Source organism: Dactylosporangium sp. NPDC005555 (assembly GCF_040605635.1).
Taxonomy (GTDB): domain Bacteria; phylum Actinomycetota; class Actinomycetes; order Mycobacteriales; family Micromonosporaceae; genus Dactylosporangium.
Window position 1 is genome coordinate 1 of record NZ_JBEXDG010000057.1, and the last position, 56,064, is coordinate 56,064.

A 56,064-nucleotide genomic window follows, 5' to 3' on the forward strand; every position below is an offset into this window, starting at 1 on the left:
ACCCGGCCGCAAACAACGAAACTGGACAGCAACCTTCACAGTCACCATCCAGCCCCATCCATCACCCTGAACGCTTAACTCACCGGCATTGTGCTCTGGCGACACAAAGTCTTCCGGATCATGGGAAAGACCGCTGGTCACGGCCTGGGTGGCCTGCGCATGGCGGTCGCGTAGCGGTCCGTGATCTTCGACTGGACGAGGCGCATCACCGGGGCGCCGAGCCGGGCCCACCAGGTGGCCGGGCGGCTGAACGCCCTGACCTCGAACCACACCTCGCCGCCGGGCTCCACCTTCAGCAGGAACGACTCCTCGCCGGTGGCGACGTGGCCGGGCAGCGTACCGAAGCCGAAACCGTAACGCTCCGGCTCGTCCACGACCCACACGATCAGGCACGGCGCCCACAGCCGGAGCGGTCCGGCGCCGATCCCGGTCGAGAACCGGCCACCGAGCGTGACGCGCTCCTCGTCGCTGCGCAGCTTCAGCCCGGCGCCGCGCTGGGGCTGCCAGCGGGCCAGGGCGGCCGCTGCGGCGGCGAAGGCCTCATGCCCCTGCCCGACCCTCACCCGGCGGGTCACATGGACGTAGCCGGGCGGCAGGGGCCCTTCGCGGGTGGCCCCGACCTCGGGGTAGGTGACGCTCACGCCGTCGAAGGTAGCAACGGCATGAGCGCGTGCACGATCGGCGCGTCGGCCGGCAGCCAGGGGACGGTGTCGAGCTCGTCGACCGCGAGCCATCGAAGGTCGCTGTGCTCCAGCGGCACGGGTTGCGCCCCGTTCAGCAGGCGGGCGAGGTACACCTTGAGGATCGCGGCACCGCCGAGCATCATGATGTCTGCGCCGACCCGCGCGCCCACCTCGACGTCGACCCCGAGCTCCTCCTGGCACTCCCGCACCAGCGCCTGCTCCTCGGTCTCCCCGGGGTCGACCTTGCCCCCGGGAAACTCCCACTTTCCGGCCATTTCGGGCGGTAACGCGCGCTCACAGGCCAGGACCCGACCATTCGAGATGATCGCGGCACCGACGATGATCCTTGGCATCAACCGTTCGGTCTGCACGGGCAACCAGGGTGCCAGATCCAAATGAAGTTCTGGTTGCTGGCTCTGCCCTGTTGTTCACCAGACGGGGGAAATGTGGCCGTGGACAGATCCACCGGTTGCCCAGGAGACTTGCAGACACCGTTGATGACGGGCAGGCTTCGAAACGGCCACAAGCCGGCAACGATGCCGCGGGAGGGTAGGTCGTTATGCGGGCCAGGCGGAGCGAGCAGCACCGTGACTATCTCAGCGATGCGCTGGGCTTATTGCAAGGCTGGACCCACGACGGCGAGGAGATCCGCCGGACGCTGCATCTGGACGATTCCCAGCATGCGGCACTCACCGAGCGTATGAAGATCGTCGCCGACGCGCTCCAGGTGCGCCCCGACGTGCGCCGCCTCGACGGCCGGACCCAGATCCGCCTCCGCGTGCCCGGCATGTCGGACCTGTCCCCAGGTGAGGTCACCCTGGCGGCGAGGATCGAGGACCTCTACCGCACCATCATCGCCGGCGCCGCCTGAGTGGTCTCATATCATTGTGACGGCGTGGACACGGTGCCGGACTGGATGATCCCACCCCGCATCGAGGGGTGGTACGCCGATGACCTCGATCACCTGCCTGATGTGCCGCAGCACGTCGAGCTGATCGACGGCATACTCGTCCTGAGCGGGTGGCCGCGGCAGCAATGGCACTCCCGGCTCGTCAGCACGCTGGCGCGAGCACTCGGCAAGCAGGCGCCCGCGGACATCCACATCGAGGCGCAGATGACGATCCGGCTCGACGAGCGCAGCCGCCTTGAGCCGGACCTCCTCGCCACGACGGCGGCCTACAACCCGGACCGCACGTTCTTCACCCCCGACGAGGCGCTGCTGGTCGTCGAGGTCGAATCGCCGGAGTCCGCGCACTGCGACCGGACGGTGAAGCTGCACAAATATGCTGAGGCCAGCATCGCACACTACTGGCGCATCGAGGAAGAGGACTCGTCGCCAGTCGTCTACGCCTACGAGCTCGACGAATCCACCCGGGCATACGTGGCAATCGGAATCCATCGCGGCACGCTGCGACTTGCTGTGCCGTTCGAGATGACGATCGACCTGGACAAGCTGCTACCTGCTAGACGTTGAAGCGGAACTCCACCACGTCGCCGTCCTGCATGATGTAGTCCTTGCCTTCGATGCGGACCTTGCCGGCGGCCTTGGCGGCGTTCTGGGAGCCGGCGGTCATCAGGTCGTCGAAGCTGACCACCTCGGCCTTGATGAAGCCGCGCTGGAAGTCCGAGTGGATGACGCCCGCGGCCTCGGGGGCGGTGGCGCCGGTCGGGATCGTCCAGGCCCTGGTCTCCTTCGGGCCCGCAGTGAGATACGTCTGCAGGCCGAGGGTGCGGAAGCCGACGCGGATCAGCTGGTGCAGGCCGGGCTCCGGCTGGCCGATCGACGCCAGGAGCTCCAGCGCCTCCTCCTCGTCCAGGTCGGTGAGCTCAGACTCGATCTTGGCGTCGAGGAAGATGGCCTCGGCGGGGGCGACCAGGGCGCGCAGCTCGTCCAGGAAGGCGGGGTCGGCGAGGCCGGCCTCGTCGACGTTGAAGACGTACAGGAACGGCTTGGCGGTGAGCAGGTGCAGCTCCTGCAGCTCCGCCACGTCGATGCCGGCCTTGGCGGCGCCCGCGTAGAGGGTGGTGCCGCCGTTGAGCAGCTCGGCGGCGGCCTTCGCGGCGGCGGCGGTCCCGGCCCGCTGCTTCTGGACCTTCGCCTCCTTCTCCAGGCGGGGCAGGGCCTTCTCGATCGTCTGGAGGTCGGCGAGGATCAGCTCGGTGTTGATGGTCTCGATGTCGTCGGACGGGGAGACCTTGCCGTCGACGTGGACCACGTTGGGGTCGGCGAAGGCGCGCACCACCTGGCAGATCGCGGAGGCGTCGCGGATGTTGGCGAGGAACGCGTTGCCGCGGCCCTGGCCCTTCGACGCGCCGCGCACGAGGCCTGCGATGTCGACGAACGAGACCGGCGCCGGGATGATCTTCACCGAGTCGTGCAGCTCGGCGAGCCTGCCCAGCCGCTGGTCGGGCAGGCCGACGACGCCGACGTTGGGCTCGATGGTCGCGAACGGATAGTTCGCGGCGAGCGCGTCGCCCTTCGTGAGCGCGTTGAACAGGGTGCTCTTGCCGACGTTGGGCAGGCCGACGATCCCGATGCTGAGTGCCACGCGTAAAAGCTACAGGTCAACCTCGACCCAGACCGCACCGTGGTCGGACGCGGCGTGCCGGGCGCTGGTGATCTCGGGGTACGCGTCCCACAGCCGCGGCCGCTTGACGTTGGAGGGGGTGCCCCACAGGCCGCGCCGGAAGACCCCGCCGCCGGTGACGCGGGCGGCGAGCTCGGGTGACAGCAGGATGTAGTCGAGGCGGTTGCCGATCGTGCACGACTGGAAGCTGCCCGGACGCTCGCGGTCGCGGTCGAGCGGGTCGTACAGCTGCGAGAACGCCGGCAGCGAGTAGGCGTCGACGAGCGGGGAGTCCGGGCCGAGCAGCGGCCGCAGCGAGGCGTGGTCGGGCCGCTTGTTGAAGTCGCCGACGACGGCCACGTAGGAAGCCCCATCGGCACGGAGGCGGTCGTAGATCGCGCGGACCCCGGTCGCCTGCCGGGTGCGCAGCGGGTCCGGGTCACCGTTGGTGAAGGACTGGCTCTTCAGGTGGTTGAGCACCATGTACAGCTCGGCACCGGAGGGCAGGAGCAGCCGGTACACGGGACAGTCGCGGCTGAAGAGACGCTGCCCCTCGGAAACGACGTCCACATGGCTGCGGACCCAGTCGATCTCGACACCGGCGACGCAGAAGAGGCCGACGTCGATGCCGCGGGGGTCGTTGCCGTCGACCAGCATGGCGTGCTCGTACCGGCGGCCGAGCAGCTCGTCGTTGAACTTCACCAGCGACGGGCGGCTCTCGGCCTCCACGACGCACAGCACGTCGGCGGCGACGTCGGCGACGACCCGGGCGGTCATCCGGGTGGCGAGCTCGTCGACGGGGTCGACGATGAGGTCGACCCAGCCGTTCCAGGACCCGCGCCCGGTGGCGACGATGCGCGGCTCGGCGTCGGCGGGCGCGGCCAGGAAGTCGCCCCTGTTCTCCCGCAGCACCGCGAACGCGTCGCCGAAGAGGTCGGGGTTGCCCCGCCGGCCGTCGCGGGTGCGGACGAACACCCGCAGCGTCTCCAGGGCGTCGAGCATCGCGGCCTTGTCCTCGTCGGAGTAGACGGGCTGGGCCGCGATGCGGTTGAACTCCTCGTACGCGGACAGCGCCGGCTGCCCCTTCGCGGGGTCCGCCGGGTCGAGGGCGCGGGCCCGGGCGAACAGGTTCTCCACGTTGTACGTCGCCAAGCGCATGACCCCGGACCGTAGCAACGATCTTGCGGAACTACAGTCGGTAACTTGTCCTATCGCAGCGTGATGCCCGCGCCGGCGGTGAGCGCCGCGAACGCCCGCGCCGCCCGGCCGAAGCCCGCGGGGCCGGTCTTCGCCGGATTCTCGGGGTCGGCCAGGTGCGGCTCCAGGGACGCGAACCCGGTCCAGCCGTCGTCGCGCAGCGCCGTCACCGTCTCCAGCAGCTCGCCGTCGCCCTCGCCGGCGGGCACGACCGCGCCGTCGGCGAACCGGGCGTCCTTGACCTGGAGGTACTCCAGATGCGGCCGCAACATCGCGTAGCCGTCACTGAACGGGCGGACCCCGACCTGCACGAAGTTGGCGTTGTCCCAGGCCACCCGCAGCGCCGGCGAGCCGACCGACTCGACGATGTCCAGCACGCGGGCGGGCACGTCGCCGTAGACGTCCTTCTCGTTCTCGTGCAGCAGGACGACCTGCTCGCGTTCGGCCAGGTCGGCGAAGGCCCGCAGGCGCCGCAGGACGATGTCGCGCACCGCTTCGGCCCCGACGCCCGCAGGGCGGTAGAAGGAGAAGATCCGCACGTACCGGCTGCGCAACCGCTGCGAGAGTGCGATCACCGACCGGAGGCGGGCCAGCTCGAGGCCGGCGTCGCCGTGGACGTCGGTCTTGCCGATCGGCGACGCGACCGCCGACACCGCGGTCCCGGAGTCGGTGAGCGCGACCGCGAGCCTGGTCGTCAGCTCGTCGTCGAAGTCCACCACGTTGACGCCCCAGGCGCTGCGGACCTCGACGTGCGAGGCGCCGAGCGCGCGCAGCACCGCCAGCTGCACGCGTGGATCGTCGTCGATCTCGTCACCGAACCCGGACAGCACCCACTCGACCATGGCGATCAGTATCCACCCGCTAAAATGGCTCGACGTGGAACACGACGCCGTCGCCAGGGCGGCCGTGCCGGGCACCGTCCGCGGCATGGTCGCGCAGCTGGCCACCCTGGGCCTCCCGGTGGGCGCGACCGTCATCGTCCACACGTCGCTGTCGCGGCTCGGCTGGGTCGCCGGCGGGGCGCAGGCGGTCGTGGCGGCGCTGCTGGAGGCGATCGGGCCGGACGGGACGCTGGTCATGCCGACGCATTCGCGGCAGCTGACGGAGCCGTCCGACTGGGGCAACCCGCCGGTGCCGCAGTCCTGGTGGTCGGCGATCCGGGCGGAGACACCGGCCTTCGACCCCCGGCTGACCCCGACGTCCTTCATGGGTGCCGTCGTCGAGTGTTTCCGGCATTTTCCGGGTGTACTGCGCAGCGACCACCCGACGGTCTCGTTCGCGGCGCACGGTCCGGACGCGGAGCGGATCACCGCGGGGCACACGCTCGACGACGGCCTCGGCGAGGGCTCGCCGCTCGCCCGGCTCTACGAGGCCGACGCCTGGGTGCTGCTGCTGGGTGTCGGGCACGACAACAACACGTCGCTGCACCTGTCGGAGTACCGCGCCGCCCCACCGGGCAGGCACCTGCGGCAGGGCTCGCCGATCCTGGTGGACGGCGAGCGGCGGTGGGTCGAATACACGGAGCTCGCCGACGACACGTCGCTGTTCGAGCCGCTCGGCAAGGACTTCGCCGCGATCACCGGGCAGGAGCGGGTGGGGCCGGTCGGGTCGGGCACGGCGCGGCTGATGCGCCAGCGGGCCCTGGTCGACTTCGGCGCGATGTGGCTGTCGCGGCGTTCCGGCGCCTGAGTTCTCCGGTGTCCGAGCTTTGCGGTGTTTGAGCTTTCCGGCGTTTGAGCTTTGCGGCGTTTGAGCTTTGCGGCGTTTGAGCTTTGCGGCGTTTGAGCTTTGCGGCGTTTGAGCTTTGCGGTGTCGAACCCGGCCCGTCGTCCGGGCCGGGTTCTTCGCGGTTTCGTCAGGCCTGCGCGAGGGGGTTGGTGGTGGGGTCGTCGTAGCGGACGGTCTCGAACGTGCCGTCGCCGTCGGTGTCGGTGACCGTCACGTCGCTGTCGCCGTCTCCGTCGGTGTCCTGCGAGACGGAGTCCGCGACGCCGTCGAAGTCCTCGTCCTTGACGTCGGTGTCGATGATGCCGTCGCCGTCGGTGTCGGCGACCACGCGGTCGATGATGCCGTCGCCGTTGGAGTCCAGCGCCGCGACGTCGATCTTGCCGTCCCCGTCGGTGTCGGTGAGCACCGCGTCGAACGTGCCGTCGCCGTCGAGGTCGACCATCCGGGTCTCGAGCGAGCCGTCGCCGTCGGTGTCGAGCGCGATCTCCTCGAGCTGACCGTCGTTGTCCCGGTCCAGGCCGGCGGCCTCGGCATCACCGTCGTGGTCGACGTCGACGGCGTAGATCGTCGAGCCGTCCCGGCCCTCGAGCGTGATGATCTCGGGCTCGCCGTAGCCGGCGCCGGTGGTGTCGGTGCCGGCCTCGCCGAGGCCGCCGGTCGGGTCGGTGTCGTAGTCGCTCATGGTGCTATCTCCATCTCGGCTGGGGGGCCGTTTGTTTTTCGCTGGTGGGATCAACTTAGACAACCCCCTGATCGGCTGAATCCCGCAAACGTGCCAGTGGCGACCCTTCGAAGGTGCTCCACGACCACGTCTGATTTCCGCCAGCCGACGGGTGGACCTGCGGGGCAGGATGGATGGCATGGAACTGGACTTCGAAACCTGTCGCAGGGCGGCCACCAGCCGCGACGCGCGGTTCGACGGGGTCTTCGTGACCGCGGTGAGGTCGACGAAGATCTACTGCCGGCCGTCCTGCCCGGCGATCACGCCGAAGGCCGAGAACGTGCGCTTCCTGCCGACGGCCGCGGCCGCGCAGCGGGAAGGCTTCCGGGCCTGCCTGCGCTGCCGGCCGGACGCCGCGCCCGGCTCGCCGGAGTGGGACGTGCGCGGCGACGTGGTCGGCCGGGCGATGCGCCTGATCGCCGACGGGGTCGTCGACCGGGGCGGCGTCCCGGGGCTGGCGGGGCGGCTCGGGTACACCGAACGCCACCTGCACCGGATGCTCACCGCGGAGGTCGGGGCCGGCCCCCTGGCGCTGGCCAGGGCGCAGCGCGCGCAGACGGCCCGGGTGCTGATCGAGACGACCCGGCTCGGGCTCGCCGAGATCGCGTTCGCGGCCGGGTTCGGCAGCGTGCGGCAGTTCAACGACACCGTCCGGGAGATCTACGGCCGGACGCCGTCGGACCTGCGGGTGCGGCGGTCGCAGCCCTCACACGATCCCGGGGTGGTGTCGGTGCGGCTGCCGTTCCGCGCGCCGCTGCACGCCGAGGCGCTGCTGTCGTTCCTGGGCGACCGTGCGATCGACGGCATCGACGGGCGGGACGGTGACTCGTACACGCGGAACCTCCGGCTGCCGCACGGCGCCGGCACCGCGGTCCTGACCCCCGGGGACGGCCACGTCGCGGCGACGCTGCGCCTCGCGGACCTGCGTGACCTGGCGCCCGCGGTGGCCCGCTGCCGCCGGCTGTTCGACCTGGACGCCGACCCCGCGGCCGTGGACGCGGCGCTGAGCGACGATCCGCTGCTGGCGCCCCTGGTGTTGAAGGAGGCGGGGGTACGGGTGCCGCGGGCCGTCGACGGCTTCGAGATCGCGGTCCGGGCGGTGGTCGGGCAGCAGATCTCCGTGGCCGCGGCGCGGACCGTGTTGCGGCGGCTGGCGCTCTCCACTCCGCTCGAGCTGCTCTCCCTGCCGGACTCGGCGTTCTCGATGCCGGCCGCGCGGCGCCGGACGTTGCGCGCGTTGGCGACCGCCACTCTGGACGGGCTGCACCTGGACGGCAGCGGCGACCGGGCGGAGACCGTGGCCCGGCTCAAGGAGCTGCCCGGCATCGGGGACTGGACGGCGTCCTACGTGGCGATGCGCGCGCTCGGCGACCCTGATGCTTTCCTGCCCACCGATCTGGGGGTGCTGCGCGGTGCGCGGGCCCTCGGTCTGCCCGACGATCCCCGCTCCCTGGCCGCGCACGCTGAGCGCTGGCGGCCGTGGCGCTCGTACGCCGTCATCCGACTTTGGAGGATTTAATGCATTTCTCGACTTTTTCTTCTCCCGCTGGACCGCTGACCATCGTCGTCGACGGCGAGGGAGCGGTGCTGGCCAGCGGCTTCACCGACGACCTGTCGACATTGGCGCTCTTCGTCGATCCGGCCGCTCTGCGACCTGTCGGTGACGTCGGCGACGCGCAGAAGGCGGCACTGTCCTACCTGGACGGTGACGTGCACGCGATCGACGACGTCGTCGTGCGGCAGCGTCCGGGCGGCGCGTTCCTCACCCATGCCTGGGACGTCCTGCGTACGGTGCCCGCCGGCGCTCCCGTGACCTACAGCGAGTTCGCCGTCCTTGCGGGCCGGCCGCCGGCGATCCGGGCCGCGGCGCAGGCGTGCGCGCGCAACGCGGCCGCACTGTTCGTGCCGTGCCACCGGGTGCTGCGCACCGACGGGACGCTCGGCGGGTTCCGCTGGGGGCTGGCCGTCAAGCGCTGGCTCCTCGATCACGAGGCTTCTGTCGCGTAATTGACAGTTTTGTATTCCCAACTGCGTGAATGGCGGGGTTCACGCACGCGATCTACCGTGGACTGGTTCATTCGTGGGAGGATTCTGGTCACGCTGCGGATCTTTCTCATTGCTGCGGGCGTATGTCGCATAGAAGAGGGCCGATGACTGGCGGACGATGGAGTAGCCAGACCCGATTCACCGTCGTGTTCGTCGGGCTGGCCTTGGTCGCGCTGGGTGTGCTCACCACGATGCAGTTCCGCAGCACCGCCGGCGCGGCCGCCCTCGTGGCGGCCGGCGTCCTGGTCGGGCTCGCGGGGCTGTCCGGTGGCACGATCGTGGTCCGCTCCGCAGACCGCGAGGAGCGGCTCGCCTCCGCCGGCAAGGCTCAGCTCGAAGGCGACGCCGAGGGCGCCTACGACCGCTTCGTGCAGCTCATCCGCGGGCACGCCCCGCAGGCGATCGCGTATCACGAGGGGGCCAACGCCGCGCTGTACGAAGCGGCCGGGCGGGAAGGCCAGAAGCTCCAGCCGGTGTTCGGGTACTTCCTCGGACCGATCGCCATGTCGGAGTCGCACATCATCGTCGACATCCGCGCCGGCACGGGTTTCTCCATCGCGCGCATGCAGAGCACGTATCAGGCGCTGCTCGTCGGCCAGACGGCCGCGTTCCAGGCGGCGCTGGTCATCGTCAACGCCTCACCCGACGACTCGATCCTCAGCTCGGTCCGGCAGCTGAGCATCGCCCTGGACCGGCCGGTGATCGCCGTCGCGTGGCGGCTCGGCGACCAGAGCGACGGCATCTCCGACGCGATCGTCGCCCTGCAGCGGGAGCTGCGCCGCCGCGGGCTGGAGTCGCCGATCGACGTGCCCGAGGTCGTGCTGCAGCCGGGCGCGAACGCGCCGGCGGACCGGTTCGTGCCCGAGCGCTTCTCGCCGGACTCGTTCGAGCCGGAGCCCGATCCGTACCTGGACGACGAGATCTTCGAGCCGCAGCAGGCGGTGCGCATCCCGACCCACCCCGCGCCTCCCCGGCCTCCCGTCATGCGGCCGCCCGCCCCTGCTTACGGTGCCGCCGCCACCTCCTCGATCCCGGCGCAGCGGGACCTGCCACCGCCCACCGCCGACCCGGTCGAGTGGCCCGAGCCGGAGCCGCGCCGCCGTCCCTCCCCCGCCCCGCGCGTCTACGACGACTCGGCGACCTGGCAACGGGCGACCGACCTGCACTGGCGGGGCCAGCTGCAGGAGGCGAAGGAGGCGTACGGCGAGATCGTCGACGCCCGCGCGCACGCCCTCGGCTGGGACCACCCGGACACGCTCACCGCCCGCGACCAGCACGCGACCGTCCTGCGCGACCTCGACCGGCTGGCCGAGGCCCTGGTGGAGTGCGACGAGGTGCTCACCGCCCGGATGCGCATCCTCGGCGAGGACCACCCCGACACCCTGACCAGCCGCAGTCACCTCGCCACGATCTACCACCAGCTCGGCGACCTGACCCGCTCCGAGGGCGAGCACCAGCGGGTCCTGGAGGCCCGCACCCGCGTCCTGGGCGGCAACCACCAGGAGACGCTGATCAGCCGGAGCAACCTCGCCAAGGTGTACCAGGACATGGGCGAGCTCGACCGGGCCATCGACGAGCACAGCACCGTCATGCGGGCCCGTGCTCGGCTGCTCGGCCCGGAGCACCGCGACACGCTCATGTCGCGCAGCCTCCTCGCGTCGGCGCTGCACCACGCGGGACGGCTGCCGGAGGCGGAGGCCGAGCACCGCGCGGTCCTGGGCAGCCGGCTGCACCTGCTCGGGCCGGTCCACCTCGACACCGCTGTGTCCCGGCACCGGCTCGCCAGCGTCCTGCACGACCTGGGCCGCCTCGACGAGGCCGTCACCGAGTATCGCGCCGCGCAGTCGGTCTACGCCCAGCTCCTGGGGGCGAGCAGCCCGTTCGCGCGGGCGGCGGCGTCCGACCTGGCGCTCGCCGAGCGGGCCTCGCGGGGTGCGCAGGGCAGCCGGTACTGACTTTTTGTGTCGTACCCCTCGGGCATGCTGATACCCGTGGAACTCCTGCTGATCCTCATCGGGCTCGCGGCCGGCATCGCGCTCGGCTGGTTCGCCGCGCGGTCACGCGCCGCCGTGGATGTGGCCAAGCTGGAGGCGACCCTGCAGGCGACCCGCGACGGCGAGGCCCGGCTCGAGTCCTCCCTGCGCTCCCTCACCTATGAGGCCCGCGCCCAGACCCAGGACGCGGTCGCCGACGCCGTCGCCCCGCTGCACGACGCGCTGCTGCGCTATGAGCGCCGCGTCGCCGACCTGGAGCGCGACCGCGTCGGCGCCTATGAGTCGCTCCGCGAGCAGGTCCGCGCCATGCACGACGTCTCCGGCGAGCTGCGCACCGAGACCCGCCAGCTCGTCTCCGCCCTGCGCGCCCCGCAGATCCGCGGCCGCTGGGGCGAGCACCAGCTGCGCCGCATCGTCGAGGCCGCCGGCATGCTGGAGCACTGCGACTTCGACGAGCAGGTCACCGCCACCACCGACCGCGGCGTCGTGCGCCCCGACCTCGTCGTCCGCCTGCACGGCGGCCGCCAGGTGGTCGTCGACGCGAAGGCCCCCTTCGAGGGCTATCTCAGCGCCATGGAGGCCCGCGACGAGGCCGGCCGCACCGCCCACCTGACCCGGCACGCGAAGCACCTGCGCGGCCACGTCGACGCCCTCGCCGCCAAGTCCTACTGGGACGCCTTCGAGCCCACCCCGGAGTTCGTCGTCCTCTTCATGCCCGCCGACACGTTCCTCGACGCCGCCCTCCAGCACGACCCGGCCCTGCTGGAGCACGCCTTCACCCGCAACGTCGTCCTCGCCACCCCCGCCACGCTCGTCGCCCTGCTGCGCACCGTCGCGTATGCCTGGCGCCAGGAGTCCCTCGCCCACAACGCCCTCGCCGTCCACCGCACGGGGCGCGAGCTCTACGCCCGCCTGACCACCATGGGCGACCACTTCGCCAAGCTGGGCACCGCGCTGGGCACGGCGGTCTCGTCGTACAACAGAGCCGTCGGCTCCCTGGAGGCCCGGGTCCTGGTCAGCGCCCGGCGGCTGGCAGAGCTCGGCATCAGCGCCGACCCGCTGCCGGCGCCCGCCCAGGTCGAGGTCACCCCGCGCCACCTCCAACCCCAGGATCCGGCCGACCCCGCCGGCCCGCCGGCATCGGTGAGTCCTTCAGGATCGGCAGCGTTCGCGGAGCCCACTGCCCCGGTGAGCGCGGCAGGCGCCGCAGGCGCCGCGGACTCCCCTGTCGAGCGGCGCTCTCCCGGCTCGCAGCGCACCGCTGGGCCTGCGGGCTCGCCCGGGCTACAGGCGCCGCTCACCCCGCCGGCGCATCCCGGCCACCAGGCGCATCCCGCAGCTACGGCGCGCACCCAGGAATCCGAATACGAGATCCTCCTCGCCGCCCTGCGCGAAGACCCGCCGCAATAGCCCCCGCCGCACAGTTCTCCCGGCGCCGGACGTCCCGGCCGTGCGCAGGGGTGACACGCGCTCCGCACCGTTTCGGGTTCGGCGCTCGGGTTCGGCTTTGGGCTCGGCCTTGGGGCTCGGCCTTGGGGCTCGGCCTTGGGGCTCGGCCTTGGGGCTCGACCTTGGGGCTCGGCCTTGGGGCTCGGCCTTGGGGCTCGGGTTCGGTGCCGCTGCCGCGCCATCGGTCCCCGCGGTCGGCAGCGTCGTGCGGGGTTGGGCCGCATTCGAGTGCCCAGCCGCCACGAGTGGATCTCGGATTGCCCGGTGGAGCAGGTGTTGCCGGGGAGACCAGCGATCCACCGGGTAGTCCGGCCGCTGGGTCTCCTCGGCGGTCAGGCGGGCCCGGGCGGTGTCCAGCCAGCGCCGGCAGGCGAGGGCGAGCGGACCGCACAGGATGTACTCGCGCCGCATCGTTTCCGGGTTCGGCCGCATTCGGGTGCCCGCCGGGACGCCGCCGCGAGCGGATCTCGAAGTACCCGATGGAACATGCTGCCAGGGGACCGGCGATCCATCGGGTGGTCCTGCGGCCGAGCCCGCCGGGCCGAAGATCACCACCTGAACCGTGGTACTCCCCGGTCCAGCCATCGACACTGTCCGTTTTCTCATGATCCGGAAGGGTTTGTGTCGCCAGAGCAGCACAAACTCTTCCGGATCATCGAGAACGCCGCTGTGGGTGGTCTACTCGGCGGTCAGGCGGGCTCGGGCGGTGTCGAGCCAGCGTTGGCAGATGAGGGCGAGCTGTTCGCCGCGTTCCCACAGGGCCAGGGATTCTTCGAGGGCGGCGCCGCCGGACTCGAGCTTTTCCACGACCGTGGCGAGTTCGGCTCTTGCCTGCTCGTAGGACAGCTCGGTCACTGGGACTCCTTCGTCAGGAAGAGCACCGGGTCGGTGCGGCGGTGGACGCGTTCCCGGGGGGCGCCGCCCGGAGTCAGGACGACGATGGTGGCGCCTGCCGCGTGGGCGGCCCGGGTCAGGAACAGGGTGACGGCGCGGCGTTCGACGGCGACGGGTTCGGCGTCGAGGGTGCGGGCGTGGACCGGCATGCCGCTCGAGCGGGCTCGTTCGACGTGTCCGGGAGTGGGTGGGGGTTCGCCGACGGACCTGTGCCGGGCGGTGATCGGCTCGACGCCGGAAGGGACGCGCTGGTCGATCTCAGCGCCGGGCGGGCACCCCGTCAGCGGCAGGCACCCCGTCAGCGGCAGGCGGCCGGTGACCGTGGCGCCGGCCGCGGCGGGATCGCCCAGGGGTGCCAGGCGCGGCGTCCGCGACCGGGAGAGGAAGGACGGCTCCGGGGCCGCGGTGCCGGCAGGGGTCGGATCGACTCCGGCGAAAAGCATCGCAGCGGTCATGGAGACGAGCGGGTCGTGCCTGGAGTCCTGGATGCGTTGCGACATGTCAGTCCTCAGCGGGCCCGGAAACGGTGGCGGTGAAGGAGGACTCGGCGACCCGGACGCGGAGCTCGTCGCCGGTGGTGACGTCGGTGGCGGCGCGGACCACGCGGCCGTCGGGGCGTTGCACGATGGCGTACCCCCGCGTGAGCGTCGCCAGCGGGGACAGGGTCCTCAGCCGGGCGAGGGTGTGCTCCAGCTCGGTGCCGGCCCGGTCCAGACGGTGGCCCAGCACGCGGGCGGCCCGGTCGCGCAGCTGCGAGACGTCCGCCGCGCGGTTGTCGACCATGGACAGCGGGCGGGCGAAGACGGGGCGGGAGCGGATCGCGTCGAGGCGGTGCTGCTCACGGTCGAGCAGGCCCCGCATGGCCCGGTCCAGGCGCTGCTTGGCCTGGCCGATCAGGCGGAACTCGTCGGCGAGGTCGGGCACGATGCGCTTCGCGGCGTCGGTGGGGGTGGAGGCGCGCACGTCGGCGACGAAGTCGACGAGGGGCACGTCGGTCTCGTGGCCGACGGCGGAGACGACGGGGGTCCGGCACGCGAACACGGCCCGGCACAGCGCCTCGTCGGAGAACGGCAGCAGGTCCTCGGTGGAGCCGCCGCCGCGGGCCAGGACGATGACCTCGACGGTCTCGTCGCGGTCGAGGACGGCGAGGGCGTCGATGATCTGCGGCACCGCCGACGGGCCCTGCACGGCGACGTTGATGACCCGGAAGTCGACCGTGGGCCAGCGGCGGCGGGCGTTGGTCAGCACGTCGCGTTCGGCGGCGCTGGCCCGGCCGGTGATCAGGCCGATCTTCGCGGGGAGGAACGGCAGCCGGCGCTTGCGGGCCCGGTCGAACAGGCCCTCGGCGGCGAGGAGCTTCTTGAGCTGTTCGAGCCGGGCGAGCAGCTCGCCGAGGCCGACCTGGCGGATCTCGTCGGCGCGCAGGCTGAGCGAGCCGCGGGCGGCGTAGAACTCGGGCCGGGCGTGCACGACGATCCTGGCGCCGTCGCTGAGGCCGGGCGCGCCCATGTCGACGACGTCACGGTTGGTGGTGACGGTGAGACTCAGGTCCGCGGACGTGTCGCGCAGCGTCAGGAAGACGGTGCTGGTGCCGGGCCGGCGGGTGATCTGCGCGACCTGGCCGTCGACCCAGATCCAGCCGAGCTTGCCGATCCACGCACCGATCTTCTGCGAGACGACCCGCACCGGCCAGGGCGAGTCGGACGACGAAGGCGCACCATCCATCAAAGAACCTTAACCGCGCAGGTACGCGAGAACGGCCCGCACCCGGCGGTGGTCGTCCTCGTCCGGGGGAAGGTCCAGTTTGGACAGCAGGCTGTTGATGTGCTTGGAGACCGCGGCCTCCGACACGACGAGCGTCCGGGCGATCGCCGCGTTGGACCGCCCCTCGGCCATCAGGGCGAGCACGTCGCGCTCCCGCGGGGTGAGGCGCTGCAGGGGACCGCGGCGGCGGCCCAGCAGCTGCATCACCACCTCCGGGTCGACGACGGTGTGCCCCGCCGCGACCCGGTCCACGGCGTCGACGAACTCCGCCACATCCCCGATCCGATCTTTCAGCAAATACCCGACATATCCGTTGCGCCCGCAGTCGAGCAGCTCAGCGGCGTACGTCTGCTCGACGTACTGACTCAGGACCAGGACGGGCAGCGACACGAACGAGGCCCGCAACGCGATCGCGGCCTGCAACCCCTCGTCGGTGAACCCGGGCGGCATCCGCACGTCTGTGACGACCAGGTCGGGCCGCGCCGAATGGACCGCCGACACGAGCTCGGAGGCCGTGCCGACCGCGGCGACCACGTCATGGCCGAAACGCCGCAACAGACCCGCGATCCCCTCACGGATGAGGATGCCGTCCTCGGCGATCACGACCCGCACGGAAGCTCCACGTGCACCACCGTAGGCCCTCCGTGCGGGCTGGCGAGCGCGACGGTCCCACCCACGGCGGCCACCCTGTCGACGAGTCCCGCGAGGCCGGTGCCCCGGCGCGGGTCGGCGCCGCCCCGGCCGTCGTCGCGGACCTGCACGGTGAGCCGGTCGAACGCGACCGACGCGACGACCCTGGCCCGGCCCGCCCCGCTGTGCTTGGCGACGTTGGCGAGGGCCTCGACGACGACGAAGTACGCGGTCACCTCCACCGCCTGCGGCAGCCGCGCCGGCAACGCGATGTCGCAGTCCACGGTCAGCGGTGCCCGGTCGGCGACCTCGCTGACCGCCGCGGCGAGTCCCCGGTCCGTGAGGATCTTCGGGTGTACCCCACGGATGAGCTCCCGCAGCTCCGCGAGCGCCTCTTTCGCGAGGTCGTGCGCACGGCGTACCGAATCCGCGGCCGGGGAGTCATCGGGCAGCTCCAGGCGGGCCAGGCCGAGCTGCATGCTGAGCGCCACGAGCCGCTGCTGCGCGCCGTCGTGCAGGTCACGCTCGATCCGGCGGCGCTCGACCTCGAACGCGTCGACCAGCCGGGCGCGGGAGCGGGTCAGCTCGACCAGCTGCGGGTCGTCGTCGGCGCGGGGCGCCAGGATCGCCCGGGTGATCGCGGCGCGGGCGCCCGCCCAGGCCGTCATCGGATACAACATGACGATCCCGAGGACGAGCCCGGCGACGCTGCCGAAGAGGGTGAGCGACAGCGGGCTGTCGTCGATGTAGAGCGGACCGCACAGCAACGCGGTCACCGCCCACAGCGCGAACGCGACCACGAGCGCGTCGATCCAGGCCAGGATCGCGCAGGTCACGATCGTGTAGCCCAGCTCGCGCCAGGTCACCTGCTCCCGCAGCCGGGTCGTCACCCAGGCGACCAGGCCGGGCTGCTCCACGGGGCGGTGCGCGTCGGGCAGGTCGACGCGGTCGACGAGCCGGAGCCGCCACCGCTCGACCCGCGCGACGGCGATCCCGGACAGCGCGAACGCCAGGAAGCCGGCGATCCCGACCGCGACGAGGGTGAAGATCGCGCCGAACGCCAGCAGCCCCAGCAGGGCCGCCCCGACGATCATGCCGAACAGGCCGCCGCTGCCGAGGTACACCAGCGAACGCCACGGCCAGGACGACGTCAGGAACTTCGTCGGCGGCAGCGTCAACGACTCCAACGCGGATCGGACCGGCACCCCGGTGACGCTACCGACCGCGCGACCCGGGCACGGTAGAGCTGGCGTTACCTTCGGCTCTCCCCGCAGCGCGACTGTGCCGGCCCCGCGGAAACGGTTGGCTCGACAGCGTGACGACGACATTGCAAACGCGCCAGGCCGTCGAGCTGCACGGGGTCGGCCGCCGGTACGGCACCGGCGAGCAGGCCGTGACCGCGCTCGACCGGGTCTCCGTCGGGTTCGCCCCGGCCAGCTTCACCGCCGTGATGGGGCCGTCCGGCTCCGGCAAGTCGACCCTGCTGCACTGCGCGGCCGGTCTCGACCAGGTCAGCGAGGGCCGGGTCCTCGTCGACGGGGTCGAGCTCGGGCCGCTGCGGGAGAAGGCCAGGACCCGCCTGCGGCGCGACCGGATCGGCTTCGTGTTCCAGGCGTTCAACCTGGTCGCGTCGCTGACCGCGGCGCAGAACGTGGAGCTGCCGCTGCGTCTCGCCGGCCGCCGCGCCGCCGCCGGGCAGGTCGACGCGATGCTCGCCGAGGTCGGGCTCGCCGACCGGACCGGGCACCGGCCGGGCGAGCTGTCCGGCGGGCAGCAGCAGCGGGTCGCGATCGCCCGCGCCCTGGTCACCAGGCCGGTCGTGGTGTTCGCCGACGAGCCGACCGGGGCGCTGGACGCGACCGCGTCCCGGGAGGTGCTGCGGCTGCTGCGGGCCGCCGTCGACCGGCACGCCCAGACCGTCGTCATGGTCACCCACGACCCCCTGGCCGCCGCGTACGCCGACCGGGTCCTGTTCCTCGCCGACGGCGCGATCGTCGAGGACCTGCACGAGCCGCGCGGCGCCGAGCACATCGCGACCCGGATGGCGGCGCTGTCATGACCCTCGCATCGGTGCGGCACCGGTGGGCCGCTCTGCTCGGCACGTTCGCGGCGCTGCTGCTCGGCGTCGCCGTCATCTCCGGCTGCCTCACCCTGTGGGCCGCCGCGCAGCCCCGGGTGCCGGGCGCGCTCGCGGCCACGGACGCGGTGATCGCCCCGCCGTCGTCCGAGCCCGCCGAGGGTGGTTTCCCGGTGTACCGGCCGTGGTCGCCGGACGAGGTCACCTCGATCGTCGACCGGCTCACGGCGACGCCGGGGGTGGCCGCCGCGGTGCCGTTCCGGACGTTCTACGTGCAACGCCTCGTCGACGGACAACCCGTCGGGGACGCCTCCGACTCCCTGCACAGTGGACACGCGTGGTCGTCGGCGGCGCTCGGTGGGTACACCATCCGCGACGGAGAACCGCCGGGCGGTCGCGGTGAGGTCGCGGTGCCGGCCTCGGCGGGAGTGCCGGTCGGCGCGACGCTGCCGGTCCTGACCACCGCCGGGCCCGCGAGCTGGACCGTCACCGGGGTCTTCGACGGCGACGGTTTCTATGTCGACGAGGCCACCGCGTCGTCGCTGGCGGGTGGTGTACGGGTGATCGGCGTCCTCTTCGCGCCGGGCGCGTCCGTGCACCTGGACCCGGGTGGCACGGTCCTCGTCGGTGCCGCGCGGTCCGCGGTGGAGCCCGAGCAGGACGTCCGGACCAGGTGGCTCGGCGCGCAGCTGATCATCGCCACGGTGTTCGTCGGCGGGTTCGTCGCGGTGTTCGTGGTGTCGTCGACCTGCGCGTTCGCCGTCAGCACGCGGCGCCGGGAGCTCGGCCTGCTGCGCGCCGTGGGCGCCACGCCCGGGCAGGTGCGGCGGCTGCTGCTCACCGAGACGCTCGTGGTCGCGCTCGCCGCCGGTGTGCCCGGCGCGCTGCTCGGTGCGCTGACCGCGCCGCTGCTGGCCGGGCGGTTCGTGGCGGTCGGCCTGGAGCCGGAAGGCTTCACCGTCGGCGTGTCCTGGTGGGCGCTGGGCGTGTCGGTGCTGGCCGGGCTGGTCGTGGCCGTCACCGGGGTGTGGCTGTCGGCGCGGCGGGCCGGCCGGGTCCCGCCGCTGGAGGCGTTGCGCTCCTCCGCCGCGGAGCCGCGGCCGATGACCCGGACGCGGTGGGCGGCCGGGGTCCTGTGCGTCCTGGCCGGCGGTGGCATCGCGCTGCTCCTGCCCGGCTCGAGCGCGCAGGACAAGCCGACGCTGGTGCTCGGCTCGGCGATGCTGCTGCTGGTCGCCGCCGCATTGCTGGCTCCTGTCGTAGTGGTCGCGCTGGTACGGCTGCTGCCCGTCGGGCGGGGGGCGACCGCCGCGCTGGTGCGGGGCTCGGCGGCGGTGTCCGCCCGGCGGCTCGCGTCCGTCGCGGCGCCGGTGCTGGCGGCGGTGGGCTTCACGGTGCTGCTGGTGGGGACGTTCCAGACGGCCGCGGAGGCGGTGGACATCGAGGACGCCGCCGCGATGCCGGCCGCTTCGGTGGCTGCCGGGGTCGCCGGGGTTCCCGGGCTTTCCGAGGCCGCGGTGCTTGCGCAGTCCGGCCGGTCCACGCTGCCGTCGGTCGCGTACCTGCCGTCCGGCTCCGTCGTGGACATTTCCGGTGTGCCCGACTTTCCGGGCTTTTCGGTTCCATCGGGGCTGGGGTTGCGCGTCGGCGCGGTGGTGCCGGTGCGGTTCGTCGACGGAGTGGTGGTGGACCTGACCGTGACGGATATATCGGACACGGTGCTCTTGCCGCGGGACCTGGTGCGCCGGCACGACCCGACCGCGTTGACGCAGGTCGTGCACCTGTCGGGTTCGTTCGTGCCGTCGCCGGGCGCCACCTCGATGACGGCACGGGAGTACGTCTCGCGCGAGGCCGCCAGCGAGAACGACCTGGTCGACCTGTTCCTGGCCGTGCTGCTGGGCATCTCCGTCGGTTACACGGCGCTCGCCGTGGCCAACACCGTGCTCATGGCCACCCGTGCCCGGCGCGAGGAGCTGGTGACGCTGCACCGTACCGGCGCGACCGTGGCACAGACGGCGCGCTTCGTGGTGGTCGAGTCACTGCTCGCTGTCGCCATCGGCGTGCTGCTGGGCCTGGCCGTCGCGGTGCCGGCGCTCTACGAGGCACGGGCGGGCCTGCAGGACGAGATCGGGGCGCCTGTGACGCTCGTCATGCCGTGGCTCTGGCTGGCGGGAGTGGCGGGGGTCTGCGCGCTGCTCGCGGCTTTCGCGGCCCTTCTGCCGTTTCTGCGGCGGGGGATGTTGTCGGTGGAGGCACGTACCATGGCGGGGTGACTGGTTCGAAGCGCGTCCTGCTCGCCAAGCCCCGCGGCTACTGCGCCGGCGTCGACCGTGCTGTTCAGACGGTCGAGGAGGCCCTGAAGCTCTACGGCGCGCCGATCTACGTCCGCAAGGAGATCGTGCACAACAAGCACGTCGTCGGCACCCTGCAGTCCAAGGGCGCGATCTTCGTCGAGGAGAACGAGGAGGTGCCCGAGGGCGCCATCGTCGTCTTCTCCGCCCACGGCGTCGCCCCCGAGGTCCACGAGCAGGCCGCCGCCCGCTCCCTGAAGGCCATCGACGCGACCTGCCCGCTGGTCACCAAGGTCCACCAGGAGGCCCGCCGGTTCGCCGCCGACGACTACGACATCCTGCTCATCGGTCACGAGGGGCACGAAGAGGTCATCGGCACGGCCGGCGAGGCCCCCGCCCACATCCAGCTCGTCGACGGCCCCGAGGGCGTCGACAAGGTCACGGTCCGCGACCCCTCCAAGGTCGTCTGGCTCTCCCAGACCACCCTCTCGGTCGACGAGACGCTGGAGACGGTCGCCCGCCTCAAGACCAAGCTCCCCCTGCTGATGTCGCCGCCCAGCGACGACATCTGCTATGCCACGTCCAACCGGCAGGACGCAGTGAAGGCCATGGCCCCCAACTGCGACGTGGTCCTGGTCGTCGGCTCCCAGAACTCCTCCAACTCCCAGCGCCTGCGCGAGGTCGCCGTCGACGCGGGCGCCGACGCCGGCTACCTCATCGACTACGCCCACGAGATCCAGGACGCCTGGCTCACCGGCGCCACCACCGTCGGCGTCACCTCAGGCGCCTCCGTGCCGGAGGAGCTGGTCATGGAGGTCCTCGACTTCCTGGCCGCCCGCGACTTCACCGACGTGGCGGAGATCACCACCGCTCAGGAGAAACTCGTCTTCTCCCTCCCCCAGGAGCTCAAGCGCGACATGAAGGCCGGCGCCGCCGCCCGCGCCGCCGAGGTCGCCAAGACCCTGTCGTAGCCCCCTGCCCGCGTCGCCCGACGCGCAGCACCTCGGCCTGCCCGCGCTGCACGCGGCACCTGGCATCTGGCACGCAGCACCTCGGCCTGCCCGCGCGGCACCTGGCACGCGGCACCTCGGCCGAGCAGTGCCCTTGGCGTTCCTGACAAGGTCGCCTGACGTGCCGGTCGGTGAGGACGCAGGTCTGCGCGCCCCCGAGGCCCGGAACTCGACAACATGGTGGATCGCTGGGGTCACCGGACCAGTGATCCACCGGGTCGTCGCGCGGCCGGAAGTCGGGCGGTGGGCCAGGGAGCGCCGGGCTCAGCGGGCGGTGGCTATAACGCTGACCGGGGGGTCGCCGTGGGTGTACACGGTGTCGACGACGCGCTGGAGGGCGGGGTTGGCCCGGACACGGTCGTAGGCTCTGACCTTGATGCGGTCGCGGTCGAAGTCGATGCGGCCCTTGTCGTCCGGCCGGTAGCGGACCCAGGTCTCCTCGCCGAGCATCGGTGCGGCCGTGCCGCGCAGGTGCACCTTGATGGAGGCCAGGAACGGGGCCGCGTCGTCGGGGAAGACCTGGACGCCGACGGTGTAGCGGGTCTGGTCAGGGCCGAGGTCGACGTGTGCGATCTCCCCGCGAGCGGTGACCGCGTTGGCGCCGGGCTTCCGGCCGAGTCCGAACATGAGCCGGACGGTAATCGGCGGACCGCAGGCGCGCGATCATGTGCCCGACACTAGCGGAGCGACGACGCCAGGCGCTGGAGCTGCGCGTCGGTGGCGCGGCCGAAGATGACGACGGTGCGGCCGGTGGCGGACTGCGTGAGGGCGCGCTCGCCGGGGCGGCCGTCGTCGTGGCGCTGCCAGTCGGTGCCGTTGACGGAGACCGGAGCGCCGGGGGTGCCGCCGGTGCCGATGATCGCCGGGATCAGGGTGGCGGCGGGCTGGGCGCTCTGGACGACCTGCATCGCGCCGTCGGAGGGGGCGGTCACGCCGAGGCGCAGGACGCCGTCGGTGAAGGCGGCCGAGGCGATCCGCCAGCCCGGCGGCAGCTCCGAAGGCTTGAGCGGGGTGAACTGGCCGGCGCGCTGGACCGAGCCGTACACCTCGTCGGCGTCGACGGCCGGTGGGTCCTCGTGGCCGAGGTAGCGGTAGAAGCCCACGAGCAGGAAGACCGGCACCAGCAGGACCAGCATCGACAGTGCCATGTCCCGGGGGCGACGACCGGCGCGCTCCGGGGACGGGGAGGCGGGCGCAGGAGCGGGAGCAGCGGTTTCCACCAGTACATCGTGAACCATCGGATGGAAGATGCCACAACGGCCCGGTCCGCAGCGACGCGGGACACGCCGGCCTGCCACGATGACAGGTGGCCCGCCCGCCCACGCAACGCCGCGCGAGGAGAGCACACATGAGTCGTGAGATGGATCGGAACCTGGCCCTCGACCTGGTACGAGTCACGGAGGCCGCGGCGATGGCCGCCGGGCGCTGGGTCGGACGGGGTGACAAGAACGGCGGCGACGGCGCGGCCGTCGACGCGATGCGCCTGCTGATCAACTCGGTGCCGATGCAGGGTGTCGTGGTGATCGGCGAGGGCGAGAAGGACAACGCGCCGATGCTGTACAACGGCGAGCGGGTCGGGGACGGCACCGGACCCGAGGTGGACGTGGCGGTCGACCCGGTCGACGGCACGACGCTGATGAGCAAGGGGATGCCCAACGCGGTCGCGGTCCTCGCCGTCGCGGAGCGGGGCGCGATGTTCGACCCGAGCGCCGTGTTCTACATGGAGAAGCTGGCCGTCGGGCCGGACTACGCGGACGTGATCAACATCGACGCCGGCGTGGAGGAGAACCTGCGGCGGATCGCCCGGGTGAAGCGCTCCAGCGTCTCCGACGTGACGGTGTGCGTCCTGGACCGGCCCCGGCACAAGCAGCTGGTCCAGCAGGTCAGGCAGACCGGGGCCAGGATCCGGTTCATCTCCGACGGGGACATCGCCGGGGCGATCAGCGCCGCCCGCGAAGGATCCGAGACCGACGTGCTGATGGGCGTCGGCGGCACCCCTGAGGGCATCGTCGCCGCGGTGGCCCTGAAATGCATGGGCGGCGCGATCCAGGCGAAGCTGTGGCCGCAGGACGAGGCCGAGCGGGAGAAGGCGCTCGCCGCCGGCCACGATCTCGGTCGCGTGCTGCACACCGACGACCTGGTCAGCGGCGACAACATGTTCTTCTGCGCGACCGGCGTGACCAGCGGCGACCTGCTCAAGGGCGTCCGCTACCGCCGCGGCGGGGCGGAGACGCAGTCGATCGTGATGCGGTCCCGGTCCGGCACGATCCGGGTGGTCGACTCGTTCCACCGGCTGGAGAAGCTGCGCGCCTACTCGCTGGTCGACTTCGACGGCACCCTGCCGCCGCTGGGGATCGAGTCCGAGGGCACGTTGCCGAGCACCGACTGAACGGCCTCGTCCACCGGCGTGTGCGTCAGGCCGAACGTGGCGGTGACCCGCGAGGAGTCGAGCACGAACGGCTTGACGTGCTGGTGGCGGACCTCGCGGAACTCCTTGGCGAACCTGTCGGTCAGCCCGGCGGCCCACACGGCGGCGGCCGGGTAGGAGCGCAGGCGCGGGGCGGGCAGGCCGTCGAGGCGGGCCACGGTCGCCAGCATCGACCGGGCGGTCATCGGGGGCGGTGAGGGCACGTGCCACGCCCGCCCCCACGCCCGCTCGTCGGTCGCGAGGGAGATCAGCGTGTCGGCGACGTCGCCGATGTACGTGTAGCTGTGCGGCACGTCCAGCGACCCGGGGAGCCACGCGGTCTTGCCGGCCCGCATCGCCGGCAGCGCCATCTCGATGATCGACAAGGTCGGGCTGATGTAGTCCGACGCGCGGGCCTCGAACGTGCGGATCCCGGCGGCCAGGGCGTCCTGCCACATCCTGACCCGGACGCGGCCCTTGTGCCCGGTGGCCGCCAGGGGCGTGTCCTCGGTCATCGGCCGGTCGACGCGGCCGTAGCCGTACAGGTTGCCGGTGATCGCGAGGACGGCGTCGCCGGCGGCGGCGGCGCGGATCAGCGCGTCGTTGATCGGCGGCCAGTCGGCCGGCCAGGCGTGGTACTGCGGGTTGACGCAGTTGTAGATGACGCTCGCGCCGGCGGTGACGGAGCGCAGGGCGACCCCGTCGGCGGCGTCGGCGGCGACGCGCTCGATGAGCGGGTGAACGGGCCCGGCGCCGGAGCGGCTGACGATCCTGACGTGTTCTCCGAACACCGCGAGCCGCTCGGCGACGATCGAGCCGACGGCGCCCGCACCGACGATGACCTGCATGACTGCCTCCCCTAACCGTGTATACGAGATCAGTGCTCTCTCAGTAGAGCATGCGTCGCACGCCAAATCAAGAGCAGTGCTCTCGTCAGCGAGCATGCGACTATGTACTGCATGAAGGCGACCAGCATCAGGGCACGCGTCCGTGCGGAGATGACCGACGAGATCAAGGTGATCGCCCGGCGGCACCTGGCCACCGACGGGGCCAACCTGTCCCTGCGCGCGGTGGCCCGCGACCTCGGCGTCGTGTCGTCGGCGATCTACCGGTACTTCGCCAGTCGCGACGACCTGCTGACGGCGCTGATCCTCGACGCGTACAACTCGCTCGGCCAGACGGTGGAGGACCGGGAGCGCGCCGTGGAGCGCGACGACCTCACCGGCCGGTGGATGGCCGTCTGCGACGCGGTGCGGGGCTGGGCGCTGGAGCGCCCGCACGAGTACGCGCTGATCTACGGCAGCCCGGTCCCCGGCTACCAGGCGCCGCCGGACACGATCGCCGCCGCGACCAGGGCGGTCACCGTCCTGGGCACGATCATCCAGGACGCCGCGGTGACCGGAAGGGTCCAGACGCGCACAGGACCGCCGGCGGCCGAACTGCCGGACGAGGTCGCCGAGGACGTGCGGCGGGCCGGCTCGGTGATCGCGCCGGACGTGCCCGACGCCGTCACCGCCCGGGCGCTGTCGGCCTGGGTGACGCTGTTCGGGCTGGTGAGCTTCGAGCTGTTCGGGCAGCTCAACAACGTCGTCCAGCACCGCGACGAGTTCTTCGGGCACCAGATGCTGGCCCAGGCGAGGTTCGTCGGCATCTGACGCCGCCGCCCTGCTCGCGGGATGAAGGTCAGGGGGTCGGGACGCCGAATCCGACGGTCGTGCCGCTGCCCTCGATCGACTCCAGGGCGATCCAGCCGCCGTGCGCCTCCACGATCGCCTTGCTGATCGCCAGCCCCAGCCCGCTGCCCTTGATCGCCCGCTGCTGCGCGTCGGCGGTGCGGAAGAAGCGGGTGAACAGCATGCCCTGCTCGTGCTCCGGGATGCCGACGCCGGTGTCGCGGATCCAGACGACGACCTCGCCGTCGCGTTCCCGGCCGGTGACGGTGACCGAGCCGCCCGGGTCGGAGAACTTGACGGCGTTGGTCAGCAGGTTGAGCACGACGCGTTCGAGCTGGTCGCCGTCGCCCTGCACGACCGGGATGTGCTCGTCGATGTCCAGGACGACGCTGAGGCCGGCGGTCTCCACCGACGGGCGGATCGCCTCGAAGGCGGCGTCGATGACGTGCTTCACCTTCACCGGGCCGACGCTGAGCGTGAGCGTGCCGGACTCGATCCGGGAGAACGTCAGCAGGTCCTCGATCAGGTCGAGCAGACGGCGGCCGTTGCGGTCGATGATGCCGACGATCTTGCGTTCGGTCGCGCCGAGGGTGCTGGCGTGCGCGTCGGCGAGGATCTCCGTGTACCCGCGGATGCTGGTCAGCGGCGTACGCAGCTCGTGGGAGACCGTGGCGACGAACTCGCTCTTGAGCCGGTCGAGCTCCTGCAGGTCGCTGTTGGTGCGGGCGAGCCGCGCCGCCTGCCGCTGCAGGGCCTCCTCGGCGCGGCGGCGGTCGGTGACGTCGGCGATCTGGTGCACGACGTGGTGCGCCCCCGGATGCCTGCTGACGCCCGCGCTGATCAGTGACGCCGAGTACTGCCCCCACAGCGGCGCGCCGTCGGAGCGGCACAACCGCAGCTCCTTGCTCACCTTCTCCGCCTCACCGGCGACGAGGCGCTGCATCTTGTCCGCGACGATCGCCCGGTCCTCCTCGACGACCATGTCCAGCAGCAGCTGCGACGGCTGCAGGCCGGTCATGCGGGCCAGCTCCTGGTTGACCTCCAGCACGTGGCCGGCGAGGTCGGTGACGGCCATGCCGACCGGGGCGTGGTCGAAGGCGGCACGGAACGTCTCCTGCGCGCGGCGCTGGTCGGCGGCGAGCCGCTGCTGCGACAGGGCGTGCTGCACGGCCGAGGCGAGCCTGCTGAGCCGGTCCTTGAGCAGGTAGTCCACGGCACCGTGGCGCAGCGCGTCGACGCACGACTCCTCGCTCATCGCGCCGCTGACCACGATCGTGGGGATGTCGTAGCCGCCGGTACGCAACATGTGCAGCGCTTCGAGGGCGGTGAACCGCGGCAGCGAGTAGTCGGCGAGGATCACCTCGGGCGGGCCCTCGGGGTGCTCCAGCGCGGCCTGGAACTCCTCGCCGGACTCGACCCGCTGCCACACGGGCGCGAACCCGGCGCGCCGCAGCTCGAACGCGAGCATCTCGGCGTCGTCGGGGTTGTCCTCGAGGAGCAGGATCCTCATGAGTGCGAGTCGGTCAGGTTGAGGCCCAGCCAGTACAGGCCGATGCTGTTGACGGCGGCCATGAACTGCTCCATGTCGACGGGTTTGACGATGTAGCTGTTGGCCCCGAGCTCGTAGCAGGCGTGCAGGTCGCGGTCCTGCGCCGACGAGGTGAGCATGACGACCGGGATGTGCCGGGTCCGCGCGTCGGCCTTGACCCGGCGCAGCACGTCGATGCCGTCGACCAGCGGGAGCTTGATGTCCAGCAGCACGACCTGCGGCGGGTCGGCGGCGCCCGGCCCGAACAGGTGGTCCAGCGCCTCGGCGCCGTCGCGGGCGACGTCGATGTTGCGGGCGAAGCTCCCCCGCTCGAACGCGAGCCGGGCGAGCTCCAGGTCGTCGGGGTTGTCCTCGACGAGCAGGACCCTGTTCGACAGCGGTTTCACCCGCCCACCTCCAACAGCGATCGTGCGTATGCCGGAAGGGTGAAGTAGAACGTGGCGCCCTCGCCGGGGGCCGCGTCGGCCCAGATCTGGCCGCCGTGCCGCAGCACGATGCGGTGGGTCAGGGCGAGCCCGATGCCGGTGCCCTCGTAGTCCTCCGCCCGGTGCAGGCGCTGGAAGACCTTGAAGAGCTTGTCGGCGTACCGCATGTCGAAGCCGGCGCCGTTGTCCTTGACGTAGTACGTGGCGTCGCCGCCGGCGGTGACCCGGTGCCCGATCTCGATCGTCGCCGGGGAGACGTCGCGGGTGTACTTCACGGCGTTGCCGACCAGGTTGGCCACCACGTGCCGGATGAGGCGCGGGTCGCCCTCCGCGTCGGGCAGGTCCCCGACGGTGAGGACGAGGTCGCGGGTGCCGCGCTCCACGCCGAGCTCCTCCCAGACGTCGGCGACGAGCTGGTCCACGTGCACCCGCAGGCTCGCCATCTCCTGCCGCTGCAGCCTGGAGAAGGCAAGGAGCCCGTCGATCAGCTCACCCATGTGCTGGGCGCCGGCGCGGATCCGGGCGAGGTACCGGCGGCCCTGATCGTCGAGCGCGTCGCCGTGGTCGAGGGCGAGCATCTTCGCGAAGCCGTCGACCGCCCGCAACGGTGCCCTGAGGTCGTGGGAGACGCTGTACGAGAAGGACTCCAGCTCGGCGTTGGCCTCGCGCAGGTCGGCGGTGCGCTCGGCGACGCGCACCTCGAGCTCGGCGTTGACCTGCTCGACCGCCAGCTCCGCCGTCCTGCGCTCGGTGATGTCGCGCAGCACGGCGACCGCGCCGTCCGCGCCCTCGGGGCCCTCGGGGCCCTCGGGGCTCTCGGGGCCTTCGGGGCCTTCGGGGCCTTCGTGGCCTTCGGCGCCACCGTGGCGGACCAGCGCCCGGATCCGGATGTCGAGCCGGCGGCCGCGCACGATCGCCTCCACCTGTGACTCCAGGTGCCGCCGCACGAGGTCGCGGAACTCGTACGGGGTGGTGCCGTCGGCCTCGTAGGCGTCGAGCAGCCGGGCCCATTCGGCCGTCGGGTGCCGCTCGATGTCGTCGCCGAGCAGCTCGCGGGCTCTCGGGTTGAGCCACACCGCGGCGCCGCCGGCGTCGAGGACCACGACGCCGTCGCCGATCGTGCTCATCACCGCGGACAGCAGGGTCGCCTGGTGCCGCAGGTCGGCGGTGGCCTGGGTGACCCGCTCCTCGGCCCGGCGGCGCGACGTCGCGAGGGTGTGGACCAGCATGGCGGTGACGGCGGTGAGCGCGAGGCCGCTGACCACCATGCCGGCCTGGTCCTGCACGGCGACGACGAAGCCGACCGAGGTGGCCCCGGGCAGCCACAGCTGGCCGAGCGGGGCGGTGGCGGTGGCGAACGACCGCGCGTCGACCGCCGGCACCGCCTCGAGTCCGCCGGCCGTCAGCTGCACCGCGTCGACGTACCGCTGGGCGGTCGAGGCCACCGACTCCTGCGCCGCGGCGACCCGCCGGTCCAGGGTCTGGCCGGCGTTGACCAGCTCGACGCGGTGCATCAGCAGCCCCGCCCCGCCGGAGACCAGCAGGCCGAGCAGCACCACCCCGAACACCTGGAGACGGACGCCCACCACGCATCTCAGATCGGCGGTGCGCCGAGGTAATTGAGGAGTTGCTCACCCGTTGTCGGAGGAGTGTCCCGGGAAGAGATGGGCGGCCGGGTCGATGATCACGGCGGCGTTGTTGACGGCGGTGGCCGCCTCGCCGAAGCCGACCGCGATGAGCCGGACCTTGCCCGGATACTCGCTGATGTCGCCGGCGGCGAACACCCGCGGCAGGTTGGTCGCGGTGGTCGAGTCGACCTTGATGTGGCGCCTGTCCAGGTCGAGGCCCCAGTCCGCGAGGGGGCCGAGGTCGGCGGTGAAGCCGAGCGCGGCCACGACCGAGTCCGCCGGCAGGGTGCGCGGCCCGGCGCCGCGGACGGTGACGTCGACGCCGGTGCACCGCCCACCGCCCTCGGCACCGGCGCGGATCCGGGTGACCTCGGCGTTGACGATGATCTCGATCGGCAGCGCCTGCGCGCGGGCGACGGTGGAGGCGTGCGCGCGGAACCTCTCCCGGCGGTGCACGAGCGTCACCGACCGCGCCAGGGGCTGCAGGGCGAGGGCCCAGTCGAAGGCGGAGTCGCCGCCGCCGACGATGACCACGTCGTGGCCGGCGAGGTCGGCCAGGTGCGGCACGAAGAAGACCAGGCCGGTCCCGGCGAAGCCCTCCGCGGCGGGCAGCGGGCGGGCGGTGAAGCTGCCCAGCCCGCCGGTGATGAGCACGGCCCCGCAGTGCAGGACGGTGCCGTCGGACAGGGTCAGCACGGGCCGCCCGTCGTCGTAGGCGAGGGTCTCGGCCCGCATGCCGAGCAGGTACTGGGGACGGAACTGGTCGGCCTGCTCGACCAGGTTGGCGACCAGGTCCCTGCCGCGGATGCCGGGGAACCCCGCGACATCGAAAATCATCTTCTCCGGGTACATCGCCGTGACCTGGCCGCCGGGCTCCGGCAGCGCGTCGATCACCGCGGTGCTGAGCCCCCGGAAGCCCGCGTAGTACGCACCGAAGAGGCCGGCCGGTCCCGCGCCGACGATGGCCAGGTCCACTTCCCGCATAAGGGCACGCTATGCGGCATCGGTGCCGATGGCCAGAGGATCGCCTTCGCGCGCGGCGACGGTGCCGGGTCGTCTTCGCGCGCTACGTGGCGTCGGTGCCGATGGCCAGGGGGTCGTCGGACCGGCGCGGGCGGCGGCGGCGGAACAGGATCGCCGCGACCAGGCCCGCGATGAACCCGCAGAGGTGGCCCTGCCAGGAGACCCCTTCCTCGCCCGGCAGCACGCCGAAGAGCTGCCAGCCGTACAGCAGCCCGATGAGGACACCGACGGCGATGTGCCACCAGCTGTGCTCCACCACGCCACGCATCAGGATCACGCCGAGATAGCCGAAGATGACGCCGCTGGCGCCGACGACCACGGTGTCCGGATCGCCGATGAACCACACCCCGACGCCGGCGACGAGCGCGATGAAGGCGGTGGTGAGCAGGAAGCGGGTGGTGCCGGCGGCGAGCACGAACGTGCCGAGCAGGATCAGCGGGATGCTGTTGGCCAGGACGTGGCCGAAGCCCGCGTGCAGGAACGGCGAGAAGAGGATGCCGTCGAGCCCGTCGATGTGGTGCGGCCGGATGCCGCCGTCCTGGTCGAGCCGCTCACCGGTGAGCCGGTCGAGGAACTCGATCGCGAACAGGACCGGGACGAACGCGCACATGGCGACGAAGGCCCGGCCGACCGAGGCGTAGAACGCCTCGGTGCCGAAGCGGTTGGGGTCGGACTGACCAGTCGCGTCGAGGGTCACGCCACTGTGGTAACAGGTTTCCCCCGCTAATACCAGCCGGAGGACTGACTGTGGGACCAGGCGGCGCACGGCGTCTTGTAGCGGCCCTTGATGTAGCCCAGGCCCCACTTGATCTGGGTCTCCGGGTTCCACGACCAGTCGCTGCCGACCGAGCTCATCTTCGACGGCGGGAGCGCCTGGGCGATGCCGTAGGCCCCGGAGCTCTTGTTCTCCGCCTTCGTCGTCCAGTGGCTCTCCTTGTCCCAGAGTTTCTCCAGGCACGGAGACATCTGGTCGAAGCCGAAGCCGGCCTGGAAGACGAGGCCGCAGCCGCGCCACTTGTTGTCGCTCTTGCCCTTGTACACGTCGCACACGGCGGGGATCGGATAGGACGGCGGCCCGAGGGTCCGGGTGACGGACCGGCTCGCCTCCTCCTCCTTCTTCTTGCGCGCGGCGTCCTCGGCGGCCTTGGCCTGCGCGGCGGCGGCCGAGGCGGCGTCCTGCGCCTTGCTCTGCGCCTCCTGCGACGCCGGCGACGAGGACGGGCTTCCCCCTTCCGAGGAGGAGGCTCGCGGGAGCGTGGCGTCGGCGGCGGTACTGACCGGCTCGGCCTTCTTACCGCTGTCCCAGTTGGCGATCACGACACCCGCCGCGAGGGCCGCGACCAGCGCGAGCGTGGCCAGGACACGGATCTTGCCGACCCGCTGCCACAGCAGCGTCAGGACGTCCATGGCCTAGTACCACCCCGTGCTCTGGCTGTGACCCCATGCGCCGCACGGCGTCTTGTAGCGGTCCTTGATGTAGCCGAGCCCCCACTTGATCTGGGTTCCGGCGTTGTCCAGGTAGTCGCCGCCGGCCGAGGCCATCTTCGTGCGGGGCCGGGCCTGCGGGATGCCATAGGCTCCGCTGCCCTTGTTCTCCGCGTGCGGGTTCCAGCCGCTCTCCCTGGTCCAGAGCTTGTCCAGGCACGGCATCTGGTCGAGGCCGAAGCCCGCGGCGACCACGAGGTCGCAGCCGGTCCTGCGGTGGCCGCTGTAGACGCCGCACGAGGCCGGGGCGGGGTAGGACGGCGGGCCGGCGGAGCGGGTGTTGGACCGGCTCGCCTCTTCTTCCTTCTTCTTGCGCGCGGCGTCCTCGGCGGCCTTGGCCTGCGCAGCGGCCGCAGAGGCGGCGTCCTGCGCCTTGCTCTGCGCTTCCTGCTCGGCACTCTGGGTGGCCGACGGGCCGCCCGTCGCCCTCGGCAGGGACGCTGCGTCGGCGGCCTTGACCGGCTGCGCCGTTTCGTGCTGGGTCTGTCGGCCGGCGATCACGAACCCACCGGTGAGCAGTCCCGCTACCAGCACGAGAATGCCCAGGGCTCGGAGCGTGCCGACCCGGTGCCACAGCCGGATCACGAAGGTGTCCATTCGTCGGGGACAGGAACCGGCGCACGGCCCGGACGGCGATCCACTCCCATGAGCAGACCCGCCGTCCGAGCCGATGACGCACCGTGAGCGCCTGATGCCGGGAAGCTCCAGAGCAACCTGGCGTCACGCGCTCGTTCCCCACCATCGCCTAGTGCATTCGAGGGTGAGAACCCGAACAGTACCTTCTGTGATCCTAATCACGTGACAATTGGGACTCTTTCGCTCAAGTTACCGCTCGAACGGGAGGTCCTCCAAAAGGTCCGTCACCACCTCGGCGATCGGCGACCGCTCGGAACGGGTCAAGGTCACGTGCGCGAAGATCGGATGCCCCTTCAGCGCCTCGATCACCGCGGCGATGCCGTCGTGCCTGCCGACCCGCAGGTTGTCACGCTGTGCGACGTCGTGCGTCAGGACGACCCGCGAGTTGGTGCCGATCCTGGAGAGCACGGTGAGCAGGACGCCCCGCTCCAGCGACTGGGCCTCGTCCACGATCACGAACGCGTCGTGCAGGCTCCGCCCCCGGATGTGGGTCAGCGGCAGGACCTCGAGCATCCCCCGGGCCGCCACCTCTTCCATCACGTTGTCGTGCACGAGCGACCCGAGCGTGTCGAAGACGGCCTGCGCCCACGGCGACATCTTCTCCGCGGCGTCGCCGGGCAGGTAACCCAGCTCCTGACCGCCGACGGCGTACAGGGGGCGGAAGACGATGACCTTCTTGTGCTTGCGCCGCTCCATGACCTGCTCCAGGCCCGCGCAGAGGGCCAGCGCGGACTTGCCGGTGCCGGCCCGCCCGCCCATCGACACGATGCCGATCGACTCGTCCAGTAGCAGGTCCAGCGCGATGCGCTGCTCCGCGGAGCGGCCCCGCACGCCGAACACCTCCCGGTCGCCCCGGACGATCCGCACCGACTTGTCGGCGCTGACCCGGCCGAGCGCCGACCCGTTCTGCGAGGTCAGGACCAGGCCCGTGTGCACCGGCAGGTCCCCGGCGCCGTCGAGGTCGATCGCCTCGCCCGCGTAGAGCCGCTTGACCTCGTCCTCGGCGATGCCGAGCTCGACCATGCCCGTGTAGCTCTGGTTGGTCGCCGGTCCCGGTTGGTACTCGTCCGCGGCCAGACCCACCGAGCCGGCCTTGACCCGCAGCGGCATGTCCTTGGTGACCAGCAGGACGTCCTTGCCCTCGGCGGCGAGAGCCAGCGCGACGGCGAGAATCCGGGCGTCGTCCGTGTCGGCCCGGAACCCGGCCGGCAGGACGTTCTGGTTGGCGTGGTTGAGCTCGACCCGCAGGGTGCCGCCGGTGTCGGTCAGCGGCAGCGGCACGTCCAGCCGGCCGTGCTTGGCCCGCAGGTCGTCCAGGAACCGCAGCGAGCGCCGCGCGAAGTAGCCCAGCTCGGGATGGTGCCGCTTGCCCTCCAATTCGGAGATGACGACCAGGGGCAGGACCACGTCGTGCTCCCCGAAGCGCAGGAACGCGCCCGGGTCGGCCAGCAGGACCGAGGTGTCGAGCACGAACGTGCGTTTCTCCGGGGCCTTCTCTTCTGCCTTCTTCCTGGTGCGACGGACCGGCTTGACGTCGTCCTGGCTCGCTTCCGCCGGCTGGGCCTTGACGGCCCTGCCGCGTGGAGCAGGAGTGGAATCAGAGGGACTGCGGCGAACGGTCACGGGATCTCCGGGGACGGGCACCTCGCCGCCCGCACTCGCGTCCTCCGACGCCCGCACGGGGTCGGGTGCTTGGCCCCGTGGCTTCACAGTGGATCGCTCGGTCCGGGCCTCGGATGGCCGGGAAAACCCCTAGCCACAGCACAGACGCTAACCGCTGCAAGCAAAATCCACTAGATCGAGTCGCCGATTGCCCGCCTTGTGAGGTACGCCCGTCCTCTTACACGCTCCGCGAAGAGCCCACCACGCAGCGAATACACCCATCCGGCCGGGAGTTGCCATGATCCGGAAGACTTCATGTCGCCCTGACAGCACAAAGTCTTCCGGATCACGGAAAAGGGAGGCACCGCGGCGGCCGGCCACGGGGATGGTGCGCGGCTGCGCGGGAAGCTGCCGCGCGCCCCTGCGCGCTGGCAGTGCGCCGCGCAGCGGCGCATTGGGGGGCTCCGGGGGTGAGAATCCCCCCGGCGGGACCCGCGCGAAGCGTGGGGCAGCTAGTGACAGTGCGAAGGCGTGTGAACGAGCGCCAGCTCGTTCACACGCCGTAGCGGCGCTGGCGGTTGGCGTAGGAGCGCAGCGCGCGGAGGAAGTCGACGCGGCGGAAGCTGGGCCAGTGCACGTCGCAGAAGTAGAACTCCGAGTGGGCGCTCTGCCAGAGCAGGAAGCCGGAGAGACGCTGCTCGCCGCTGGTCCGGATCACCAGGTCGGGGTCGGGGAGGCCGCGGGTGTACAGGTGGTCGGAGATGTGGTCGACGTCGAGGATCTCGGCGAGCTCCTCGATCGACGTGCCGGCCTTGGCGTGCTCGTGGAGCAGGGAGCGCACGGCGTCGGCGATCTCGCGGCGGCCGCCGTAGCCGACGGCGAGGCTGACCTTGGCGCCGCCGGCGCGGTTGACGGTGCGCTCCTCGGCGGCCTTCAGGGACTGGGCGCTGGCGGTCGGCAGGAGGTCCAGGGCGCCGACCATGCGCAGCTGCCAGGGGTTGCCCTCGTCGGCGAGCTCGGCCGCCAGGTTCTCGATGATCTGCAGCAGCGGGTCGAGCTCGGCGGACGGGCGGGAGAGGTTGTCGGTGGACAGCAGCCACAGCGTGACGTGCGACACCGTGGCGCCGTCGCACCAGCGGAGGAGCTCCTTGATCCGCTCGGCGCCGACGCGGTGGCCGTCGTTGGGATCGACGTAGCCCATCTCGCGCGCCCAGCGCCGGTTGCCGTCGACGATGACCCCGACGTGTCGCGGCTGAGGTTTGCCGTGCAGCCGTCGGGCGAGACGCTTCTCGTACAACGAATACACCACGTCACGCAGGCCCACGGTCGAGAAGAGTAGCGACCTACCGGGCAAAGCGACACCGTCAGCCGTGCACCGGACAGTGCTGAACGGCGGGTGGGAGGGCGGCCGATCTCCCGACTGACCGGCCGCCGACCAGGGGTTATGCGCTGCCGAGGCGGGCCTTCAGCGCGTCGAGCTCGGCCCAGAGCACGCTGGGCAGTTTGTCGCCGAACCGCTCGAACCACTCGACCACCTGGGGGATCTCCTGCCGCCATTCGTCGGCGTCGACACGCAGAGCGAGCGCCAGGTCCTCGGCCGTCAGGTCGAGGCCGGTGACGTCGAGCGCGCCGGGCGCGGGCACCCGGCCGATCGGGGTCTCCACGGCGGCGGCGGTGCCTTCGATGCGCTCGACGACCCACTTGAGCACGCGGGCGTTCTCGCCGAAGCCGGGCCACAGGAAGCGGCCGTCGTCGCCGCGGCGGAACCAGTTGACGTAGAAGATCTGCGGCAGCTGAGCGGCGCCGTTCGGAGCGCCCTTGGCCATCTCGAGCCAGTGGGCGAAGTAGTCGCCGGCGTTGTAGCCGATGAAGGGCAGCATGGCCATCGGGTCGCGGCGCACGACGCCGACCTTGCCGGCGGCCGCGGCGGTGGTCTCGCTGGACAGGGTGGCGCCGAGGTAGACGCCGTGCACCCAGTCGCGGGCCTCGGTCACCAGCGGGATCGTGGTCTTGCGGCGGCCGCCGAAGAGGATCGCGTCGATCGGGACGCCGCGCGGGTCGGCGTATTCGTCGGCGAGGATCGGGCACTGCTCGATCGGCGTGCAGAAGCGCGAGTTCGGGTGCGACGACGGCTCGTCGGAGCCGGGGGTCCAGTCGCGGCCCTTCCAGTCGGTGAGGTGCGCCGGCGGCTCGCCCATGCCTTCCCACCAGATGTCGCCGTCGTCGGTCATCGCGACGTTGGTGAAGACCGAGTTGCCCTTCGCGAGGGTCCGCATCGCGTTGGGGTTCGTCTTCCAGTCGGTGCCGGGCGCGACGCCGAACAGCCCGAACTCGGGGTTGACCGCGTAGAGGCGGCCGTCCTCGCCGAAGCGCATCCAGGCGATGTCGTCGCCGAGGGTCTCGACCTTCCAGCCGGGGATGGTCGGCTCCAGCATCGCGAGGTTGGTCTTGCCGCAGGCGCTCGGGAACGCGGCGGCGACGTACTTCACCTGGCCGGTCGGGCCGGTCAGCTTCAGGATGAGCATGTGCTCGGCGAGCCAGCCCTCGTCGCGGCCCATGACGCTGGCGATGCGCAGCGAGAAGCACTTCTTGCCCAGCAGCGAGTTGCCGCCGTAGCCGGACCCGTAGCTCCAGATCTCCCTGGTGTCGGGGAAGTGGGAGATGTACTTGGTGTCGCTGCAGGGCCACGCGACGTCGTCCTGGCCGGGGGCGAGGGGCGCGCCGACGGAGTGCAGGCAGGGCACGAACGGCGCGTCGTCGCCCATCCGGTCGAGCACGTCCGCGCCCATCCGGGTCATGATCCGCATGGAGGCGACCACGTACGGCGAGTCGGTCAGCTCGACGCCGAACATCGGCTGCTCGGCGGTCAGCGGGCCCATGCAGAACGGCACCACGTACATCGTGCGGCCGCGCATCGAGCCGTCGTACAGCTCGGTCATCACCCGCTTCATCTCCGCGGGCGCCATCCAGTTGTTGGTCGGGCCCGCGTCGGCCTCGTCGGCGGAGCAGATGAACGTGCGCTCCTCGACGCGGGCGACGTCGGAGGGGTCGGTGCGGGCCCAGAACGAGTTGGGCTTCTGCCGCAGCCGCACCAGCACCTGCTTGTCGACCAGCTCGTCGGTGATGCGGCGCCACTCACCCTCGGAGCCGTCGCACCACACGACGCGCTCGGGGCCGGTGAGCTCGGCGACCTCGCGGACCCACGCGAGCAGCTTGGAATGTTCGGTGGGGGCCTGATCGAGACCGGGGACGGTGACCGGTGCGGACATGTTGGGGATCTCCTCAGTGGTCGGCGTTGACCTGGTCGTACATATGGCAAAGCACGGCGCGCGATGGTGCGAGCGGCCGTGGCGACGGTGAACTGATTTCTCTCAGCCTAAACCGGCAGGCCGGGCCGGGCAGCGCGAGAGCTTGTGAAACCTTGCACAAAGGGCCGGAGAATCTCGCGGCCGTTCGCAGAAACGCGCGTGAACTTTTCGTCAACCGAGCATCAACGCGCAAAGCATGTGGTCTGCGGCAGTTGTGCCCGCTGAGGCCACCGGTGCCGTACCCTCTGCGACGTGACGGAACTGCAGTCGGTGTCGACCGTGCCCGGCCCAGGTGGCCTGCGCGGGCTGGTCGCGCGCTTCGAGCACCTGGTCCGCGAGCTGGGCAAGTTCGGCACGGTCGGGATCGTCGCGTTCGTCGTCGACGTGGCCATCTTCAACGTGCTGCTCTTCACCGGCACGCCGACGCTCATCGCGAAGACGATCTCCACGGTGGTCGCCGCGACGGTCGCGTTCATCGGCAACCGGTTCTGGACCTGGCGGGACCGCGAGCGCACCAACCTGCGCCGCGAGTACAGCCTCTACTTCCTGTTCAACCTGGTCGGCCTGATCATCGGCCTGGCCTGCCTGTGGGCCAGCCACTACGGCCTGGGCTCGGTGTGGCCGTTCTTCCAGGGCAAGCTCGCCGACAACATCGCGGCCAACGTGGTCGGCATGGCGTTCGGAACCCTGTTCCGGTTCTGGTCCTACCGCAACATCGTGTTCCGCAAGGCCGCCGAGCCGGACTAGGCTCGTTCAAACGAAGCGGCAGGTAACGACCTGGTTGCGCAGTGGTCAAGATGCGGGTGAGCTGGCCCGCATCCCGCGATGTATCCGGGGCGCTGCTTGGCGACCTACCGTAAGGTTGCACGGTGCGCCTAGCCAGCTACCTCCGCGACCGGTTCGTCCCCGAGCGGCACCGCTCGCTCGCCACCGAACTGTTCAAGTTCCTGGCGGTCGGCGGGATCAACACGATCATCGACTTCGCGGTGCTCAACCTGCTGCTGTCGATCGGCCCGCTCAAGGCGAAGATCGCCGCGGCCGTCGTCGCGACGACCGCGTCCTACTTCCTCAACCGGCAGTGGACCTATGGTCAGAGCGACCGCAAGAGCATGCGGCGCGAATACACGCTGTTCTTCGCGCTCAACGGCGTCGGCCTGCTGATCCAGGCCTCCGTGCTCGCCGTGGCGAAATACGGGCTGGGCTTCAGCGAGACCAACAGCGGCGACCGGCTGGCGTTCAACATCGCCAGCGCCCTGGGCATCGGCATCGCGATGGTCTTCCGCTTCTGGGCCTACCGCACGTTCGTGTTCACGGCCCCGGCGACCGGCTCCGACCCGCAGGCCATCGCGGACGCCGAGCTGGAGGCGGAGGTCGAGGCCCTGGAGGTGGCGCTGACCGAGGTCGCCGTCGCCCCCGTGCCGCGGCACTCCCACGACGACGACCCGGCCGGCGAGCTGACCCTCGACGAGCTCGAGTCCCCCGCCGGCCACCGCTAGGTCAGGATCAGGACACCGCGTCGTTCTTGATCTCGTCGACGAGCGCCTGACGGTCGTCGTCGCCGAAGGTGTGCTTCTGCCGGTCAGCGTCGACCAGCTCGTAGAGCATGCTCTGGGTCTTCTCCACCTGCGGGATGTCGGACAGCTGGACCTGGCCCCGCTCGCCGGCCGACTCGATGGTGAGCGTGCCGCAGCCGAGCATCCGCTCGAAGAGCGAGTGCTCGAACGACACGTCGTTGACCCGGCCCAGCGGGATGTCCCGGCCACTGCGTGAGAACACGCCGCTGCGCATGATCACCCGCTCGTTGGTGAAGACGTAGTGCGTGGTCTTCCACTTGATCCACGGCCACACGGTGACCACCAGCACGATCACCAGGCCGACGCCGGCCGCGATCAGCGTGCCGATCGTGCCCACGCCCGTGAACAGGGAGATGACCACGACCACGGCGGCGGTGAGGACGAACCACAGCGCCGGCAGGAACAGCGCCTTCCAGTGGGGGTGCAGGTGCAGCACCACCTGCTCGTCCTTGGTCAGGACGCTTTCCGGGAACCCCACGCCAACCTCCTCGTTCGTGAATGTCGAGGTGAGGCTAGACCCAACAGGCGCGGGCCCGACATTGGCCTATCCGGTCGTCTCGGCGCGGACGTGCACCACGTCGCCGGCCGCGACCGTGTGCACGGCGCCCTCAGGGTCCGTGACCTGCAGCCGGCCGTCGGTGTCGACGCCGGAGGCGACGCCGGTCAGCGCCTGCCCGCCGGGCAGCTCGACCCGGACCCGCCGGCCGATCGTGCCGCAGTGGAAGAGGTACGCCTCCCGCACGCCCGAGTCGTCGCCGGCCTGCCACTGCCCGTACACCTCCTGGAACGACCGCAGCAGGGCGCGCAGCAGAGGATCGCGGTCGGCACTGGCGGCCCCGGCGAGCGCGAGGGACGTCGCGTCGGGGCGGGGCAGCTCGTGCTCGCGCAGCGTGGTGTTGAGCCCGATGCCGACCACGACGGCGCCGTCACCGACCCCCTCGGCCAGGATGCCGGCGGTCTTGCGGTCGCCCTGGAGCAGCAGGTCGTTCGGCCACTTCAGGTAGGCGTCGAGCCGGGCCACCCGGCGCACCGCCTCGGCGAGCGCCACCCCCGTCAGCAGCGGCAGCCAGCCCCAGCGGGGCATCGGCACCGAGGGGCGCAACAGGATGCTCAGCGCCAGCCCGGCCCGCGGCGGCGACTGCCACTGCCGGCCCAGCCGGCCACGCCCGGCGGTCTGCCGCTCGGCGACGATGACGAGGCCCTCCGCGGCACCGGCCCGGGCGGCCTCGGCGGCGTCGGCGTTGGTCGAGCCGGTCTCCTCGACCACGCGCAGGTCCGTCCAGAAACCACCGGGGACGACCAGCGCACGCCGGAGCGCGGCCGCACGCAGCGGGGGCCGCTCCAGGTCGGTGTAAATGTTCACAGGTCGACCGTATCCCCGCGCGATTACGATGCCGAACGTGACCATTGAGCAGGCTGGTGTCGACGCTGACATCCACACGACCGCGGGGAAGCTCGCCGATCTGGGCCGGCGCACCGACGAGGCCGTGCACGCGGGTTCGGCCCGGGCCGTGGAGAAACAGCACGCCAGGGGCAAGAAGACCGCCCGGGAGCGGATCGAGCTGCTGCTGGACCCCGGCTCGTTCGTCGAGCTCGACGAGCTCGCCCGGCACCGGTCGACGAACTTCGGCATGGAGCGGTCCCGGCCGTACGGCGACGGCGTCGTCACCGGGTACGGCACCGTCGACGGCCGCCAGGTCTGCGTCTTCGCGCAGGACTTCACGATCTTCGGCGGCAGCCTCGGCGAGGTGTTCGGCGAGAAGATCGTGAAGGTCATGGACCTGGCGATGAAGATCGGCTGTCCGGTGGTCGGGATCAACGACTCCGGCGGCGCGCGCATCCAGGAGGGCGTCGTCTCGCTCGGCCTGTACGGCGAGATCTTCTTCCGCAACGTCCGGGCGTCCGGCGTGATCCCGCAGATCTCGCTGATCATGGGCCCGTGCGCGGGCGGGGCGGTCTACTCCCCCGCGGTCACCGACTTCACCGTGATGGTCGACCAGACCTCGCACATGTTCATCACCGGCCCCGACGTGATCAAGACGGTGACCGGCGAGGACGTCGAGTTCGAGGAGCTGGGCGGGGCGCGCACGCACAACACCAAGTCGGGCAACGCGCACTACCTCGCCACCGACGAGGACGACGCGATCGAATACGTGAAGGCGCTGCTGTCCTACCTGCCGTCCAACAACATGGACGACGTGCCGGTCGTGCCGCTCCCGGCGGTGCTGGAGGCGACCGACGAGGACCTGGCGCTGGACACCGTCATCCCGGACTCGGCGAACCAGCCGTACGACATGCACACCGTCATCGAGTCGGTCGTCGAGGACTTCCTCGAGGTGCAGCCGCTGTTCGCGCAGAACATCCTGATCGGCTTCGGCCGGGTCGAGGGCCACCCGGTCGGCGTCGTGGCCAACCAGCCGATGCACTTCGCCGGCTGCCTGGACATCGACGCGTCGGAGAAGGCGGCGCGCTTCGTGCGCACCTGCGACGCGTTCAACATCCCGATCCTCACGTTCGTCGACGTGCCCGGCTTCCTGCCCGGCGCCAGCCAGGAGTGGGACGGCATCATCCGGCGCGGCGCGAAGCTCATCTACGCCTACGCCGAGGCCACCGTCCCGAAGGTCACCGTCATCACCCGCAAGGCGTACGGCGGCGCGTACGACGTCATGGGCTCCAAGCACCTCGGCGCCGACCTGAACTTCGCCTGGCCGACGGCGCAGATCGCCGTCATGGGTGCGCAGGGTGCCGTCAACATCCTGTACCGGCAGGAGCTGCGCGACGCGAAGGACCCGGCCGGCATGCGGGCCGAGCTGATCCGCGAGTACGAGGACACCCTGGCCAACCCGTACGTGGCGGCCGAGCGCGGCTACATCGACGGGGTCATCGCGCCGTCGGCCACCCGGGTGGAGATCGTGCGGGCACTGCGGCTGCTGCGCACCAAGCGGGAGACCCTGCCGCCGAAGAAGCACGGCAACATCCCGCTGTAGGGCTTTCAGGGCCTCAGGGCTTCACGGCTTCACGGCGAACGACAGCTTGATGATGGTGAACTTGTTGGTGGCGGCGGGGTCGTCCCAGAGGCCGTCCGGGGTCTGCCAGTAGATGGCGTGCCCCTTGCCGCTGGGGACCTTGCAGCCGATGTTGGAGACGTGCAGCGGTCCGCTCGGCGCGGTGTACCGCCACTGCCAGTCGGCGCAGACCCAGCCGTCCTTCAGCGTGAGCGGCTCGATGTGGACCTGCTGGTAGTTGGGGTAGAGCTTGTCGGCGAGTCGCGCCCGCTCCTGGTCCTTCCAGTCGGCGACCGGGTCGTCCCTGCCCTTCGCCGCCGTGTCGATCGCCAGCTCCCACCGCGCGTCGAGCGGGTCGTTGAACGAGATCATCGACGGGTACGCCTGGGGCCGCTTGACCGAGCGCACCCAGCCGTCGGGCACGCCGACCATCCAGCCGTACCTGTCGTCGGTCTCGTAGTGGAAGCCGGGTGGCAGGGCCATCTCCATCCCGCCGAAGGAGCCCCGGACCTGCGGCGACAGGCTCGGCGTCGGGCTCGGCGCCCCTGACGGCACCGTTGCCGACGGCAGCCCGCCGGCCTGGCCCGTCGGCAGCGTCCGTGGCCCGCCGTCGTCGCCGGAGTCGGTGAACACGACGACACCCGCCACGAGCAGGACGACCGCGCCGAGGACCGTCGCGATCCAGCGGCCGCGGTGCCGCCCACGCGGGACGGTCTCGACGTCGTCGCTGACCGGCACCACCGCGGGCGCCGCCCCCATCGCACCTCGCGAGTAGAGGCCGGCGCCGACGGGTGCGCTGCCGCGGGCCCTGCCGGGGAAGTCGACCTGGGCAGGGCCGGGGCTGGTCTGCGCGACCGCCGCCGGGCTGCCCTGCTCCAGCCCGGCGGGCGGCGAGCTGACCGGCGCGTCCGGCGTCGGCGACAAGCCGCCGAGCGGGTGCGACGAGCCGCGCGAGGACCCGCTGGAGGAGCCGCGCAGCCCGGTCGGGTGGCCCTCCCGCGAGCGGCGCGGCCGGGGCAGCGCCGGCAGCGTCCAGCTCCAGGCGCGGCCCTCGCCGGACGCGGCGCGCTGCAACAGCCGCTCGGTCTCGGCGACGCCGGCGCGGGCCTTCGGGTCCTTGCGCAGCAGCGCGGTGAGGACGGGCTTGAGCACACCCGCCCGGGTCGTCGGGTCGGGATCCTCGGTCGCGAGGGCCGTCAGCGTCGCGTAGGTCGTGGAGCGTGCATACGGCGAGCGGCCCTCGACCGCGGCGTAGAGCGTGGCGCCGAGCGACCACAGGTCGGACTCCGGGCCGGAGATGCCCTCCCGGGCGCGCTCGGGCGAGATGTACTGCGGGGAGCCGAGGATCAGCCCGGGACGGGTGACCGCGCCGTCGCCGCCCTCGAAGACGGCGAGGCCGAAGTCGGTGAGCACCACCCGGCCGGTGTCGGCGAGCAGCACGTTGCCGGGCTTGACGTCACGGTGCAGGACACCGGCGGCGTGCGCGGCCTTCAACGCGTTGAGCACGGCGATGCCGATCTGCGCGGCCCGCTCCGGCGGCAGCGGCCCGTCGTCGGTGATCACCTGGTGCAGCGACCGCGACGGCACGTATTCCATGACGATCCAGGGCGCCTGCTCCGACTGCACGACGTCATAGATCCGCACGACGTTCGGGTCGTTGAGCCGGGCCGCGGCGCGGGCCTCCCGCATCGTGCGCAGCCGCAGCTCCTCGCGCTCCTCGGGGGTCAGCCCCTCGGGCGGGAGGACCTCCTTGATCGCGACGTCGCGGCGCAGCATCTCGTCGCGGGCCAGCCACACCCGGCCCATGCCTCCGGCGCCGAGCGACTCGATCAGTCGGTAACGCTCGGCGATCAGGGACCTGGACTGCATCATCACCGCAGACGCTACCCAACGACCGCACGTTCAAGACAGCCCGGATCGATGCGAGATCACCCTTCTCAGTCGGTGCGCGAGCGCAGGACCATGATCAATAGGATGACGAGGCCGATACCGACCAGCCCGGCCCCGATCAGGGCCACCGGCAGCACCCGGAACGTGTCCAGGACCTTCTGCTGGGTCGGCGCCGCATCGTCGGCGGTGAACGTCACCGTGACCGTCACCGTGTAGAGATCGACGTCCTTGCCGGCCTCCTCGCCGATGGCGACGGTCCCCGGGATGCCCAGGGGCGCGTTGCCGGGCGCGGGGTCGAGCGTCGCGCCGACGCTCACCGTGGCAGCACCCGACACCGGCGCTTTCGGGCGCTGCACCGTGCACTTCGTCGGGTCGAGGAATCCCAGTGGTGCGGGCAGCGCGGCCTCGCTGTTGTCGTCCTCGGGGAGCACGACCCGGCCGGTGGAGCCGTCGGTGCATTCGAGATCCAGCACGACCGGGCCGCCCCGGCCGCTGGTGCTGCCCGCGAAGCGGACGGTGACCTGCAGCTGGTGCGCCTCGACGAACAGGTAGCTCGCGGTGCACTTCGCGGCGGACCCGCCGGCCGTCAGCGGCACGACGTCGGCGCCGACGTTGGGCACGTCCTGCGACTCGCCCGGGTCGCAGGCGAAGGAGCTGAGCCGCCAGCTGCCGTCGACGGTGGCCAGGGGCGGGATCGGCGTCACCAGGTAGTCGCCGAGCGGCAGCGTGGCCGGCAGGCCCTGGGCGATCGCCGCCTCGCCGAACGCGGTGGTGGTCGCGACGCCGGACCAGCCGGGCGAGCCCTGGCCGCGGGGCGCGACCACGAACGACGCCGCGCCGATGCCGCCGACGGTCACCGACCGCAGCTGGATCGTGCCGCCCTTGCGGGTCACCCGCAGCGTGCAGTCGGTGGGCGTGCCGGCCGCGACGAGGACGGTCACGGACAGCCCCTCGGGCTTGAGCTCGGTCGCACCGCAGCCGACGCCCGCGAGGGACCACGCGTCGGCCTCGCCGGCCGGGGCGGTGAGCGTCACCGGATAGGCGCCCGGCAGCAGCGTGGTCAGGTCGGCGCCGGTCGCGACGGCCGCCGAGCCGTCGCCGGTCGGCGCGGCCTGCAGCAGGCGGGGCGGGTCGGCGCCACCGCCCGAGGCGACGGACACGTTGAACGCGCCGCCGGGCGCGTCGCCGAACAGCCGCAGCGTCAGCCCCGGCGGGGCGACCGGCGGGGCGTAGGTGAACGTGCACGTGACGATCTCGCCGGCGGCGAGGGTCACGGTGGCGGCGCCGGTCGGCACGTCGGTCGTGGTGAGGCTGCGCCCGGCGCCGCTCTTCGCGCAGCTGAGGTCGGTGAGCGTCCAGCCGGCCGGGGTCCGCGACACCACGGTCTGCGGCGCCCCGCCAGAGCTGCGCACGAGCGTCGCGTCGGTGGTCGCGTCGGCGTGGATCCGCTTGTCGGCGGCGTAGCTGGCGCTGGCGTCGAAGGCGAAGCGCTGCGGATAGCCGGTCGGCGCCGAGGTGCGGGCCTTGACCACGAGCGTGGCCGGCGGCTGCGCCTGCTTCACGTAATACGCGAAGCAGAACACGTGCCGCACGCCGGCGGGGAAGCCGAGCCACTGCACGTTGCCGCCGGAGTGCCCGTCGGCGGCGCAGCGCAGGGCGCCGAACCCGTAGCCGGGAAGGGAGGAGGCGAGCAGCGGGTCGGCGGGCGTGCCGCCCTGCACCCACAGCTGCCGGTGCGCCGACGCGCTCGCCTGCTCCGGGGTCAGCTGCAGGGTGACCGCGCCGTCGAGCATCGCGTCGGTGCGGCGGCCGACCGCGTCCAGCAGCGGCACCTGGGCGACCGTCTCGCCGGAGTCCACGGCCGGCGTGGTCACCGTCGACAGCGCGCCCTTGCGCTCCTGGCCCGGGCCGATCGAGAAGTGCCAGCCGGGCAGCGCCGCGCAGCCGGCGCCGTTGGCCGCCTCGACCGCGGGGTCGACCGCCTGGCCGTCCTTGTAGGCGTTGGCCCGGCCCGGGACGGACGCGGCCTCGAGCCGGTCGTCGCGGACCCGGTTGGCCATGACGTCGTCATACGAGCCGCAGGAGCGCGCCGCGAACGTGATCCGGTAGCGCAGCGAGGCGGAGACCGACGCCGGCTGCTCACCCTCGCGCGCCTGCGCGGGGATCCCGGGCAGCATCACGGCGAGCAGCACGCCGACCAAGAGCGTCGATGTGGCCCGAAATGGGACGTTTGTCAATGCGGCCCCCAAACTCGCCATCGACTCCCGTTCCGCTTGAGTATGCGCTGCCTGTGCATGCGTATGCTCGCAGGACGGCAACGTTTCGCACACTTTTTCGCAGGAGTCCCGATGGCTGAGGAACCGCTGATCAAGGTCGTTCGTGGCACGCCGAGCGCCGAAGAGGTCGCGGCGATCGTCGGCGTGTTGTTCAGCCGTCCCGCCGCTCCGGTCGCGGCTGTGCGTCCGGTGTCGCGGTGGGCTCAGAGCGCCCGCCCGGGCGCTCTGCCTCGCTGGCGCTAGGCTCCCCGGCGCGAAGCGCCCCTTCCGGCTCGCCGGCACCGGACTCCCCGGCCGGTTCGCGGGCACCGGGCTCCCCGGCCGGGGGTGGGTCCGCCGGAGGACCGGCCGGAGGGCGCCGGCGCGGGATGGCGAGCGGGGGCAGTGGCGGCAGGGTCGGCCAGCGCCTGGCCTCGCGCTCGTCCTGCAGCAGCTCGGCCTGCGCGAGCGTCGGCAGGTCCTCGACCAACTGCTGGCCGCACGACCGGCAGATCAGCGCGGCGGCGGGCACGCGGTCGTAGCAGAAGGGGCACTGCCGCTGGTCCAGCGGCCGGCCGCGCTCCACGCCGATCCACGTCATGAACTTGATGATCACGAACAGGGCGACCGCCAGCAGCATGAACTGCAGCAGGTCGTTGAGGAACACGCCGTACTTCAGCGGCGTGCGGTGGATCGTGATCTCGAGCTTCTGGAAGTCGGGCTCCCCGGCCACGGAGGCGACCGCCTGCAGGAACAGGTTGGTGACGAACGACTGGACGAGCGTGGCGAACGCCGAGCCGATGATGAAGCCCAGCGCCAGGTCGAGGACCGTGCCGCCGATCGCGATCGCCTTGAACTCCGCCCAGAGCTTCCGCATGGCCGCGATGGTACTAACGTCCGTCCCGTGAAGACGTTCATCCTCGCCTCCGCGAGCCCCGCCCGGCGGCGGCTGCTGCAGGCCGCAGGCATCGAGCCCCGTGTCATCGTCAGCGGCGTCGACGAGTCGGTGATCGAGGTCGCCGGCGGCGCCGCGATCGCCGGCACGCTCGCCGAGCTCAAGGCCCAGGCGGTCGCCGGCCTGCCCTATGTCGCGGGGTCTTCCGCGCTGGTGCTGGGCTGCGACTCGGTCCTGGAGTTCGACGGCGACGTGCTCGGCAAGCCCGCCGACGCCGCCGACGCCGTGGCCCGGTGGAAGGCGATGCGGGGCCGCAGCGGCGTCCTGCACACCGGGCACTGCCTGATCGACGCCGAGACCGGCAGCAACACCTCGAAGACCGTCGGCACCGTCGTGCACTTCGCCGACCTGACCGACGAGGAGATCGAGGTCTACGTGGCGACCGGCGAGCCGCTGCACGTGGCCGGCGCGTTCACGATCGACGGGCTCGGCGGCGTCTTCGTCGACCGCATCGAGGGCGACCACGGCAACGTCGTCGGCCTGTCGCTGCCGACGCTGCGGGTGCTGATGACGATCCTGGGCGTGGGTGTCATCGACTACTGGGCGGGCAGGATCGAGGCATGACCGAACCGGAGCGCAGCGGAGTGGACGGGCATCATGGGCGCGGCCTCGGGTCAGGCCGACGCCGGAGCGCAGCGGAGGTGGCGGCATGACCAGACAGACGCTTTCCCTGACCGACGCGCTGCACGCCTACGTCGTCGCCAACGGCAGTGAGCCCGACGACCTGGTCCGGGACCTGATCGCGGAGACCGCGGCGGCGCTGCCCGGCGACGCGGGCATGCAGGTCGCGCCGGAGCAGGCGGCGTTCCTGACGTTGCTGACCCGGATCACCGGCGCCCGGCGGGCGGTGGAGATCGGCACGTTCACCGGGCTGTCGTCGATCGCGATCGCCCGCGGCCTCGCCGACGGCGGGCGGCTGACCTGTTTCGACGTGTCGGAGGAGTTCACGTCGATCGCCCGGCGGTACTGGCGGCGCGGCGGCCTCGACGAGCGGATCGAGCTGCGGATCGGCCCGGCCGCGCAGACCATCGCGGCGCTGCCGCGGGAGCCGCACCTGGACCTGACGTTCATCGACGCGGACAAGACCGGCTACGCCGGCTACTGGGAGGCGATCGTGCCCCGGACGCGGCCCGGCGGCCTGATCCTGGTGGACAACGTGCTGCGGCACGGCAACGTGCTCGACCCCGACCCGGGCGACGCGGGCACCCTCGCGATCCTCGAGTTCAACCGCCTCGTCCTCGCCGACGAGCGGGTCGAGTCGATGATCCTGCCGATCGCCGACGGGCTCACACTGGCTCGGCGGCACTGAGGGCTCTGAGCAGCGCCGGTGGCCTGGTGACGCGCTCCAGCCGCGTCACCACCACCGCGCTGAGCAGCAGGAACACGGGCACGAGCAGAAACGCGGTGTGTGGGCCGACCGCGTCGGCGAGCGCCCCCAGCGCGAACGGGGCGACCGCGAAGGAGATCCCGACGGCGAAGGAGGCCCGCGCCGCGGCCAGGTCGGGCTGCCCGTCGGAGTGGGCGAGGGCCAGGCCGATCCCGAGCGGGTAGTGCAGTCCGACGCCGAGGCCGCAGACGAACAGGCCCACCATCGCCGGCCACGGCACCGTCGCGGCCCAGAACAGGGCGAAGCCGGCCGCCGACACGCCCAGCGCCGCGAGCAGCATGCGGGTGGGGCGGAAGCGCAGCAGGAGCCGCCCGCCGATGATCCTTCCGGTCACCATCCCGGCGATCAGCGTGGACACCGCCGCGGTGGCCACGCCGGCCGACACGCCCGCGTGGGCCCGCAGCACGTCGCTGCCCCACAGGGTCAGGCACACCTCGACGGAGCCCGTCGCGAACAGGCTCGTCGCGGCCAGCCAGTAGGTCCCCGGAAGCCGGCGTGAGCCCTGTCCGTCGGGGACGGTGCGGGCGAGGGGCTCCGGTGCTCGTACACCTGCGAAAACCGCGAGAAGAGCGGTGGGGACGATCACGAGCACCAGACCGACGCGCCACCCGAGCCCGGTGCTGTAGGCGAGCCCGACGATCAGCGGGGCGACGAGCCCGACGGTGGCCGCGGCGGCGTTGGCCTCGCTGATCGCGGCCGGACCGGCGGTGCCGTGGTGCTCGGTGAGGGCGGCGACGACGCCGTTGACCAGCAGTGACCCGCCGAAGCTGCCGAGCGTCGCGAAGGTCAGGGTCAGTGCGAGGTGGTGCGCGGTGAACATGCCCACGGTGGCGGCACTGACGAGGGTCAGGCCGCCCCAGATGAGGCGGTGGCGCCCGTACCTGCGGGTCAACGCCGGGATGACGGCGCCGCCGACGATGCCGCCGACGGCGAAGCCGGTGCCGTGCAGGCTCGCGAGGGTGCGGCTGATGCCGAGCTCGTCGCGCAGCAGCGGGGCGACGGGTCCGAAGCCGTAGAGGAAGTAGCACCACAGGGCCAGCTGGGCGTAGATCACCCAGGTGAGGCGGTCACGGACGAGTCGCGGCACGTCCCTGACGGTGTCACGGCCCCTCCCGGTGGTGGAAGGGGCCGGGACGGTGACGGTCGTTACCGGTAAAGCCTTTTGTGCGTTTTCTGCGGTACCGCCCGTGCGCGGTTGCGGCTTCGCGGCCTTGCGGCTTCGCGGCCTTGCGGCTTCGCGGCCTTGCGGCTCCGGTCAGCGGACGCCTCGGGCGAACGCCCTGGCGGCCCAGATGACGGTGATCAGGGTGAGGCCGCCGATGACGACGCCCGCCTGCCAGACCGAGTCGGCGCCGGGATCGCCGGCGAACAGCGCCCGGACGCCGTCGGTGGCCCACGAGAACGGGTTCCAGTCGGCGACGCGCTTGAGCCAGGCCGGGGCGAACGTGAGCGGCAGCAGGATGCCGGCGGTCAGCAGCAGCGGCTGCGAGATCGTGTTGAGCAGTGGCGCGAGGGCGTCCTCGCTGCGCAGCTTCAGCGAGACCGCGTAGGAGAACGCCGACAGCATCAGCGAGATGACCGCCATCAGCGCGAACGCGCCGAGGACGTCGAGCAAGCCGACGCTGAGGCCGAAGCCGACCGCGACGACGACGATGAGCGCCGCCTGGAACAACAGCGACACGACGTCGCGCAGCGAGCGGCCGATCAGCAGCGCGAGGCGGCTGACCGGGGTGACCCGGCTGCGCTCGATGACCCCGGCGCGCAGCTCGGCGATCAGCCCGAAGCCGGTGAACAGCGAGCCGAACATGGCCAGCAGCACCAGCAGGCCGGGCACGAACAGCTTGTAGGCCTCGGCGTTGGTCTGCACGCCGAGCGCCGGCTTGAGCAGCGGCGCGAAGAGCAGCAGGTAGAACAGCGGCTGGACGACCCCGACGATCAGCCACACCGGCTGGCGGAGCATGAGCTGCATCTGGCGGGTGAAGACGAGCCAGGTGTCACGGAGGAATTTCATGGCTACTCAGCTCTCCCGAAGCGAACGGCCGGTCTTGGTCAGGAAGACGTCGTCGAGGCTGGGCCGGTGCAGCTCCATCTGCTTGAGCTGGACGCCGGCGTGGTCGAGGATCCGCAGGATGTGCGGGATCGCGACGGCGCCCTCGTCGACGTAGAGCCGCAGCTCGCCCCCGGCCCGCTCCTCGATCTTGCGGACGTAGTCCTGGCCCTTGAGCAGGTCGGTGGCGAGCTTCGCCGCGCCGTTGACGCCGACGGTGACCACGTCGCCGGCGACCTCGCGCTTGAGCTCGTCGACGGTGCCCTCGGTGACGATCTCGCCGTGGTCCATGATCGCGATGCGGTCGCAGAGTGCGTCGGCCTCGTCGAGGTAGTGGGTGGTGATGAAGACCGTCATGCCCTCGTCGCGCAGGCGGCGCACCTCGTCCCACATGTGGGCGCGGCTCTGCGGGTCGAGGCCGGTGGTCGGCTCGTCGAGGAACACGACCTTCGGCCCGTGGATGATGCCGAGCGCGATGTCGACCCGGCGCCGCTGGCCGCCGGAGTAGGTCTTGGTCTTGCGGTCCGCGTAGTCGGTGAGCTGGAACGCGTCCAGGGCCTTCTGCGCCTTTTTCAGGGCGTCGGCCTTGTGGATGCCGTAGAAGCGGGCCTGCAGGACGAGCTCCTCGCGGGCGGTGCTCTCGTCCCAGGTGCTGCCGCCCTGGGCGACGTAGCCGATCCGGCGGCGCACCTCGCCCGGGTCCTTCAGCAGGTCGGCGCCGGCGATGACGGCCTCGCCGCCGTCGGGCGTGATGAGCGTGGCCAGCATCCGCAGCGTCGTGGTCTTGCCGGCGCCGTTGGGGCCGAGGAAGCCGTAGATCTCCCCCTCCTTGACGGAGAGGTCGACCCCCCGGACCGCCTCGACGACCTTGGTCTCGCGACCGGCCCGTGAGCGGTACGACTTCCGCAGCCCCTTCGTCTCGATCATGACGGTCTCCCCTGTCGTCTCGTGTCTCGCAGGGGTCAACGTAACGCGATATAGTTCTTGTGGTCAAGGCTTCCGTATATCGCGTTTTAGTCTTCATCCTCCGGGTCGCCGAACTGCTCGCGGATGGCCCTGCGCCAGGCCTCCGCGCCGTGCTCCCCGTCGGCGGTGCCGGCCTCGTGGAAGTGCATGCCCTCGCCGCCCTCGACGCGTTCGGCGACGTCGTGACACCAGCGGGCCTCGGCCTCGGACCGCGCCGCGGTCAGCTCGAACTGCCAGGCGACGTGCGGCGGCTTCCCGGCCGCCCACTCGTCGGCACTGTCGCGATAGGTCTTCACCCAGTCGTCGAGCAGCCTGGCCCTGGCCCGCAGCGCGCCGGCCGCCTCGGCTCTCGGCAGCGACGGCAGGAACGCGAAGGCGGCCAGGAAGGGGTCGACCGGTTCGGCGTACTCCCACCAGTACCGCCGCAGCATCGCCTGATACTCGACCTCGCCGGCCTTGGTCAGCCGGTATCGCGTGCGGGCCGGGCGGCCGTCCACCTGCTCGGTGTCGACCGCTTCGAGGAGTCCCTCGTCGGTCATCCTGCGCAGCGCGTGATAGATCGACCCCGGCTGGACGGCGGCCCAGCTCTCCACGTTCCAGCTGGTCAGCTCCTTGCGGATGTCGTACCCGTGGACGGGCTGGAGGTAGGAGATCAGCCCCATGATCATCAGACGCGTAGTAGACACGACACAATCGTAATAGTTGCCGCTTGACTATGACATTGTTGGCAACGGAACTGTCGGACGGGTCGCCTAGACTGCGGCTGAGGGTTACCCAAGGGAGCGTTCAGCGTGCGCAAGGTTCTCATCGCCAACCGGGGCGAGATCGCCGTCCGCGTCATCCGCGCCTGCCGCGACGCCGGTCTGGCCAGTGTCGCGGTCTATGCCGACTCGGACCGCGACGCGCTGCACACCCGGCTGGCCGACGAGGCGTATGCCCTGGGTGGTGACACCGCGGCGGAGTCATATCTGCGGATCGGGAAGGTCATCGAGGTCGCCGTCGCCGCCGGCGCCGACGCCGTGCACCCCGGCTACGGGTTCCTGTCGGAGAACGCGGACTTCGCCCAGGCCGTCATCGACGCCGGGCTGACCTGGATCGGGCCGGCCCCGCAGGCGATCCGCGACCTCGGCGACAAGGTCACCGCCCGGCACATCGCCCAGCGCGCCGGCGCGCCCCTGGTCCCCGGCACCGCCGAGCCCGCCGAGGACGCCGAGGAGATCGTCGCGTTCGCCCGGGAGCACGGCCTGCCTGTCGCGATCAAGGCCGCCTTCGGCGGCGGCGGGCGCGGCCTGAAGGTCGCCCGCACCCTCGAGGAGATCCCGGCCCTCTTCGAGTCCGCGACCCGCGAGGCCGTCGCCGCGTTCGGCCGCGGCGAATGCTTCGTCGAGCGCTATCTCGACCAGCCCCGCCACGTCGAGGCCCAGGTCCTCGCCGACCAGCACGGCAACGTGATCGTCGTCGGCACCCGCGACTGCTCGCTGCAGCGCCGCCACCAGAAACTCGTCGAGGAGGCGCCCGCGCCGTTCCTCACCGACGCGCAGCGCACCCAGATCCACGAGTCGGCGAAGGCGATCTGCCGCGAGGCCGGCTATCACGGCGCCGGCACCGTGGAGTATCTCGTCGGCAACGACGGCACCATCTCCTTCCTCGAGGTCAACACCCGCCTGCAGGTCGAGCACCCGGTCAGCGAGGAGACCGCCGGCGTCGACCTGGTCCGCGAGCAGTTCCGCGTCGCCGACGGCGAGAAGCTCCGCTTCGACGCCGACCCCGAGCCCCGCGGCCACTCGATCGAGTTCCGCATCAACGGCGAGGACCCCGGCCGCGGCTTCCTCCCAGCCCCCGGCACCGTCACCGAGCTGCGCCTGCCCACCGGCCCCGGCGTCCGCGTCGACACCGGCATCGAGTCGGGCAGCGTCATCGGCGGCAACTTCGACTCCCTGCTGGCGAAGGTCATCATCACCGGCGAGACCCGCGAGCAGGCCATCGAGCGCGCCCGCCGGGCCCTCGACGAGATGGTCGTCGACGGCATGGCCACCGCCCTGCCCTTCCACCGCGCGGTCCTGCGCGACGAGGCCTTCACCGCCACACCGTTCCGCGTGCACACCCGCTGGATCGAGACCGAGTGGCTCAACACGGTGCCGCCCTTCGCCGCCCCCGCCGGCGACCTGCCCGCGCTCGAGGAACGCTCCACGGTCGTGGTCGAGGTCGGCGGCAAGCGCCTGGAGGTGTCGCTGCCGGCGGGCTTCGGTGCCGGTGCCGCCCCCGCGCCCGCCGGTGCCACACCGCGCCGCCGGTCGGGCACCAAGAAGCAGTCGGGCGCGGCCGGCGGCGACGCCCTCACCAGCCCCATGCAGGGCACCATCGTGAAGATCGCCGTGGCCGAGGGCGACACGGTCGCCGAGGGCGACCTGATCGTCGTCCTGGAGGCGATGAAGATGGAGCAACCCCTCAACGCCCACAAGTCCGGCGTCGTCACCGACCTGGCCGCCACCGTCGGAGAGGTCGTCTCCGCGGGCGCCGTCATCGCCACCCTGAAGTAGCCAAGGCCCCGGCTCCGGCGAGATCCCGATCCGCGGACCGGGTGCTCGGGCGGGCCGCACCTCGAGCAGCACGTCATCGCCAAGGGTGGCGGTGTTGTTCTGCACCCGGTGTTGAGCGCACCGGACAGGTCGACGATCTCGACGCAGCGGTGGTCGACGGTGGCCGGCCAGGCCGGACGCAGCTGCGGCACGACTGCCGCAGCGGGTGGCCGCCGGTCAGGGCGCGGTCTCCGCGATGCCGGCGCGGACCTTCCACCGGTGCGGGGTCACCGCGAGCGTCGAGTGGACCGCCGCACGCGCGTCTCCACCTGGTCTGTGGACCTCAATGCCCGGGGGTCAGCGGGACGAGGCGTGGGTCCTGTCGGCGGCGTGGGCGCCGGTTGTCGTGTGGAGGGGGACGGCGACGACGGCGGTGCCGTAGGCGCAGAGCTCTGCCCAGGTGTTGGTGAAGTCGCGGTGGTCGAAGCGCATGCCGACGACGGCGTTGGCGCCGCGCTGCTCGGCCACCTGGACCATCTGGCCGACGGCGCGGGCGCGGGTCTGGACGAGGAACTGGGACATGTCCTGGCCAGGGCCGCCCTCGGTCGAGCGCAGGCCGGACGCGAACGGGTTCTTCGACGTCGGGCACACGCCCAGGACCTCGCCGAGCACGGTGGTTATCTCGTAGCCCGGTAAACCTTCAGTGGTGACAACCAGCACATATGAATCGTATGCACATATGTACGGTTTGGTGAGCATGTACCCCGAAGATCCTCATCCCCGGCCCGGGGTGGCCGCTGGGGTGACGGTGATGCCCGCCGCGAAGCGGAGCAGGTCGGGCTCCGGCAGGGGTACCGACGCCGCCGACTGCACCACGAGCAACCTGCCGTCGCCCAGGTCGACCTGGAGCACCACATAGCCGTCCTGCGGGCCGGTCAGCGTGCCGGGGTGGCCGGCGACGTCGACGGGGCGGCCGGTGGACCGCTCGGCGGTGACGCCCAGCATGACGGTGATCTTGCCGACGAAGGAGGCGTCGAAGGGGAGGTCCGGCGGGCAGAACGTGACGGCGCCCGGGCTGATGTTGTCGACCGCGTAGCCGGCGGGGACCACGGCGAACGTGAACGGGGCCGGGGCGGTCACCGGCGTCGCCACGAGGCTCTTCGCGAAGCCGGCCAGGTGGTCGGCGGGCACGGCCGGGTCCGCCCGCAGCTCGAACCACTGCTCCGGGCCCTCCTGCCACACGATCGCGTCGGCGGTGCCGGCGAGAAAGCCCTGGACGCCCCGGACCGGGACGGGGGTGGTGACGGGCCCGGCCGGGCGGGTGGGACGCACGGTCAGCGTGGCGGTGCCGCCGCCCGGCATCGGGAGGCTGAGGGTCGGGAGGCCGGCTTCGAGGCGTACGTCGGGCGCGGCCACCACCCCGTCGACGGGTGCCGGGCTGAGCGGGAACGTGACGGTCACCGGGCCGGACGGCTCGGTCAGGGCGGACGGCTCGGCGACGGTGACGGTGCCGGGCCCGGCGGCGAGCCGCAGCGGCACGGTCACACCGATGCCGGCGAGCACGGCGACGGCCGCGGCGACCACGGCACGGGTACGACGGGCGCGGCGGCGGCTCTCGGTGCGCACGGTGGTGAGGAGGGTCGCGCCGGCGGGGGCCTCGGCGGCGTGGCGCCGCAGCAGATCACGGACACGGTGCTCGACGTCGCTCACGAACGGCCTCCGTAATGACCAAGGGCGCACCGAAGCATCATGGCTCGCCTCTGCGCAGCGGGACGGGGCTCAGCGCCGACCTGAGCCGGTGAAGGGCGTGGAAGGCGTGGACGCGCACGGTCGCCTGGGCGCAGCCGAGCAGCCCGGCGATCTCGGCGTCGGGCAGGTCCTCGTAGTAGCGCAGCACGATCACGGCGCGCTGCGAGCGGGGCAGGGCGCTCAGCGCGGTCCACATCTCGTCGGCCTCGACGACCCTCTCCGCGAGGTCGAGGTCGCCCCGGGAAGGGACCGGCGAAACCACGGCAACCGGGCGCTCGGTGCTCGCGCGGCGGCGGCGCCAGGACAGGTACTGCCGCAGGATCGCGCGCCGGACGTACGGCTCCGGGCCGTCCGGGCCGGTGATCGCGTGCCAGCGCCGGTGGGCCCGCACCAGGGCCTCCTGCGTGAGGTCCTCGGCCAGGTGCCGGTCGCCGGTCAGCAGGTACGCGAACCGGAGCAGCGCAGCGCTGCGCACCGTCACGAACTCGTCGAAGTCCCGCACATGGTTCTTGACGTCGCGGGAGGGGCCGGGCGTTTATGGCTGTTCCTCGGGAGTTGGATCGTCGTACTGCCCGGAGCGGCCAGCGTAGGGGCGGCCGTCGACGATCGGCCACGGGTTGGCGACGCAGCCGTGCAGGCCGAGGGTCTGCTGCTGCATGACGGGCGCGGGCCGGCCGGGGCCGGGGCACAGCTCGTGGCCGCGGCCGAGCCGGTGACCGGTCTCGTGGTTGACGACGTAGGCGCGGTAGGCGGAAAGCTCGTAGCCGGGGATGCCGCGGGCCCAGCGGGCCACGTTGACCACGACGCTGTTGCCGTTCCTGCAGGAGGTGTACCGGTCGTAGCCGTTGCCGCACAGCACGTCGCGGGTCGCCGGGGTGGCGAGGTAGACGGTGAAGTCGTGGCGTTCGCCGGCCCCGGCCCGGCGCAGGC

At 71.8% G+C, this 56,064-nt stretch carries 54 protein-coding genes and 2 pseudogenes (1 of these 56 only partly in view); 19 read left to right on the forward strand and 37 right to left on the reverse strand.

Annotated elements, in window-relative coordinates; translation table 11 throughout:
• Positions 1–137 precede the first annotated feature (137 nt).
• Positions 138–641, reverse strand: coding sequence for a DUF1990 domain-containing protein (locus ABZS58_RS40285; RefSeq protein WP_354788975.1), 504 nt, complete (start codon positions 639–641; stop codon positions 138–140).
• Entirely contained in the window at positions 638–1,036 is a 399-nt protein-coding gene (locus ABZS58_RS40290) for a (deoxy)nucleoside triphosphate pyrophosphohydrolase (RefSeq protein WP_354789069.1), read from the reverse strand. Before ABZS58_RS40290 ends, ABZS58_RS40285 begins: the two co-directional genes overlap by 4 nt.
• Positions 1,037–1,242: 206 nt before the next feature.
• On the opposite strand from ABZS58_RS40290, the gene ABZS58_RS40295 reads away from it, so the two are divergent.
• Both ABZS58_RS40295 and ABZS58_RS40300 read left to right on the forward strand, forming a co-directional pair.
• Positions 1,243–1,554 (forward strand): 4a-hydroxytetrahydrobiopterin dehydratase, encoded by a 312-nt coding sequence (locus ABZS58_RS40295; RefSeq protein WP_354788977.1) that lies wholly within the window; start codon positions 1,243–1,245, stop codon positions 1,552–1,554.
• Between the two features lie 24 nt (positions 1,555–1,578).
• Positions 1,579–2,157 (forward strand): Uma2 family endonuclease, encoded by a 579-nt coding sequence (locus ABZS58_RS40300; protein ID WP_354788979.1) that lies wholly within the window; start codon positions 1,579–1,581, stop codon positions 2,155–2,157.
• On the opposite strand, the gene ychF is transcribed toward ABZS58_RS40300, so the two are convergent.
• Genes ychF through ABZS58_RS40315 form a run of 3 tightly spaced genes read right to left on the reverse strand, consistent with a single transcriptional unit; the run spans position 2,147 to position 5,289 of the window.
• A complete protein-coding gene (gene ychF / locus ABZS58_RS40305; protein ID WP_354788981.1) occupies positions 2,147–3,232 on the reverse strand; it encodes a redox-regulated ATPase YchF in 1,086 nt (361 codons plus the stop codon). The genes ABZS58_RS40300 and ychF overlap by 11 nt on opposite strands.
• A gap of 9 nt (positions 3,233–3,241) precedes the next feature.
• Complete coding sequence (locus ABZS58_RS40310) at positions 3,242–4,408, reverse strand: endonuclease/exonuclease/phosphatase family protein (protein ID WP_354788983.1); 1,167 nt, start codon at positions 4,406–4,408, stop codon at positions 3,242–3,244.
• A gap of 50 nt (positions 4,409–4,458) precedes the next feature.
• Positions 4,459–5,289 (reverse strand): TIM barrel protein, encoded by an 831-nt coding sequence (locus ABZS58_RS40315; RefSeq protein WP_354788984.1) that lies wholly within the window; start codon positions 5,287–5,289, stop codon positions 4,459–4,461.
• A 34-nt stretch (positions 5,290–5,323) separates the two neighbouring features.
• Between ABZS58_RS40315 and ABZS58_RS40320 the strand changes: the two genes are divergently transcribed.
• Complete coding sequence (locus tag ABZS58_RS40320; protein ID WP_354788986.1) at positions 5,324–6,136, forward strand: AAC(3) family N-acetyltransferase; 813 nt, start codon at positions 5,324–5,326, stop codon at positions 6,134–6,136.
• 166 nt (positions 6,137–6,302) lie between these two features.
• Here ABZS58_RS40320 and ABZS58_RS40325 read toward each other — a convergent pair whose 3' ends face one another.
• Positions 6,303–6,857, reverse strand: a complete 555-nt coding sequence (locus ABZS58_RS40325) for a hypothetical protein (RefSeq protein WP_354788987.1) — start codon at positions 6,855–6,857, stop codon at positions 6,303–6,305.
• 178 nt (positions 6,858–7,035) lie between these two features.
• On the opposite strand from ABZS58_RS40325, the gene ABZS58_RS40330 reads away from it, so the two are divergent.
• The 4 genes and pseudogenes from ABZS58_RS40330 to ABZS58_RS40345 all read left to right on the forward strand — a co-directional run.
• On the forward strand, positions 7,036–8,415 hold the full coding sequence (locus ABZS58_RS40330; RefSeq protein WP_354788989.1) for an AlkA N-terminal domain-containing protein: 1,380 nt from the start codon (positions 7,036–7,038) through the stop codon (positions 8,413–8,415).
• On the forward strand, positions 8,415–8,903 hold the full coding sequence (locus tag ABZS58_RS40335; protein WP_354788990.1) for a methylated-DNA--[protein]-cysteine S-methyltransferase: 489 nt from the start codon (positions 8,415–8,417) through the stop codon (positions 8,901–8,903). Before ABZS58_RS40330 ends, ABZS58_RS40335 begins: the two co-directional genes overlap by 1 nt.
• 143 nt (positions 8,904–9,046) lie before the next feature.
• Entirely contained in the window at positions 9,047–10,897 is a 1,851-nt protein-coding gene (locus ABZS58_RS40340; RefSeq protein ID WP_354788992.1) for a tetratricopeptide repeat protein, read from the forward strand.
• Positions 10,898–10,921: 24 nt separating this feature from the next.
• Positions 10,922–12,052: pseudogene (locus ABZS58_RS40345) on the forward strand (DNA recombination protein RmuC); the annotation flags it as partial.
• Positions 12,053–13,063: 1,011 nt separating this feature from the next.
• Here ABZS58_RS40345 and ABZS58_RS40350 read toward each other — a convergent pair.
• Genes ABZS58_RS40350 through ABZS58_RS40370 form a run of 5 tightly spaced genes read right to left on the reverse strand, consistent with a single transcriptional unit; the run spans position 13,064 to position 16,878 of the window.
• On the reverse strand, positions 13,064–13,240 hold the full coding sequence (locus tag ABZS58_RS40350; protein ID WP_354788993.1) for an exodeoxyribonuclease VII small subunit: 177 nt from the start codon (positions 13,238–13,240) through the stop codon (positions 13,064–13,066).
• Entirely contained in the window at positions 13,237–13,779 is a 543-nt protein-coding gene (locus ABZS58_RS40355; protein WP_354788995.1) for a hypothetical protein, read from the reverse strand. The genes ABZS58_RS40350 and ABZS58_RS40355 overlap by 4 nt, the downstream gene beginning before the upstream one ends.
• 1 nt (position 13,780) lies before the next feature.
• Positions 13,781–15,004 (reverse strand): exodeoxyribonuclease VII large subunit, encoded by a 1,224-nt coding sequence (xseA, locus tag ABZS58_RS40360; protein WP_354788997.1) that lies wholly within the window; start codon positions 15,002–15,004, stop codon positions 13,781–13,783.
• Positions 15,005–15,013: 9 nt separating this feature from the next.
• On the reverse strand, positions 15,014–15,655 hold the full coding sequence (locus tag ABZS58_RS40365; RefSeq protein ID WP_354788998.1) for a response regulator transcription factor: 642 nt from the start codon (positions 15,653–15,655) through the stop codon (positions 15,014–15,016).
• Positions 15,643–16,878 (reverse strand): sensor histidine kinase, encoded by a 1,236-nt coding sequence (locus ABZS58_RS40370; RefSeq protein ID WP_354789000.1) that lies wholly within the window; start codon positions 16,876–16,878, stop codon positions 15,643–15,645. Before ABZS58_RS40370 ends, ABZS58_RS40365 begins: the two co-directional genes overlap by 13 nt.
• Before the next feature lie 110 nt (positions 16,879–16,988).
• On the opposite strand from ABZS58_RS40370, the gene ABZS58_RS40375 reads away from it, so the two are divergent.
• The 3 genes from ABZS58_RS40375 to ABZS58_RS40385 are packed head-to-tail and all read left to right on the forward strand — an operon-like array spanning position 16,989 to position 21,012.
• Positions 16,989–17,732 (forward strand): ABC transporter ATP-binding protein, encoded by a 744-nt coding sequence (locus ABZS58_RS40375; RefSeq protein ID WP_354789002.1) that lies wholly within the window; start codon positions 16,989–16,991, stop codon positions 17,730–17,732.
• Complete coding sequence (locus ABZS58_RS40380) at positions 17,729–20,023, forward strand: ABC transporter permease (protein WP_354789003.1); 2,295 nt, start codon at positions 17,729–17,731, stop codon at positions 20,021–20,023. The genes ABZS58_RS40375 and ABZS58_RS40380 overlap by 4 nt, the downstream gene beginning before the upstream one ends.
• Positions 20,020–21,012, forward strand: coding sequence for a 4-hydroxy-3-methylbut-2-enyl diphosphate reductase (locus ABZS58_RS40385; protein WP_354789004.1), 993 nt, complete (start codon positions 20,020–20,022; stop codon positions 21,010–21,012). The genes ABZS58_RS40380 and ABZS58_RS40385 overlap by 4 nt, the downstream gene beginning before the upstream one ends.
• Positions 21,013–21,315: 303 nt before the next feature.
• On the opposite strand, the gene ABZS58_RS40390 is transcribed toward ABZS58_RS40385, so the two are convergent.
• Together ABZS58_RS40390 and ABZS58_RS40395 are read right to left on the reverse strand one after the other, a co-directional pair.
• Complete coding sequence (locus ABZS58_RS40390; RefSeq protein WP_354789005.1) at positions 21,316–21,678, reverse strand: hypothetical protein; 363 nt, start codon at positions 21,676–21,678, stop codon at positions 21,316–21,318.
• A gap of 50 nt (positions 21,679–21,728) precedes the next feature.
• Entirely contained in the window at positions 21,729–22,271 is a 543-nt protein-coding gene (locus ABZS58_RS40395) for a DUF4245 domain-containing protein (protein ID WP_354789006.1), read from the reverse strand.
• A 128-nt stretch (positions 22,272–22,399) separates the two neighbouring features.
• On the opposite strand from ABZS58_RS40395, the gene glpX reads away from it, so the two are divergent.
• Complete coding sequence (gene glpX, locus ABZS58_RS40400) at positions 22,400–23,440, forward strand: class II fructose-bisphosphatase (RefSeq protein ID WP_354789007.1); 1,041 nt, start codon at positions 22,400–22,402, stop codon at positions 23,438–23,440.
• On the opposite strand, the gene ABZS58_RS40405 is transcribed toward glpX, so the two are convergent.
• Positions 23,362–24,306 carry an NAD-dependent epimerase gene (locus ABZS58_RS40405; RefSeq protein WP_354789008.1) on the reverse strand — a complete coding sequence of 315 codons (945 nt, stop codon included), beginning with the start codon at positions 24,304–24,306 and terminating at the stop codon, positions 23,362–23,364. The genes glpX and ABZS58_RS40405 overlap by 79 nt on opposite strands.
• Positions 24,307–24,417: 111 nt before the next feature.
• On the opposite strand from ABZS58_RS40405, the gene ABZS58_RS40410 reads away from it, so the two are divergent.
• Positions 24,418–25,113 carry a TetR/AcrR family transcriptional regulator gene (locus tag ABZS58_RS40410; RefSeq protein WP_354789009.1) on the forward strand — a complete coding sequence of 232 codons (696 nt, stop codon included), beginning with the start codon at positions 24,418–24,420 and terminating at the stop codon, positions 25,111–25,113.
• Between the two features lie 28 nt (positions 25,114–25,141).
• Here ABZS58_RS40410 and ABZS58_RS40415 read toward each other — a convergent pair whose 3' ends face one another.
• The 10 genes from ABZS58_RS40415 to ABZS58_RS40460 all read right to left on the reverse strand — a co-directional run bounded on the left by ABZS58_RS40415 (position 25,142) and on the right by ABZS58_RS40460 (position 36,748).
• On the reverse strand, positions 25,142–26,641 hold the full coding sequence (locus tag ABZS58_RS40415; protein ID WP_354789011.1) for an ATP-binding protein: 1,500 nt from the start codon (positions 26,639–26,641) through the stop codon (positions 25,142–25,144).
• Positions 26,638–27,066, reverse strand: a complete 429-nt coding sequence (locus ABZS58_RS40420) for a response regulator (protein ID WP_354789012.1) — start codon at positions 27,064–27,066, stop codon at positions 26,638–26,640. Before ABZS58_RS40420 ends, ABZS58_RS40415 begins: the two co-directional genes overlap by 4 nt.
• Positions 27,063–28,691 (reverse strand): ATP-binding protein, encoded by a 1,629-nt coding sequence (locus ABZS58_RS40425; RefSeq protein ID WP_354789013.1) that lies wholly within the window; start codon positions 28,689–28,691, stop codon positions 27,063–27,065. The genes ABZS58_RS40420 and ABZS58_RS40425 overlap by 4 nt, the downstream gene beginning before the upstream one ends.
• Before the next feature lie 45 nt (positions 28,692–28,736).
• Entirely contained in the window at positions 28,737–29,717 is a 981-nt protein-coding gene (locus ABZS58_RS40430; RefSeq protein ID WP_354789014.1) for an NAD(P)/FAD-dependent oxidoreductase, read from the reverse strand.
• Positions 29,718–29,799: 82 nt separating this feature from the next.
• Positions 29,800–30,453, reverse strand: coding sequence for a rhomboid family intramembrane serine protease (locus ABZS58_RS40435; protein ID WP_354789015.1), 654 nt, complete (start codon positions 30,451–30,453; stop codon positions 29,800–29,802).
• 26 nt (positions 30,454–30,479) lie between these two features.
• Entirely contained in the window at positions 30,480–31,163 is a 684-nt protein-coding gene (locus ABZS58_RS40440; RefSeq protein WP_354789017.1) for a lytic transglycosylase domain-containing protein, read from the reverse strand.
• 3 nt (positions 31,164–31,166) lie between these two features.
• Complete coding sequence (locus ABZS58_RS40445; RefSeq protein ID WP_354789018.1) at positions 31,167–31,838, reverse strand: lytic transglycosylase domain-containing protein; 672 nt, start codon at positions 31,836–31,838, stop codon at positions 31,167–31,169.
• Between the two features lie 228 nt (positions 31,839–32,066).
• A complete protein-coding gene (locus tag ABZS58_RS40450) occupies positions 32,067–33,347 on the reverse strand; it encodes a PhoH family protein (protein ID WP_354789071.1) in 1,281 nt (426 codons plus the stop codon).
• Positions 33,348–34,032: 685 nt separating this feature from the next.
• Positions 34,033–34,803 (reverse strand): isoprenyl transferase, encoded by a 771-nt coding sequence (locus ABZS58_RS40455; protein ID WP_354789019.1) that lies wholly within the window; start codon positions 34,801–34,803, stop codon positions 34,033–34,035.
• Positions 34,804–34,921: 118 nt separating this feature from the next.
• The gene (locus tag ABZS58_RS40460) at positions 34,922–36,748 is read right to left on the reverse strand and encodes a phosphoenolpyruvate carboxykinase (GTP) (RefSeq protein WP_354789021.1); all 1,827 of its coding nucleotides are present in this window, start codon (positions 36,746–36,748) and stop codon (positions 34,922–34,924) included.
• Between the two features lie 291 nt (positions 36,749–37,039).
• Here ABZS58_RS40460 and ABZS58_RS40465 point away from each other — a divergent pair, with 291 nt between their 5' ends.
• Both ABZS58_RS40465 and ABZS58_RS40470 read left to right on the forward strand, forming a co-directional pair.
• A complete protein-coding gene (locus ABZS58_RS40465; protein WP_354789022.1) occupies positions 37,040–37,534 on the forward strand; it encodes a GtrA family protein in 495 nt (164 codons plus the stop codon).
• Positions 37,535–37,656: 122 nt separating this feature from the next.
• Entirely contained in the window at positions 37,657–38,283 is a 627-nt protein-coding gene (locus ABZS58_RS40470) for a GtrA family protein (protein WP_354789024.1), read from the forward strand.
• 7 nt (positions 38,284–38,290) lie between these two features.
• Here the strand turns inward: ABZS58_RS40470 and ABZS58_RS40475 are convergent, their stop codons facing one another.
• Positions 38,291–38,839, reverse strand: coding sequence for a PH domain-containing protein (locus ABZS58_RS40475; RefSeq protein ID WP_354789025.1), 549 nt, complete (start codon positions 38,837–38,839; stop codon positions 38,291–38,293).
• A gap of 66 nt (positions 38,840–38,905) precedes the next feature.
• The gene (locus ABZS58_RS40480; protein ID WP_354789026.1) at positions 38,906–39,769 is read right to left on the reverse strand and encodes a biotin--[acetyl-CoA-carboxylase] ligase; all 864 of its coding nucleotides are present in this window, start codon (positions 39,767–39,769) and stop codon (positions 38,906–38,908) included.
• Here ABZS58_RS40480 and ABZS58_RS40485 point away from each other — a divergent pair.
• Positions 39,753–41,348, forward strand: a complete 1,596-nt coding sequence (locus tag ABZS58_RS40485; RefSeq protein ID WP_354789028.1) for an acyl-CoA carboxylase subunit beta — start codon at positions 39,753–39,755, stop codon at positions 41,346–41,348. The genes ABZS58_RS40480 and ABZS58_RS40485 overlap by 17 nt on opposite strands.
• A 21-nt stretch (positions 41,349–41,369) precedes the next feature.
• Here the strand turns inward: ABZS58_RS40485 and ABZS58_RS40490 are convergent, their stop codons facing one another.
• Complete coding sequence (locus tag ABZS58_RS40490) at positions 41,370–43,238, reverse strand: protein kinase (protein WP_354789029.1); 1,869 nt, start codon at positions 43,236–43,238, stop codon at positions 41,370–41,372.
• Positions 43,239–43,303: 65 nt separating this feature from the next.
• Positions 43,304–45,448 carry a hypothetical protein gene (locus ABZS58_RS40495; protein WP_354789030.1) on the reverse strand — a complete coding sequence of 715 codons (2,145 nt, stop codon included), beginning with the start codon at positions 45,446–45,448 and terminating at the stop codon, positions 43,304–43,306.
• Between the two features lie 156 nt (positions 45,449–45,604).
• Here ABZS58_RS40495 and ABZS58_RS40500 point away from each other — a divergent pair, with 156 nt between their 5' ends.
• Entirely contained in the window at positions 45,605–45,775 is a 171-nt protein-coding gene (locus ABZS58_RS40500; protein WP_354789032.1) for an acyl-CoA carboxylase subunit epsilon, read from the forward strand.
• Positions 45,776–46,106: 331 nt separating this feature from the next.
• Here ABZS58_RS40500 and mscL read toward each other — a convergent pair.
• A pseudogene (mscL, locus tag ABZS58_RS40505) lies at positions 46,107–46,388 on the reverse strand (large conductance mechanosensitive channel protein MscL); the annotation flags it as partial.
• A gap of 27 nt (positions 46,389–46,415) precedes the next feature.
• On the opposite strand from mscL, the gene ABZS58_RS40510 reads away from it, so the two are divergent.
• Both ABZS58_RS40510 and ABZS58_RS40515 read left to right on the forward strand, forming a co-directional pair.
• Positions 46,416–47,030: a Maf family protein gene (locus ABZS58_RS40510; RefSeq protein WP_354789033.1), complete on the forward strand. Its 615-nt coding sequence runs from the start codon at positions 46,416–46,418 to the stop codon at positions 47,028–47,030.
• Between the two features lie 85 nt (positions 47,031–47,115).
• The gene (locus tag ABZS58_RS40515) at positions 47,116–47,775 is read left to right on the forward strand and encodes an O-methyltransferase (protein ID WP_354789034.1); all 660 of its coding nucleotides are present in this window, start codon (positions 47,116–47,118) and stop codon (positions 47,773–47,775) included.
• On the opposite strand, the gene ABZS58_RS40520 is transcribed toward ABZS58_RS40515, so the two are convergent.
• From ABZS58_RS40520 to ABZS58_RS40535, 4 genes are all read right to left on the reverse strand, one after another.
• Complete coding sequence (locus ABZS58_RS40520; RefSeq protein ID WP_354789036.1) at positions 47,753–48,940, reverse strand: MFS transporter; 1,188 nt, start codon at positions 48,938–48,940, stop codon at positions 47,753–47,755. The two genes, ABZS58_RS40515 and ABZS58_RS40520, sit on opposite strands and share 23 nt — an antisense overlap.
• A gap of 168 nt (positions 48,941–49,108) precedes the next feature.
• The gene (locus tag ABZS58_RS40525; protein ID WP_354789037.1) at positions 49,109–49,864 is read right to left on the reverse strand and encodes an ABC transporter permease; all 756 of its coding nucleotides are present in this window, start codon (positions 49,862–49,864) and stop codon (positions 49,109–49,111) included.
• 6 nt (positions 49,865–49,870) lie between these two features.
• Positions 49,871–50,827 carry an ATP-binding cassette domain-containing protein gene (locus ABZS58_RS40530; protein ID WP_354789039.1) on the reverse strand — a complete coding sequence of 319 codons (957 nt, stop codon included), beginning with the start codon at positions 50,825–50,827 and terminating at the stop codon, positions 49,871–49,873.
• Positions 50,828–50,913: 86 nt separating this feature from the next.
• Positions 50,914–51,552: a PadR family transcriptional regulator gene (locus ABZS58_RS40535; RefSeq protein WP_354789040.1), complete on the reverse strand. Its 639-nt coding sequence runs from the start codon at positions 51,550–51,552 to the stop codon at positions 50,914–50,916.
• 105 nt (positions 51,553–51,657) lie between these two features.
• Between ABZS58_RS40535 and ABZS58_RS40540 the strand changes: the two genes are divergently transcribed.
• On the forward strand, positions 51,658–53,406 hold the full coding sequence (locus ABZS58_RS40540) for a biotin carboxylase N-terminal domain-containing protein (RefSeq protein WP_354789041.1): 1,749 nt from the start codon (positions 51,658–51,660) through the stop codon (positions 53,404–53,406).
• Positions 53,407–53,742: 336 nt separating this feature from the next.
• Here ABZS58_RS40540 and ABZS58_RS40545 read toward each other — a convergent pair whose 3' ends face one another.
• The 4 genes in view from ABZS58_RS40545 to ABZS58_RS40560 are tightly spaced (at most 54 nt apart) and all read right to left on the reverse strand, a layout consistent with a single transcriptional unit that may run on beyond the window.
• Complete coding sequence (locus tag ABZS58_RS40545) at positions 53,743–54,105, reverse strand: YbjQ family protein (RefSeq protein WP_354789043.1); 363 nt, start codon at positions 54,103–54,105, stop codon at positions 53,743–53,745.
• Between the two features lie 54 nt (positions 54,106–54,159).
• Complete coding sequence (locus ABZS58_RS40550; protein ID WP_354789044.1) at positions 54,160–55,095, reverse strand: hypothetical protein; 936 nt, start codon at positions 55,093–55,095, stop codon at positions 54,160–54,162.
• Between the two features lie 37 nt (positions 55,096–55,132).
• Positions 55,133–55,636, reverse strand: coding sequence for a SigE family RNA polymerase sigma factor (locus tag ABZS58_RS40555; protein ID WP_354789046.1), 504 nt, complete (start codon positions 55,634–55,636; stop codon positions 55,133–55,135).
• 33 nt (positions 55,637–55,669) lie between these two features.
• Positions 55,670–56,064, reverse strand: partial view of a DUF3152 domain-containing protein gene (locus tag ABZS58_RS40560; RefSeq protein ID WP_354789047.1) — the 3' portion only. The gene runs 361 nt beyond the window's last position; only the last 395 of its 756 coding nucleotides appear in the window; the start codon falls outside the window, past its right edge; it ends in the stop codon at positions 55,670–55,672.

Bases quoted from the DNA above. Each gene is read 5' to 3' on its own strand.
- ABZS58_RS40525 (WP_354789037.1), bottom strand. From the start codon at position 49,864: ATGAAATTCCTCCGTGACACCTGGCTCGTCTTCACCCGCCAGATGCAG.
- ABZS58_RS40325 (WP_354788987.1), bottom strand. From the start codon at position 6,857: ATGAGCGACTACGACACCGACCCGACCGGCGGCCTCGGCGAGGCCGGC.
- ABZS58_RS40440 (WP_354789017.1), bottom strand. From the start codon at position 31,163: ATGGACGTCCTGACGCTGCTGTGGCAGCGGGTCGGCAAGATCCGTGTC.
- ABZS58_RS40445 (WP_354789018.1), bottom strand. From the start codon at position 31,838: ATGGACACCTTCGTGATCCGGCTGTGGCACCGGGTCGGCACGCTCCGA.
- ABZS58_RS40340 (WP_354788992.1), top strand. From the start codon at position 9,047: ATGACTGGCGGACGATGGAGTAGCCAGACCCGATTCACCGTCGTGTTC.
- ABZS58_RS40530 (WP_354789039.1), bottom strand. From the start codon at position 50,827: ATGATCGAGACGAAGGGGCTGCGGAAGTCGTACCGCTCACGGGCCGGT.
- ABZS58_RS40460 (WP_354789021.1), bottom strand. From the start codon at position 36,748: ATGTCCGCACCGGTCACCGTCCCCGGTCTCGATCAGGCCCCCACCGAA.
- ABZS58_RS40515 (WP_354789034.1), top strand. From the start codon at position 47,116: ATGACCAGACAGACGCTTTCCCTGACCGACGCGCTGCACGCCTACGTC.
- ABZS58_RS40480 (WP_354789026.1), bottom strand. From the start codon at position 39,769: ATGGTCACGTTCGGCATCGTAATCGCGCGGGGATACGGTCGACCTGTG.
- glpX (WP_354789007.1), top strand. From the start codon at position 22,400: ATGAGTCGTGAGATGGATCGGAACCTGGCCCTCGACCTGGTACGAGTC.
- ABZS58_RS40500 (WP_354789032.1), top strand. From the start codon at position 45,605: ATGGCTGAGGAACCGCTGATCAAGGTCGTTCGTGGCACGCCGAGCGCC.
- ABZS58_RS40295 (WP_354788977.1), top strand. From the start codon at position 1,243: ATGCGGGCCAGGCGGAGCGAGCAGCACCGTGACTATCTCAGCGATGCG.
- ABZS58_RS40290 (WP_354789069.1), bottom strand. From the start codon at position 1,036: ATGCCAAGGATCATCGTCGGTGCCGCGATCATCTCGAATGGTCGGGTC.
- ABZS58_RS40390 (WP_354789005.1), bottom strand. From the start codon at position 21,678: ATGTTCGGACTCGGCCGGAAGCCCGGCGCCAACGCGGTCACCGCTCGC.
- ABZS58_RS40430 (WP_354789014.1), bottom strand. From the start codon at position 29,717: ATGCGGGAAGTGGACCTGGCCATCGTCGGCGCGGGACCGGCCGGCCTC.
- ABZS58_RS40415 (WP_354789011.1), bottom strand. From the start codon at position 26,641: ATGAGGATCCTGCTCCTCGAGGACAACCCCGACGACGCCGAGATGCTC.
- ABZS58_RS40330 (WP_354788989.1), top strand. From the start codon at position 7,036: ATGGAACTGGACTTCGAAACCTGTCGCAGGGCGGCCACCAGCCGCGAC.
- ABZS58_RS40380 (WP_354789003.1), top strand. From the start codon at position 17,729: ATGACCCTCGCATCGGTGCGGCACCGGTGGGCCGCTCTGCTCGGCACG.
- ABZS58_RS40405 (WP_354789008.1), bottom strand. From the start codon at position 24,306: ATGCAGGTCATCGTCGGTGCGGGCGCCGTCGGCTCGATCGTCGCCGAG.
- xseA (WP_354788997.1), bottom strand. From the start codon at position 15,004: ATGGATGGTGCGCCTTCGTCGTCCGACTCGCCCTGGCCGGTGCGGGTC.
- ABZS58_RS40490 (WP_354789029.1), bottom strand. From the start codon at position 43,238: ATGATGCAGTCCAGGTCCCTGATCGCCGAGCGTTACCGACTGATCGAG.
- ABZS58_RS40355 (WP_354788995.1), bottom strand. From the start codon at position 13,779: ATGTCGCAACGCATCCAGGACTCCAGGCACGACCCGCTCGTCTCCATG.
- ABZS58_RS40335 (WP_354788990.1), top strand. From the start codon at position 8,415: ATGCATTTCTCGACTTTTTCTTCTCCCGCTGGACCGCTGACCATCGTC.
- ABZS58_RS40315 (WP_354788984.1), bottom strand. From the start codon at position 5,289: ATGGTCGAGTGGGTGCTGTCCGGGTTCGGTGACGAGATCGACGACGAT.
- ABZS58_RS40310 (WP_354788983.1), bottom strand. From the start codon at position 4,408: ATGCGCTTGGCGACGTACAACGTGGAGAACCTGTTCGCCCGGGCCCGC.
- ABZS58_RS40410 (WP_354789009.1), top strand. From the start codon at position 24,418: ATGAAGGCGACCAGCATCAGGGCACGCGTCCGTGCGGAGATGACCGAC.
- ABZS58_RS40485 (WP_354789028.1), top strand. From the start codon at position 39,753: ATGCCGAACGTGACCATTGAGCAGGCTGGTGTCGACGCTGACATCCAC.